The sequence below is a fragment of the Pseudomonas sp. zjy_15 genome, from assembly GCF_043101865.1.
GTDB lineage: Bacteria > Pseudomonadota > Gammaproteobacteria > Pseudomonadales > Pseudomonadaceae > Aquipseudomonas > Aquipseudomonas putida_Y.
The window spans coordinates 1-56,899 of sequence record NZ_JBICII010000028.1; the positions used below are offsets into that span (position 1 = coordinate 1).

General features: G+C 61.5%; 48 protein-coding genes, 1 tRNA gene and 3 pseudogenes (1 of these 52 cut by a window edge). 28 read left to right on the top strand and 24 right to left on the bottom strand.

What is annotated here, in order from left to right; all coding sequences use genetic code 11:
• Window positions 1-514, top strand: a 514-nt coding sequence (locus ACF8EF_RS04050) for a hypothetical protein (protein ID WP_392461672.1), incomplete at its 5' end; no start/stop codon positions are given.
• Window positions 515-632: 118 nt separating this feature from the next.
• Here the strand turns inward: ACF8EF_RS04050 and ACF8EF_RS04055 are convergent.
• The 3 genes from ACF8EF_RS04055 to ACF8EF_RS04065 all read right to left on the bottom strand — a co-directional run bounded on the left by ACF8EF_RS04055 (window position 633) and on the right by ACF8EF_RS04065 (window position 2,435).
• Window positions 633-1,706, bottom strand: coding sequence for a PIN domain-containing protein (locus ACF8EF_RS04055; RefSeq protein WP_392528998.1), 1,074 nt, complete (start codon window positions 1,704-1,706; stop codon window positions 633-635).
• 211 nt (window positions 1,707-1,917) lie between these two features.
• Window positions 1,918-2,142 carry a transcriptional regulator gene (locus tag ACF8EF_RS04060; protein ID WP_392461668.1) on the bottom strand — a complete coding sequence of 75 codons (225 nt, stop codon included), beginning with the start codon at window positions 2,140-2,142 and terminating at the stop codon, window positions 1,918-1,920.
• On the bottom strand, window positions 2,142-2,435 hold the full coding sequence (locus ACF8EF_RS04065) for a type II toxin-antitoxin system HigB family toxin (protein WP_392461666.1): 294 nt from the start codon (window positions 2,433-2,435) through the stop codon (window positions 2,142-2,144). The genes ACF8EF_RS04060 and ACF8EF_RS04065 overlap by 1 nt, the downstream gene beginning before the upstream one ends.
• 538 nt (window positions 2,436-2,973) lie before the next feature.
• Between ACF8EF_RS04065 and phaG the strand changes: the two genes are divergently transcribed.
• From phaG to ACF8EF_RS04085, 4 genes are all read left to right on the top strand, one after another.
• Window positions 2,974-3,861, top strand: coding sequence for a (R)-3-hydroxydecanoyl-ACP:CoA transacylase (gene phaG / locus ACF8EF_RS04070; protein ID WP_176682664.1), 888 nt, complete (start codon window positions 2,974-2,976; stop codon window positions 3,859-3,861).
• A gap of 111 nt (window positions 3,862-3,972) precedes the next feature.
• Window positions 3,973-4,046: transfer RNA gene (locus ACF8EF_RS04075), tRNA-Gly, on the top strand.
• A gap of 210 nt (window positions 4,047-4,256) precedes the next feature.
• Window positions 4,257-5,963 carry a SulP family inorganic anion transporter gene (locus ACF8EF_RS04080; RefSeq protein ID WP_176682663.1) on the top strand — a complete coding sequence of 569 codons (1,707 nt, stop codon included), beginning with the start codon at window positions 4,257-4,259 and terminating at the stop codon, window positions 5,961-5,963.
• 204 nt (window positions 5,964-6,167) lie between these two features.
• Window positions 6,168-7,178, top strand: a complete 1,011-nt coding sequence (locus tag ACF8EF_RS04085; RefSeq protein WP_392460423.1) for a DUF4917 family protein — start codon at window positions 6,168-6,170, stop codon at window positions 7,176-7,178.
• Window positions 7,179-7,211: 33 nt separating this feature from the next.
• Here the strand turns inward: ACF8EF_RS04085 and ACF8EF_RS04090 are convergent, their stop codons facing one another.
• Entirely contained in the window at window positions 7,212-8,426 is a 1,215-nt protein-coding gene (locus ACF8EF_RS04090) for an SAM-dependent methyltransferase (protein ID WP_176682661.1), read from the bottom strand.
• Window positions 8,427-8,514: 88 nt separating this feature from the next.
• On the bottom strand, window positions 8,515-9,132 hold the full coding sequence (locus ACF8EF_RS04095; protein ID WP_176682660.1) for a TPM domain-containing protein: 618 nt from the start codon (window positions 9,130-9,132) through the stop codon (window positions 8,515-8,517).
• A 186-nt stretch (window positions 9,133-9,318) separates the two neighbouring features.
• On the opposite strand from ACF8EF_RS04095, the gene bglX reads away from it, so the two are divergent.
• The 6 genes from bglX to ACF8EF_RS04125 all read left to right on the top strand — a co-directional run bounded on the left by bglX (window position 9,319) and on the right by ACF8EF_RS04125 (window position 17,751).
• Window positions 9,319-11,610 (top strand): beta-glucosidase BglX, encoded by a 2,292-nt coding sequence (gene bglX, locus ACF8EF_RS04100; RefSeq protein WP_176682659.1) that lies wholly within the window; start codon window positions 9,319-9,321, stop codon window positions 11,608-11,610.
• A gap of 130 nt (window positions 11,611-11,740) precedes the next feature.
• Window positions 11,741-13,498, top strand: a complete 1,758-nt coding sequence (locus ACF8EF_RS04105; RefSeq protein ID WP_392460424.1) for an ATP-binding protein — start codon at window positions 11,741-11,743, stop codon at window positions 13,496-13,498.
• Window positions 13,492-14,826, top strand: coding sequence for a sigma-54-dependent transcriptional regulator (locus ACF8EF_RS04110; RefSeq protein WP_392460425.1), 1,335 nt, complete (start codon window positions 13,492-13,494; stop codon window positions 14,824-14,826). The genes ACF8EF_RS04105 and ACF8EF_RS04110 overlap by 7 nt, the downstream gene beginning before the upstream one ends.
• 253 nt (window positions 14,827-15,079) lie before the next feature.
• Window positions 15,080-16,399, top strand: coding sequence for an MFS transporter (locus tag ACF8EF_RS04115; protein WP_176682656.1), 1,320 nt, complete (start codon window positions 15,080-15,082; stop codon window positions 16,397-16,399).
• A 300-nt stretch (window positions 16,400-16,699) separates the two neighbouring features.
• Window positions 16,700-17,026 (top strand): hypothetical protein, encoded by a 327-nt coding sequence (locus ACF8EF_RS04120; RefSeq protein ID WP_209963741.1) that lies wholly within the window; start codon window positions 16,700-16,702, stop codon window positions 17,024-17,026.
• Between the two features lie 119 nt (window positions 17,027-17,145).
• Window positions 17,146-17,751 (top strand): flavin reductase family protein, encoded by a 606-nt coding sequence (locus ACF8EF_RS04125; RefSeq protein ID WP_010952506.1) that lies wholly within the window; start codon window positions 17,146-17,148, stop codon window positions 17,749-17,751.
• On the opposite strand, the gene ACF8EF_RS04130 is transcribed toward ACF8EF_RS04125, so the two are convergent.
• Both ACF8EF_RS04130 and ACF8EF_RS04135 read right to left on the bottom strand, forming a co-directional pair.
• Window positions 17,752-18,018, bottom strand: coding sequence for a hypothetical protein (locus ACF8EF_RS04130; protein ID WP_176682654.1), 267 nt, complete (start codon window positions 18,016-18,018; stop codon window positions 17,752-17,754).
• 16 nt (window positions 18,019-18,034) lie between these two features.
• Window positions 18,035-18,328 carry a putative quinol monooxygenase gene (locus ACF8EF_RS04135; protein ID WP_176682653.1) on the bottom strand — a complete coding sequence of 98 codons (294 nt, stop codon included), beginning with the start codon at window positions 18,326-18,328 and terminating at the stop codon, window positions 18,035-18,037.
• A gap of 202 nt (window positions 18,329-18,530) precedes the next feature.
• Between ACF8EF_RS04135 and ACF8EF_RS04140 the strand changes: the two genes are divergently transcribed.
• Entirely contained in the window at window positions 18,531-19,451 is a 921-nt protein-coding gene (locus ACF8EF_RS04140; RefSeq protein WP_176682652.1) for an AraC family transcriptional regulator, read from the top strand.
• A 123-nt stretch (window positions 19,452-19,574) separates the two neighbouring features.
• On the opposite strand, the gene ACF8EF_RS04145 is transcribed toward ACF8EF_RS04140, so the two are convergent.
• A complete protein-coding gene (locus tag ACF8EF_RS04145) occupies window positions 19,575-21,212 on the bottom strand; it encodes a 5-guanidino-2-oxopentanoate decarboxylase (protein ID WP_392460426.1) in 1,638 nt (545 codons plus the stop codon).
• Between the two features lie 114 nt (window positions 21,213-21,326).
• On the opposite strand from ACF8EF_RS04145, the gene ACF8EF_RS04150 reads away from it, so the two are divergent.
• Window positions 21,327-22,202, top strand: coding sequence for a LysR substrate-binding domain-containing protein (locus ACF8EF_RS04150; RefSeq protein ID WP_392460427.1), 876 nt, complete (start codon window positions 21,327-21,329; stop codon window positions 22,200-22,202).
• 154 nt (window positions 22,203-22,356) lie between these two features.
• Here ACF8EF_RS04150 and ACF8EF_RS04155 read toward each other — a convergent pair whose 3' ends face one another.
• Window positions 22,357-23,226: an oxaloacetate decarboxylase gene (locus tag ACF8EF_RS04155; RefSeq protein ID WP_103463020.1), complete on the bottom strand. Its 870-nt coding sequence runs from the start codon at window positions 23,224-23,226 to the stop codon at window positions 22,357-22,359.
• A gap of 382 nt (window positions 23,227-23,608) precedes the next feature.
• Between ACF8EF_RS04155 and ACF8EF_RS04160 the strand changes: the two genes are divergently transcribed.
• Window positions 23,609-25,060 (top strand): MDR family MFS transporter, encoded by a 1,452-nt coding sequence (locus ACF8EF_RS04160; protein ID WP_176682648.1) that lies wholly within the window; start codon window positions 23,609-23,611, stop codon window positions 25,058-25,060.
• Window positions 25,061-25,177: 117 nt separating this feature from the next.
• On the opposite strand, the gene ttgR is transcribed toward ACF8EF_RS04160, so the two are convergent.
• A complete protein-coding gene (gene ttgR, locus ACF8EF_RS04165) occupies window positions 25,178-25,810 on the bottom strand; it encodes an efflux transport transcriptional regulator TtgR (RefSeq protein ID WP_176682647.1) in 633 nt (210 codons plus the stop codon).
• Between the two features lie 256 nt (window positions 25,811-26,066).
• On the opposite strand from ttgR, the gene ttgA reads away from it, so the two are divergent.
• The 5 genes from ttgA to ACF8EF_RS04190 all read left to right on the top strand — a co-directional run bounded on the left by ttgA (window position 26,067) and on the right by ACF8EF_RS04190 (window position 34,256).
• Window positions 26,067-27,221 (top strand): toluene efflux RND transporter periplasmic adaptor subunit TtgA, encoded by a 1,155-nt coding sequence (ttgA, locus tag ACF8EF_RS04170; RefSeq protein ID WP_176682646.1) that lies wholly within the window; start codon window positions 26,067-26,069, stop codon window positions 27,219-27,221.
• Window positions 27,222-27,224: 3 nt separating this feature from the next.
• Window positions 27,225-30,377, top strand: coding sequence for a multidrug efflux RND transporter permease subunit TtgB (gene ttgB, locus ACF8EF_RS04175; RefSeq protein WP_084850834.1), 3,153 nt, complete (start codon window positions 27,225-27,227; stop codon window positions 30,375-30,377).
• Window positions 30,374-31,828: an AdeC/AdeK/OprM family multidrug efflux complex outer membrane factor gene (locus tag ACF8EF_RS04180; protein WP_392460428.1), complete on the top strand. Its 1,455-nt coding sequence runs from the start codon at window positions 30,374-30,376 to the stop codon at window positions 31,826-31,828. The genes ttgB and ACF8EF_RS04180 overlap by 4 nt, the downstream gene beginning before the upstream one ends.
• A gap of 405 nt (window positions 31,829-32,233) precedes the next feature.
• A complete protein-coding gene (locus ACF8EF_RS04185) occupies window positions 32,234-33,490 on the top strand; it encodes an OprD family porin (RefSeq protein ID WP_176682644.1) in 1,257 nt (418 codons plus the stop codon).
• A 241-nt stretch (window positions 33,491-33,731) separates the two neighbouring features.
• Entirely contained in the window at window positions 33,732-34,256 is a 525-nt protein-coding gene (locus ACF8EF_RS04190) for a DUF962 domain-containing protein (protein ID WP_176682643.1), read from the top strand.
• Between the two features lie 82 nt (window positions 34,257-34,338).
• Here ACF8EF_RS04190 and pcaC read toward each other — a convergent pair whose 3' ends face one another.
• The 8 genes and pseudogenes from pcaC to pcaR all read right to left on the bottom strand — a co-directional run bounded on the left by pcaC (window position 34,339) and on the right by pcaR (window position 42,377).
• Entirely contained in the window at window positions 34,339-34,731 is a 393-nt protein-coding gene (gene pcaC / locus ACF8EF_RS04195) for a 4-carboxymuconolactone decarboxylase (RefSeq protein ID WP_010952489.1), read from the bottom strand.
• Window positions 34,732-34,741: 10 nt separating this feature from the next.
• Window positions 34,742-35,533, bottom strand: coding sequence for a 3-oxoadipate enol-lactonase (gene pcaD / locus ACF8EF_RS04200; RefSeq protein ID WP_392460429.1), 792 nt, complete (start codon window positions 35,531-35,533; stop codon window positions 34,742-34,744).
• Between the two features lie 11 nt (window positions 35,534-35,544).
• Window positions 35,545-36,897, bottom strand: coding sequence for a 3-carboxy-cis,cis-muconate cycloisomerase (locus tag ACF8EF_RS04205; protein WP_392460430.1), 1,353 nt, complete (start codon window positions 36,895-36,897; stop codon window positions 35,545-35,547).
• Between the two features lie 9 nt (window positions 36,898-36,906).
• Window positions 36,907-38,196, bottom strand: a complete 1,290-nt coding sequence (locus ACF8EF_RS04210; RefSeq protein ID WP_176682640.1) for an MFS family transporter — start codon at window positions 38,194-38,196, stop codon at window positions 36,907-36,909.
• A 187-nt stretch (window positions 38,197-38,383) separates the two neighbouring features.
• Entirely contained in the window at window positions 38,384-39,589 is a 1,206-nt protein-coding gene (gene pcaF, locus ACF8EF_RS04215; RefSeq protein WP_176682793.1) for a 3-oxoadipyl-CoA thiolase, read from the bottom strand.
• Window positions 39,586-39,681: pseudogene (locus tag ACF8EF_RS04220) on the bottom strand (CoA-transferase subunit beta); the annotation flags it as partial. The gene pcaF and the pseudogene ACF8EF_RS04220, both read right to left, overlap by 4 nt.
• Window positions 39,682-39,900: 219 nt before the next feature.
• Window positions 39,901-41,247 carry an MFS transporter gene (locus tag ACF8EF_RS04225; protein ID WP_019752479.1) on the bottom strand — a complete coding sequence of 449 codons (1,347 nt, stop codon included), beginning with the start codon at window positions 41,245-41,247 and terminating at the stop codon, window positions 39,901-39,903.
• A 320-nt stretch (window positions 41,248-41,567) separates the two neighbouring features.
• On the bottom strand, window positions 41,568-42,377 hold the full coding sequence (pcaR, locus tag ACF8EF_RS04230) for a pca regulon transcriptional regulator PcaR (RefSeq protein ID WP_033723735.1): 810 nt from the start codon (window positions 42,375-42,377) through the stop codon (window positions 41,568-41,570).
• 546 nt (window positions 42,378-42,923) lie between these two features.
• Here pcaR and ACF8EF_RS04235 point away from each other — a divergent pair.
• Both ACF8EF_RS04235 and ACF8EF_RS04240 read left to right on the top strand, forming a co-directional pair.
• Window positions 42,924-43,124 carry a hypothetical protein gene (locus ACF8EF_RS04235; protein ID WP_392528999.1) on the top strand — a complete coding sequence of 67 codons (201 nt, stop codon included), beginning with the start codon at window positions 42,924-42,926 and terminating at the stop codon, window positions 43,122-43,124.
• 311 nt (window positions 43,125-43,435) lie between these two features.
• Window positions 43,436-44,908 carry an inorganic phosphate transporter gene (locus ACF8EF_RS04240; RefSeq protein WP_003251935.1) on the top strand — a complete coding sequence of 491 codons (1,473 nt, stop codon included), beginning with the start codon at window positions 43,436-43,438 and terminating at the stop codon, window positions 44,906-44,908.
• A 121-nt stretch (window positions 44,909-45,029) separates the two neighbouring features.
• Here ACF8EF_RS04240 and ACF8EF_RS04245 read toward each other — a convergent pair whose 3' ends face one another.
• Entirely contained in the window at window positions 45,030-46,505 is a 1,476-nt protein-coding gene (locus ACF8EF_RS04245; protein ID WP_392460431.1) for a helicase HerA-like domain-containing protein, read from the bottom strand.
• Window positions 46,506-46,674: 169 nt separating this feature from the next.
• Here ACF8EF_RS04245 and ACF8EF_RS04250 point away from each other — a divergent pair.
• The 5 genes and pseudogenes from ACF8EF_RS04250 to ACF8EF_RS04270 all read left to right on the top strand — a co-directional run.
• Window positions 46,675-47,691, top strand: a pseudogene (locus ACF8EF_RS04250) (cache domain-containing protein); the annotation flags it as partial.
• Window positions 47,692-47,952: 261 nt separating this feature from the next.
• Window positions 47,953-48,549: pseudogene (locus ACF8EF_RS04255) on the top strand (methyl-accepting chemotaxis protein); the annotation flags it as partial.
• A gap of 167 nt (window positions 48,550-48,716) precedes the next feature.
• Window positions 48,717-49,838, top strand: coding sequence for a glycosyltransferase family 1 protein (locus ACF8EF_RS04260; RefSeq protein WP_176682636.1), 1,122 nt, complete (start codon window positions 48,717-48,719; stop codon window positions 49,836-49,838).
• On the top strand, window positions 49,831-50,595 hold the full coding sequence (locus ACF8EF_RS04265; protein ID WP_176682635.1) for a DUF2334 domain-containing protein: 765 nt from the start codon (window positions 49,831-49,833) through the stop codon (window positions 50,593-50,595). The genes ACF8EF_RS04260 and ACF8EF_RS04265 overlap by 8 nt, the downstream gene beginning before the upstream one ends.
• Window positions 50,592-51,590 (top strand): lysylphosphatidylglycerol synthase transmembrane domain-containing protein, encoded by a 999-nt coding sequence (locus ACF8EF_RS04270; RefSeq protein ID WP_392529000.1) that lies wholly within the window; start codon window positions 50,592-50,594, stop codon window positions 51,588-51,590. The genes ACF8EF_RS04265 and ACF8EF_RS04270 overlap by 4 nt, the downstream gene beginning before the upstream one ends.
• Here the strand turns inward: ACF8EF_RS04270 and ACF8EF_RS04275 are convergent.
• Window positions 51,496-51,729, bottom strand: coding sequence for a hypothetical protein (locus ACF8EF_RS04275; RefSeq protein WP_245354948.1), 234 nt, complete (start codon window positions 51,727-51,729; stop codon window positions 51,496-51,498). The genes ACF8EF_RS04270 and ACF8EF_RS04275 overlap by 95 nt on opposite strands.
• A gap of 92 nt (window positions 51,730-51,821) precedes the next feature.
• Window positions 51,822-52,673, bottom strand: a complete 852-nt coding sequence (gene purU, locus ACF8EF_RS04280; RefSeq protein ID WP_023378897.1) for a formyltetrahydrofolate deformylase — start codon at window positions 52,671-52,673, stop codon at window positions 51,822-51,824.
• Window positions 52,674-52,956: 283 nt separating this feature from the next.
• Here purU and mvaT point away from each other — a divergent pair, with 283 nt between their 5' ends.
• Entirely contained in the window at window positions 52,957-53,334 is a 378-nt protein-coding gene (gene mvaT / locus ACF8EF_RS04285; protein WP_176682633.1) for a histone-like nucleoid-structuring protein MvaT, read from the top strand.
• 73 nt (window positions 53,335-53,407) lie between these two features.
• Here the strand turns inward: mvaT and sbcB are convergent, their stop codons facing one another.
• From sbcB to ACF8EF_RS04300, 3 genes are all read right to left on the bottom strand, one after another.
• Window positions 53,408-54,841, bottom strand: coding sequence for an exodeoxyribonuclease I (gene sbcB, locus ACF8EF_RS04290; protein ID WP_392460433.1), 1,434 nt, complete (start codon window positions 54,839-54,841; stop codon window positions 53,408-53,410).
• A 57-nt stretch (window positions 54,842-54,898) separates the two neighbouring features.
• Window positions 54,899-55,258 (bottom strand): PilZ domain-containing protein, encoded by a 360-nt coding sequence (locus ACF8EF_RS04295; RefSeq protein WP_176682631.1) that lies wholly within the window; start codon window positions 55,256-55,258, stop codon window positions 54,899-54,901.
• 123 nt (window positions 55,259-55,381) lie between these two features.
• Window positions 55,382-55,768: a tetratricopeptide repeat protein gene (locus tag ACF8EF_RS04300; protein ID WP_176682630.1), complete on the bottom strand. Its 387-nt coding sequence runs from the start codon at window positions 55,766-55,768 to the stop codon at window positions 55,382-55,384.
• A 180-nt stretch (window positions 55,769-55,948) separates the two neighbouring features.
• Between ACF8EF_RS04300 and pyk the strand changes: the two genes are divergently transcribed.
• Window positions 55,949-56,899: the 5' portion of a pyruvate kinase gene (gene pyk, locus ACF8EF_RS04305; protein ID WP_021785800.1), read on the top strand. The gene runs 504 nt beyond the window's last position; the window shows 951 of its 1,455 coding nt (coding positions 1-951); its start codon is at window positions 55,949-55,951; its stop codon lies beyond the right edge, outside the window.

The following is a 56,899-nucleotide window of genomic DNA, read 5'->3' on the forward strand; positions in this document are numbered from 1 at the left end:
ATTCATCCAGCATCTGAGCCGCCTATTCCCGGCGCCTCAGCGCGATGACGCCGACTTCGCGCAGCAGAACAATCAGTTCAATTTCAACAACCTCAACCCATTGGAGGCAGCCCGGAGAGTCGCCTTCGCGTTGAATGCTGGCATTCACGCACAGGGCGAACAGGCGTTGGAACCGGCGCTGATCGAAGTCACAGGTCGTACTCCGGCACCCGAGCCCGAAATGTCGCCCCAGGCTGCCTGCCGCTGGGGGGCGCCCGATCAGCCGAACCCGTCACCAGAGCCCGAAGGCCTGGACCCGGCCCGCGAGCGCTGGGCGGCTGACCTTAGTCTCACTCCCGAACAAAGGGCTGCCAATGCCCTGGTCCGGGATACCATCGAGTGCGACATCACGAACTACCACGGCTCAGCGGCCGAGCAGCCAGACGCTTCGGTGCCGCGCCCAGCGCCACGCCAGCCTTCAGCCGGTGAAAGGCGCCGGGCGGTCATGAGCAGGCGCGGAAGCGAGCTGTTATAGCGGCGCCCGACCTAAATGGGTAGAACTGCAGAAAACGGTTAGTTCGCCTAACTGCCGACGAATGTCGGGGCCAAGCCACTGGGCTTGGCGACCTCAACAAATCAACAGCTTGGCCTAATCACATTCTTGGATCTTCCCACTGAAACTCTTCAACACCAAACTCAATACCACGCCCCAAGCCTTTTATATGCAAATCAAACTCATCATTGATGAACTCGCCTTCATCGGCTTCAAAAGACAAGTCCAGCTCGACAGAAAACTTCTTTTCTTCTTCTTCCTGCCGAGCGGTCGAGTCAAATGTGTATAAAACATCATCTTCCTTGTCATAGTGACCAGTCGTAGTATCTGGACCACTAACATGCACAAGAAACTTTACAGTCACGTCGAATGTAATTTGACAACTCTCATCGTCCAAATGAATTATTTGGGGCTCAAAATCTTCAATTTCAGCAACTTCAAAACTATCTAGCTCAGCATCTTCCCATGTTGAGGAGTTGTAGCCATCTGCATCCTCTAACTGAGATTTTATCTGCTGTATTATATCTTCTTTCTTACGCTCCAAGAATTGCTCGACGAACCGAGTTCTCTCGTCGTTGTGCTTGTTGTAAATATCAAGCAACCCACTAAGCGTTTCAATATTTACGAATCGCTCATTAGCCTCGCAAAAAGCTTTGTGGTCACCGTCACCCGAAACCACGTATACCTTTTCCTGCCCTTTCAAGGCAGAGCGTATCGCAAGAAGGGAGAACGCATCACGGAATTCGTTCGGTTTTTGGGCGCTAAATGGACTGGCCTGATTAAAGAACATCTCAATAATCTCATTGCCATTTACACCGCTCATATCAACGACATTGGCGCTCGATGCGTCAATAAAATCGTCAAATGCCTTTAATGCTTTTACTTCTAAATCATTTTCATTGATTTCAGTAAAAAGGTTCTTTATATTATCGTCATCGTACTCTTTAAGGACTGCAGCTTTCCGCCGGAAATTCTTGATACCTTTAAGCGCGCCTTTGATATGATCAATAATTTTTCGTCGAACTTCATTCACCACAATAGTGGTTGTGATGTGGTTCAGCTCATTACTGTCGCACAACTCTTCAAAGGATTTTATCGTTCTAGAATTGAAGTCAAGGTTTGCTCTGACGAAGAATTCCGTGTCAATGAATACATTGCGTGTAACTAACGGCATTTTCCCTTTACCTTTTAAGATTCAAGACGCCACCCTCGCACTAGAGCACAGAAAAGTCGATACCACCAGTTATTTCCTAGCGTTCGACCGATTGGCGGGTAAAGGCCCTATGCCGAGTCGAACAGAGGTCGTCTTAAGCAATGGCCAAGATGGCGATTATACCGAATGGCAGGCATTCACAGATAGAATGCCTGTTACACAAGCTGAACCACTACGCGGATGACTTCACCCCTCGCTGATCCTTCAGGAACTCTATGGCGTCGGCGGGGTTTGAGGCCGGCATCGGGTAGTGCTCACCTTCGTATTTCTCAATCATCGCTACCAGATGGTCAAGCTCATTCCCATCAGGGGTATCCACAGGGGCACCCCACAGTTGGTCAACCCGTGCCAGTGCGGCGGCTAGGTCGGCGTCATTACGAACAGCCTTAATATTCATCACACCGTCTCCGCATCAATCGCATCATATTCTTTGTGGGTTCCCACAAACTTCACGTACACCCACTGCCGGACGTAATCCATACACACCACCAGCCGGTATTTGTTACCACCGATGTTGAACACTACCCGACCGCCCTTGAGGATGCTGACCTTGGGCAGGTCCTTTTGCACGTCGTGATGGGTGGCGTACTGCGCCCTTTTCATGCGCGCGTGCCACTCGACGAGAGGGCTTTTCGCGTCCGCGTGCTTATCCCAGAAATCCCGCAACGGTTTTTTCGATATCACGTGCATGCACTGAATACCCCCGTCCATAGGAAGGAATACTAACCCTTGGTGGCACCACTTGCCGGGTGTGCGACAGACGGGAGAGGTGCCTAGGCCTGGCACCCGCCGTCCAGACGCCCGCGGCTACCCTTCCCATCACAACCGTTCGTCGGCCAAGCCACCCCAGCCGCGCCAGCTTCGCCTACGCTCGTGACTCGTGGGTTTCACTAATGACGTGATGGTCATTACCTAAGTGGTAAGTGCAGTGGTAAGCACAAAACGACGGACGGACTAAAGCTAGTGATTTCAAAGCTTTAGGTTGAAAACCACGCGGCTGCATGTGACTACCAGGTCACACCCGCGGTCGATGACACTTTTTGCCGGCCACCCAAGGCCTAGATGCCTTGGGGCACGGCAAATTGCCCGCCAAAAACAATACCGTCGACGCAAGTGCCAAGGATCGACACAGGGCCCCCGGTTTTATCTTCAGGCAAATGCCTACCTGTCATAAAGCACGTGCACCCTAGGTGACGCGAATACCCTTTTTGCGCCAGGAGTCGATGACATGAGGCCAGAAATCGCTGTACTTGATATCCAAGGTCAGTATCGGGTTTACACGGAGTTCTATCGCGCGGATGCGGCCGAAAACACGATCATCCTGATCAACGGCTCGCTGGCCACCACGGCCTCTTTCGCCCAGACGGTACGTAACCTGCACCCACAGTTCAACGTGGTACTGTTCGACCAGCCGTATGCCGGCAAGTCCAAACCGCACAACCGTCAGGAACGGCTGATCAGCAAGGAGACCGAGGCGCATATCCTCCTTGAGCTGATCGAGCACTTCCAGGCAGACCACGTGATGTCTTTTTCGTGGGGTGGCGCAAGCACGCTGCTGGCGCTGGCGCACCAGCCGCGGTACGTGAAGAAGGCAGTGGTGAGTTCGTTCTCGCCAGTGATCAACGAGCCGATGCGCGACTATCTGGACCGTGGCTGCCAGTACCTGGCCGCCTGCGACCGTTATCAGGTCGGCAACCTGGTCAATGACACCATCGGCAAGCACTTGCCGTCGCTGTTCAAGCGCTTCAACTACCGCCATGTGAGCAGCCTGGACAGCCACGAGTACGCACAGATGCACTTCCACATCAACCAGGTGCTGGAGCACGACCTGGAACGTGCGCTGCAAGGTGCGCGCAATATCAACATCCCGGTACTGTTCATCAACGGCGAACGCGACGAGTACACCACAGTCGAGGATGCGCGGCAGTTCAGCAAGCATGTGGGCAGAAGCCAGTTCAGCGTGATCCGCGACGCGGGCCACTTCCTGGACATGGAGAACAAGACCGCCTGCGAGAACACCCGCAGTGTCATGCTGGGGTTCCTCAAGCCAACCGTGCGTGAACCCCGTCACCGTTACCAACCTGTGCAACAGGGGCAGCATGCATTTGCCATCTGAGCGGCTCGGCGCCTTGTAGCAAATACCCGCAAGCCATGGGGCGCCGACAAGCTTTTTTATAACTTGGGCTTCTAATTCGCTGAAGGTTCTGGTAAAAAGTCGAGCTCAGATGCGGGTATAGTTTAGTGGCAAAACGAAAGCTTCCCAAGCTTTAGTTGAGGGTTCGATTCCCTCTACCCGCTCCACATCGCATTCCCGCATGGCGTTCCAGCAACGTCATCGCAGTCAAAAGGAGCCTTGGCTCCTTTTTTCGTTTTCCCCCCTCCCGTGATCTGGCCCATGGCCATTTACCCGCCGATCCGCTTCAATGCGCATCGGGCCTCAGCGCGTGCAAGCGAAACGGCTTGTGGCGGATATGCTCAATGGATTCGTGAAACCATTCGAAAGGACAACGCATGTTTCTCTCCCGCTGGCTACCGGGCCTTGCCAACCTGCTGCACTACCGCCGTGAATGGTTCCACGCCGACCTGCAAGCTGGCCTGTCGGTAGCCGCGATCCAGATTCCCATTGCCATTGCCTATGCGCAGATCGTCGGGCTGCCGCCGCAATATGGCCTGTACGCCTGTGTGCTACCGATGATCGTCTACGCGCTGATCGGTAGCTCGCGCCAGTTGATGGTCGGCCCCGACGCCGCCACCTGCGCGATGATCGCCGGTGCCGTGGCACCGCTGGCCATGGGCGACCCGCAGCGCATCGCTGAACTGTCGGTGATCGTCACCGTGCTGGTCGGCGTGATGCTGATTGCCGCCGGCCTGGCGCGGGCCGGGTTCATCGCCAGCTTTTTCTCGCGGCCGATCCTGATCGGCTACCTCAACGGTATCGGCCTGAGCCTGATCGCCGGGCAGCTGTCCAAGGTGGTGGGCTTCAAGATCGAGGGCGACGGTTTCATCCTCAGCCTGATCAACTTCTTCCAGCGCCTGGGGGAAATTCACTGGGTCACATTGATCATCGGCCTGGCCGCCCTGGGCCTGCTCATCTGGCTGCCACGGCGCTACCCGCGCCTGCCCGCCGCCCTCACGGTAGTGGCGCTGTTCATGCTGCTGGTTGGCCTGTTCGGCCTCGACCGCTTCGGCGTCGCCGTCCTTGGGCCGGTACCTGCAGGCATCCCGCAACTGGCCTGGCCACACAGCAACCTGGCAGAAATGAAGAGCCTGCTGCGCGACGCCCTGGGTATCGCCACCGTCAGCTTCTGTAGCGCCATGCTTACCGCACGCAGCTTTGCCGCCCGGCATGGCTATGCGATCAACGCCAACCACGAATTCGTCGCCCTGGGCGTGAGCAACCTGGCGGCCGGGGTTTCCCAGGGTTTTGCCATCAGCGGCGCCGACTCGCGCACGGCAGTCAACGACATGGTTGGTGGCAAAAGCCAGCTGGTGGGCATCATCGCTGCACTGGTCATCGCCCTGATTCTGCTGTTCTTCACCGCGCCCATGGCGTGGATCCCGCAGGCTGCGCTGGGCGCCGTGTTGCTGATGGCTGGCTGGGGGCTGATCGACATCAAGTCGCTGGGGCACATCCGGCGCCTTAGCCGCTTCGAGTTCTGGCTGTGCCTGCTGACCACGGCGGGCGTACTGGGCCTGGGCGTGCTGCCCGGCATCGTGTTTGCCGTGACCCTGGCGATCCTGCGCCTGCTTTACAGCATCTACCAGCCCACCGATGCCGTACTGGGCTGGCTGCCGGGCACCGAAGGCCAGGTGGACATCCGCAAGTTCAAGGACGCCCGCACCGTGCCTGGCCTGGTGGTGTACCGCTTCGACGACGCCATCCTGTTCTTCAATGCCGACTACTTCAAGATGCGCCTGCTGGAAGCCGTGCAAAGCCAGGACCAGCCTAAAGCCGTGCTGTTCGATGCCGAAGCGGTAACCAGCATCGATGTCAGCGGCATGGCCGCCCTGCGCGAAGTGCGCGACACCCTGGCGGCCCAAGGCATCTTCTTCGCCATCGCCCGCGCCCGAGGCACCTTCCTGCGCATGCTGGTGCGCTCGGGGATGGCGCGGGACATGGAAGACAAACTGCTATTCGGCTCGGTCCGCGCGGGAATTCGCGCGTACCGCGTGTGGCGCAACCGAAACCGCAGTGTGCAAGTGACCGAACAGGGTTGAGCGGCTTTCATCCTGTTCAACGTGCTGCGACTGTGCTGGCCCTTTCGCGGGTAAACCCGCTCCTACATGGACTTGTAGGAGCGGGTTTACCCGCGAAAGGGCCAGCCCAGACAACCCAAAACCATCGCCTTGACACCAACCCTCGCACACCTCGCATGACATGCTAAAGTCGCCCCGTTCCCCGCACCACCCAACGGACCCAGCATGCCCGCACTCGATGCCACCCTTACCCCCTGGCCAGAACTCGCCGCCCGCCACCCCTGCGACGCCCTGCTGCTGGGCAACGGCGCCAGCCGCGCAGTATGGAAGCCGTTCGGCTACTTCTCGCTGTTCGAGCAAGCGCAACGCGCGGGCCGCAAGAAAGGCCTGGCGGTCAGTGACCAGGCACTGTTCAAGTCCCTGGCCACGGAACTGTTCGAGCCGGTGCTCAGCGCCCTCAACACCACCGTGCGTACCAATGCCGCCCTGGCCATCAACTCCACCGCGCCGCTGAACCGCTACTACTCGATCAAGGAAGCGTTGATCCACGCCGTGCGCACGGTGCATCTGCCCTGGCCGCTGATGCCGAAGGCGACACTGACAACCCTCAATCAGGCGCTGCGCGGCTATCGAAGCGTCTACACCAGCAACTACGACCTGCTGCTGCCATGGGCCGTGCAGCACGCCCCGAATGGCTTCGCCGAACTGTTCGACGAACAAGGCTATTTCGACGTTCGACGCACCGGCAGCGAAGGCACCCGGGTGCTGCACCTGCACGGCGGCCTGCACCTGCTCAAGCTGCCCGACGGCACCACCCGCCAGCGCAGCGCTGAAAGTGCCGAACTGCTCGATGGGTTTGCCGTGAACATCCCGGGTGAAGTACCGCTGTTCGTCAACGAAGACCGCAGCGACGAGAAACTGCGCGCCATCCGCAACTCGGACTATCTGAGCTGGTGTCTGGGGCAGCTGGCAGGGGAAAGCCAGGGGCTATGCCTGTTCGGGCAGCACCTGGACAGCAGTGACCGGCACCTGCTCGACGCTGTGCGCCAAGCCCGTCCGCAAAAGCTGTCCATTGCCATTCGGCCGCTAGGCGAGGCGTCGGTGATCAATCAGAAGCAGCATTTTGCAGATCGTTTCGGGGATTTGCCGGGGACGGCGCTGCATTTCTTCGATGCCAGCACCCATCCGTTGGGGCAGGCAGCATTGGCTGTCGAAGTGCCCTCTGCTCGGCGCTGACAGCGTCCCCTGCAGGCATGCCGGTGGGTGGCGTCAGAGCAACCCATCCGCCCGCAACAATGTTTCCAGGCAATGCTCCTGCACCCCATAGAACGCCTTGAGCTGGGCAATCTTCTCCAGCAACGCCCCGTTATCCCCCGCCTGGCGCCGCTTCACCGCAAGAATCATCTTGTTCTTGTTGGTGTGCTCCAGCGAGATGAACTCGAACACCTTGGTTTCATAGCCACAGGCTTCCAGATACAGTGCGCGCAGGCTGTCGGTGAGCATTTCGGCCTGCTGGCCCAGGTGCAGGCCGTACTGCAGCATGGGTTGCAGCAACCCCGGGCTGTGCAGTTGCGGGCGGATCTGTTTGTGGCAGCACGGCGAGCACATGATGATTGCGGCGTTGCAGCGGATGCCGGTGTGGATGGCGTAGTCGGTGGCGATGTCACAGGCATGCAAGGCGATCATCACCTCGATGGCCTCAGGTACCACGCTGCGTACGTCACCACACTGGAACTCCAGGCCCGGGTGGTCCAGGCGTGCGGCCGCGGTGTTGCACAGGTCGACCATATCCTTGCGCAGTTCCACGCCTGTCACCTGTGCGTCACGGCCCAGGCTGTTGCGCAGGTAATCGTGCATGGCAAAGGTCAGGTAGCCCTTGCCCGAGCCGAAGTCGGCCACCCGCAGTGCCTGCTCGGCCGGCACCGGGGCGCTGGCCAGGGCGTGGTCGAACACCTCGATGAATTTGTTGATCTGCTTCCACTTGCGCGACATGGACGGGATCAGTGCGCCTTGTGCATCGGTCACACCGAGGTCGCGCAGAAACGGCCGCGACAGCTCCAGATAACGCTTCTTCTCGCGGTCATGCCCACTGCCCGCGTCGGCCACGCGCGGCGCCTGGGCACCGTGGCGCTGGAGCATCGGCTTGCCCTTCTTGCTGAAGGTCAGCTGCACTTCGCCGTCAGCATCGAACAGGTGAGCATTGCGGAAGCTGTCCGGCAGCAGTTCGGAAACCAGCACCTGAGCCTGGTCCAGCGGCAGGTTGCGGGTGATGTCACGGGTCTGGTGGCGGTAGACCAGCGACAGGCACGGCTGGCCCTTGACCTGCAGCGGCTTGGCAATGATCCGTTGCAAGGTCTGGTCGGCACCGACATGGCGCGCCAGCACCAGTTTGACCAGGGTTTCGCCGTGCAGGGCGGCGTTCAGCAGGTCGAGAAACTGAGCGCGCGCATCCGGCGCGGAAGAGGCAGAAGTACTGGCGGGCATGAAAAAGGGGGCCTTGGGTAGCGGAACGCCTATTCTAACGTGCCCCAAGCACCCTGTGGGAGCGCTCTCCAGAAACGCTGGTGCTCCTTCAGTCGAGAATCACCAAGCGGTTGGGCAACTCGTTGCGGGCATGGGTTGGCGGCACGTGCCGGCTAAGCAGCTCGCCACACGCCTCGATGCACTCGACAAAGCCCTGCAAGGTACGGCCCTGGCGCACCTGCTCGGCCAAGCGGGCACCGATGGCCGCGCGGGCCTCGGCATCCAGGCAGTGTTCGATACCCCGATCGACCAAGATTTCCACATGCCGCTCCGCCTCGCTGACGAAAATCAGCACGCCCGTGGCGCCTGCTGTGCGCTGCAGGTTCTGCTCGCGAAACTGCTGGCGGGCCAGGCGTGAGGCTCGCCAGCGGCGCAAGGCACGGGGGATCAGCCAGTCGGCCAGGCGCGCGTTGCGCAGCAGCAGGCACAGACCGACGAACAACAGCACGTTGCCCAGCAGCACACCACGCACGCTGGGCCAAGCCAGCAGCCAGTGCAACAGACCCGGTACGGACAGCGCCAGCACAGCGGCGCAGAGCAACGGCCAATAGGCGTAGTCGTCGGCACGGCGGGCCAGCACCGTCACCAGTTCGGCATCGGTACGCCGTTCGGCACGGGCTATGGCTTCGGCAATCTGCCGCTGATGGTATTCGTCGAAGGGCGTCATGCCGTCGGTCTCTTGAGCGTTCTTATAGTTGTTATCCCGGCATTCGGGGCTTCATCCGCAGGCGATATATTCAGGCATAATCCGCCGCTGGAAGAATTGCCCGCAAATCGTACAACAATAGCCGCCTGAAAACTTCGGTCGCGCACGTATCACGGTGGATACGGCAGCGGCCCCATAACGGAATTGATGATGAAACTGTCTTTGCTGGGCCTGGCCATGGGCCTTGCCAGTCAGGCGGCCCTCGCCGCCCCCTCCGCGCCGCCCCTGCAGGACAAGCAGGCATTCATCGAGCATCTGATCAGCCAGATGACCGAAGCCGAGAAAATCGGCCAGTTGCGCCTGATCAGCATCGGCCCGGAGATGCCCCGCGACAAGATCCGCGAGGAAATCGCCGCCGGCCGCATCGGTGGCACCTTCAACTCTCGCACAGCCCCCGAAAACCGACCGATGCAGGACGCGGCCATGCGAAGCCGCCTGAAAATCCCGATGTTCTTCGCCTACGACACCGTCCACGGCGAGCGCACCATCTTCCCGATCGGCCTGGGCATGGCCGCCACCTGGGACATGGAGGCCGTCGCCAAGGTCGGCCGCACCGCGGCGATCGAAGCCTCGGCCGACGCCCTGGACATGACGTTCGCGCCAATGGTGGATATCGCCCGTGACCCGCGCTGGGGCCGCACCAGTGAAGGTTTCGGCGAAGACACCTACCTGACTTCGAAAATCGGCCAGGTAATGGTGCGCTCGTTCCAGGGCAGCAGCCCGGCCAACCCCGACAGCATCATGGCCATCGTCAAGCATTTCGCCTTGTACGGCGCAGTGGAAGGCGGGCGCGACTACAACACGGTCGATATGAGCCTGCCGAAAATGTACAACGACTACCTGCCACCCTATCGCGCCGCGCTCGATGCGGGCGCCGGTGGCGTGATGGTCGCGCTGAACTCGATCAACGGCGTACCAGCCACCTCCAACACCTGGCTGATGAACGACTTGCTGCGCAAGGAGTGGGGCTTCAAGGGCGTGACCATCAGCGACCACGGCGCCATCCAAGAGCTGATTCGCCACGGCGTCGCCCGTGATGGCCGTGAAGCCGCCAAGCTGGCGATCAAGGCCGGCATCGACATGAGCATGAACGATACCCTGTACGGCGAGGAGCTGCCGGGCCTGCTGAAGTCCGGCGAAGTGAGCCAGCGCGAACTGGACCAGGCGGTACGTGAGGTGCTGGGTGCCAAGTACGACATGGGCCTGTTCAAGGACCCATACGTGCGCATCGGCAAAGCCGAAACCGACCTGAAGGACTACTACGGCAACGACCGCCTGCACCGCGAAGCTGCGCGTGACGTGGCACGCCGCAGCCTGGTGCTGCTGGAAAACCGCAACCAGACCCTGCCGCTGAAAAAGGCCGGCACCATTGCCTTGGTCGGCCCGCTGGCCGATGCCCCGATCGACATGATGGGCAGCTGGGCCGCCGACGGTAAACCCGTCCACTCCGTGACCGTGCGCGAGGGCTTGCGCCGCGCCGTGGATGGCAAGGCCAAGCTGGTCTACGCCAAAGGTTCCAACGTCACGGGCGACAAGGCGATCCTCGATTACCTGAACTTCCTCAACTTCGATGCCCCGGAAATCGTCGACGACCCACGCCCGCCTGCCGTGCTGATCGATGAAGCAGTCAAGGCGGCGAAGCAATCCGACGTCGTGGTCGCTGTAGTTGGCGAGTCCCGCGGCATGTCCCATGAGTCGTCGAGCCGTACCACCCTGGAGATCCCGGCCAGCCAGCGCGAGCTGATCAAGGCGCTCAAGGCCACCGGCAAACCGCTGGTGCTGGTGCTGATGAACGGCCGTCCGCTGTCGATCAGCTGGGAGCGCGAGCAGGCCGACGCCATCCTGGAAACCTGGTTCGCCGGCACCGAAGGCGGCAATGCCATCGCCGACGTGCTGTTTGGCGACTACAACCCCTCCGGCAAGCTGGCCATTACCTTCCCTCGGTCGGTGGGGCAGATCCCGATGTACTACAACCACACTCGCATCGGCCGGCCGTTCACGCCGGGCAAGCCGGGCAACTACACCTCGCAATACTTCGAAGAACCCAACGGGCCCCTTTATCCGTTCGGCTATGGCTTGAGCTACAGCAGCTTCGAGCTGTCGGGCCTGAACCTGTCGGGCAAGGATCTCAAGCGCGGCGATACGCTGGAAGCCAAGGTAACGGTCAAGAACACCGGCAAGGTTGCAGGCGAGACGGTGGTGCAGCTGTACCTGCAGGATGTGTCGGCGTCGATGAGCCGCCCGGTGAAAGAGCTGAAAAACTTCCAGAAGCTGATGCTTGAACCTGGTGAAACCCGCACGTTGACCTTCCGCATCAGCGAGGACGACCTGAAGTTCTACAATGGCCAGTTGCAGCGGGTTGCCGAACCTGGGGAGTTCAATGTCCAGGTAGGGCTGGATTCCCAGGCGGTGCAGCAGCAGAGCTTCGAATTGCTTTGACTGAAAATGGCCGCCTGTTCCGGCCTTTTCGCGGCTAAACCCGCTCCTGCAGGTGCTGCAGAGTACCTGTAGGAGCGGGTTTACCCGCGAAGAGGCCGGCCCCGATATCCCACCACCGGATCCGCCCCCAATGCCCTTTTCCTTTCGCGCCCTGCGTCTGGGGCTGATCACCCTGCTGATCGTGCTGGGTACCGCACTCAGCGCCGGTTGGGCCATGCACCAGGCCAAGCGCCAGGCCATGGAAGACGACGCCAAGCGTGCCAGCCAGCAACTGGGCCTGTACGCCAACGCACTGCACACCCTGATCGAGCGCTACCGCGCCCTCCCCGCCGTGCTGGCGCTAGACCCGGAGCTGATCGCAGCCTTGCGCGGCCCGATCGATGAAGGCGTTCAGAACGCCCTGAACCACAAGCTCGAACGTATCAATGGCGCCGCCAATTCCTCCACCCTCGAACTGCTCGACCGCACCGGCCTGGCCATTGCCGCCAGCAATTGGCGGCTGCCCAGCAGCTACGTCGGCTCCAACTACGGTTTCCGTCCCTACTTCAAGCAAACCCGCAGCCAGGGCAGTGGCCGCTTCTATGCCGTGGGCGTGACCAGTGGCGTGCCGGGCTACTTTCTCGCCAGCGCGGTGAACGACGAGCACGGCCGCTTCCTTGGCGCCATGGTGGTGAAGCTGGAATTCCCCGAGCTGGAACGCGAGTGGCGACAGGGCAACGATATCCTGTTGGTCAGCGACGCCCGCGGTATTACTTTCATTGCAAACCAGGATGGCTGGCGCTACCGCGAGCTTCAGCCGCTCAGTGGTGCCGACCGTGCCGAGCTGGCCGAAACCCGTCAGTACGACAAGCAACCGCTGGTGCCGCTCCAGCATCAGGTGCTGACGCGGTTTGCCCCCTACAGCACCCTTAGCCGCGTGCAAGGCCCCGAGGGTAGCACCGAGTACTTGTGGGAAAGCCTGCCGCTGGAAGGCGAAAACTGGACCTTGCACCTGCTGCGCAAACCGCAGGTCGCTGCCGACGGCCGTAATGCCGCGCTTGGCGCCGCCGCCGTCTGGCTGAGCCTGGTGTTCGCCGTCCTTTTCGTCAGCCAACGCCTGCGCCTGGCACGCCTGCGCCAGCGCAGCCGGCAAGAACTCGAACGCCAGGTCGAGGAGCGCACCCGCGAGCTGCGCACTGCCCAGGAAGGCCTGGTGCAATCAGCCAAGCTGGCCGCACTTGGGCAGATGTCGGCGGCCATGGCCCACGAAATCAACCAACCGCTGACCACCCAACGTATGCAGTTGGAGACGCTGCGCCTGCTGCTTGACCATGGTCGCCACGACGAAGCACGGCAAGCGCTGGAGCCGCTGGAACAGATGCTCACGCGCATGGCAGCGCTGACCAGCCACCTGAAAACCTTTGCCCGCAACAGCCCGATGGGCCTGCGCGAACGCCTCGACCTGGCAACCGTGGTCGATCAGGCCTTGCACCTGCTGGAAGCGCGCATTCGCAGCGAGGAAGTGGAGGTGGCTCTGTACCTGGCACGCCCGGCCTGGGTACGCGGCGATGCCATACGCCTGGAGCAGGTGCTGATAAACCTCCTGCACAATGCACTCGACGCGATGATCGACAAGCGCTACAAACGCCTGGAGATCCGCATCGAACCCGACGGAGAGCTATGGCGCCTGAGCGTGCTCGACTCGGGTGGCGGCATTGCCGAAGCCGACCTGCCCAAGATCTTCGACCCGTTCTTCACCACCAAACCGGTGGGGGAAGGGCTAGGGCTGGGCCTGGCCATTTCTTACGGCATCGTCCATGAGGCCGGCGGCCAGCTGCGGGCCGAAAACCTGCCTGGCGGCGCGCGCCTGAGCCTTACCCTGCCCCGTGACCTGGAGCCTGTATGTTGAATTCGGTGATCGTCGTCGATGATGAAGCCAGTATCCGCACTGCTGTCGAGCAATGGCTGAGCCTGTCAGGCTTCAGCGTGCAGTTGTTCGCTCGCGCCGAAGAGTGCCTGGCGCACCTGCCGCAGCACTTCCCTGGGGTGATCATCAGCGATGTGCGCATGCCGGGTATGGATGGCCTGCAATTGCTCGAACGCCTGCAAGCGAACGACCCCGACCTGCCCGTGATTCTGCTGACCGGTCACGGTGATGTACCGATGGCGGTAGAAGCCATGCGCAGCGGGGCCTATGACTTCCTGGAAAAACCCTTCACGCCGCAAGACTTGCTGGGCAGCCTGCGTCGCGCCCTGGAAAAGCGCCAGCTGGTGCTGGAGAACCGCCGGCTCCACGAGCAGGCCGACCTCAAGTCACGCCTGGAAGTCACGCTGCTGGGCATGTCCCAGGGCCTGCAACAGCTGCGCCGGCAAGTCCTGGACCTGGCCAGCCTGCCGGTAAACGTACTGATCCGCGGTGAAACCGGCAGTGGCAAGGAGCGGGTGGCCCGCTGCCTGCACGACTTTGGTCCTCGCGCCGCCAAGCCCTTTGTAGCCCTTAACTGCGCGGCCATCCCCGAATCGCTGTTCGAGGCCGAACTGTTCGGCCATGAGAGCGGTGCCTTCACGGGCGCCCAGGGTAAACGGATCGGCAAGCTGGAGTACGCCAACGGTGGCACCGTGTTCCTCGACGAAATCGAGAGCATGCCACTGGCCCAACAAGCCAAGCTGTTGCGGGTGATTCAGGAGCAGAAGTTGGAGCGCCTGGGGGCCAACCAGAGCATCAGCGTGGACCTGCGCATCATTGCGGCGACCAAGCCCGACCTGCTCGGGGAGGCTCGTGCCGGGCGCTTCCGCGAAGACCTGGCCTACCGCCTGAATGTGGCCGAATTGCGCCTGGCACCGCTGCGCGAGCGGCGGGAGGATATTCCGCTGCTGTTCGAACACTTTGCCCGTGCTGCCGGTGAAAAGCTTGGTCGCGCTGCCCCGCCGCTATCGGGTGCACAGCTGGCGCAGCTGCTGTCACATGACTGGCCTGGCAACGTGCGTGAGCTGGCCAATGCGGCGGAGCGGCATGCGTTGGGGCTGGGTTCGCCAAACATCGAGGTTGCACCTGCCGGGCAGTCGCTGGGCGAGCAAATGGAAGCATTCGAGGCGCAATGCCTGCGTGCGGCCTTGCGTCAGCATAGGGGCGAGATCAAGTCGGTGATGGAGGCGTTGCAACTGCCGCGGCGCACGCTTAACGAGAAGATGCAACGGCATGGGCTGGTGCGCGAGGATTTTATTGGGCAGGCATGAGCGGAAATCCGCTTATGACCAGGACCTGGTAGGCGAAAAACTGCTCATCACATCGAGATTTCGGACTGCTTTGCAGCCCTTCGCGGTCAGGCCCGCGCCTGCATAGGGCGGCGCAAGGCCCACTACTGTGCCGGCTTGGGGTATTTGATGCCCTCAAATGAATCAGCCCGCACCCATTTGGCACACCTTCTGCAATTGCCTTGGCAAGCTGCGCCACGGCGCGCTCCACAAAAACAACGAGAAGGTATCCCTGATGGATAACGCCACCTCCCTGCCCGCCGGGGCGGCCACCGCGCCTGCCGCAGAAAAAACCACCGCCAGCCGCTTGAAGTCGATTTTCAGCGGGTCCATCGGCAACATGGTCGAATGGTACGACTGGTACGTCTACGCCGCATTCTCGCTGTACTTCGCCAAGGCCTTCTTCCCGGCCGGCGACTCCACCGCACAACTGCTCAATACCGCCGCGATCTTCGCCGTGGGCTTCCTCATGCGCCCGATCGGTGGCTGGCTGATGGGCCTGTACGCCGACCGCAAGGGCCGCAAGGCCGCGCTGATGGCGTCGGTCCTGCTCATGTGCGCCGGCTCGCTGGTCATCGCCCTGACCCCGGGTTACGAAACCATCGGCGTCGCCGCACCTGTCCTGCTGGTCATCGCGCGCCTGCTGCAGGGCCTGTCGGTGGGTGGTGAATACGGCACCTCGGCCACCTACCTCAGCGAAATGGCCAGCAAGGAGCGCCGTGGTTTCTTCTCCAGCTTCCAGTACGTGACCCTGATCTCCGGCCAGCTCATCGCCCTGGCGGTACTGATCGTCCTGCAACAGACCCTGACCACCGAGCAGTTGTACGCCTGGGGCTGGCGCGTGCCGTTCGTGATCGGTGCGCTGTGCGCGGTGGTGGCCCTGTACCTGCGTCGCGGCATGGAAGAAACCGCCTCGTTCACCAAGAAGGAAAAGGCCAAGGAAAGCCTGATGCGCACCCTGCTGCGTCACCCCAAGGAACTGATGACCGTCGTCGGTCTGACCATGGGCGGTACCCTGGCCTTCTACACCTATACCACCTACATGCAGAAGTACCTGGTCAACACCGTAGGCATGAGCATCAGTGACTCGACCACCATCTCGGCCGCCACGCTGTTCCTGTTCATGTGCCTGCAGCCGGTGATCGGTGGTCTCTCCGACAAGATCGGCCGCCGTCCAATCCTGATCGCCTTCGGTGTGCTCGGCACCCTGTTCACCGTCCCTATCCTCAGCACCCTGCACACCATCCAGAGCTGGTGGGGTGCGTTCTTCCTGATCATGGCAGCGCTGATCATCGTAAGCGGCTATACCTCGATCAACGCCGTGGTCAAAGCCGAGCTGTTCCCTACCGAGATTCGCGCCCTGGGCGTGGGCCTGCCGTATGCCCTGACCGTGTCGATCTTCGGTGGCACCGCCGAATATGTGGCCCTGTGGTTCAAGAGCGCTGGGATGGAGAGCGGCTTCTACTGGTACGTCACCGCCTGTATCGCCTGCTCGCTGCTGGTCTACGCGACCATGAAAGACACCAAGCAGCACTCGCGGATTACCACTGAGTAACGCTGGCCTGGCAGTACTAAAAGGGGCGCTCCATTGCATGGAGCGCCCCTTTTCTATTCAGACTTTTCCTTCTTAACGCCCTATTAATTCCACCTCATCAAGCTGCAATGGCTGGCAGAACGTTGGCGCCCGCAAGGACGCTCCCTAGCCAGGCTTGCGGCCTGAAGCACGACATACGCGCCCAAACACATCGAATAAATAGATTATTAAGCGCTGTTTTTTGCGCTTTTTAATCAAATTATTCGGCGTAGGATTAAACCCATAGAAACAAACAACTCACAAACCCCTGGAGCAACGACCATGAAAAACAAACTGATCCTTACCCTGGCCCTCTCGGTTTTCGCAGCTGGCGCCTTCGCCGAAGATGGCTTCGACCGGACCGACGCTCACACCTTTGCCGCGGCTCAAACCCAGCCCGCCAGCTACGCTGAAGACGGCTTCGATCGCACCGGTGGCCAACGCTTCGCCGAAGATGGCTTCGACCGCACCGGCGGCCAACGCTTCGCCGAAGACGGCTTCGATCGCACCGGCGGCCAACGCTTCGCCGAAGACGGCTTTGATCGCACCGGCGGCCAACGTTTTGCCGAAGATGGCTTCAACCGCACCAACGCGCACCGCATCAGCTGATACCTGATTGCGAGCACCCAGCCCGGCTTCGGCCGGGCTTGATCATTTGCACGCGAGCTCAGGCTTGGCACACTAGGCACCTTGTCCACCAGGAGGTAGGGCCAACAAGGCCAGCACAGATGTATTACTACGAACCCGCCAAAGGCCACGGCCTGCCGCACGACCCGTTCAATGCCATCGTCGGTCCCCGCCCGATCGGCTGGATCTCCTCTCAGGACCGCGAAGGCCGCCTGAACCTGGCGCCTTACAGCTTCTTCAATGCGTTCAACTACATCCCGCCGATCATCGGTTTCTGCAGCGTCGGGCGCAAAGACAGCCTGAACAACATCGAGCAGACCGGTGAGTTCGTCTGGAACCTGGCCACCCGCCCCCTGGCCGAGCAAATGAACCTGAGCTGCGCACCGGTTGCTGCCGAAGTAAACGAATTCGAATTGAGCGGCCTCACTGCCGCACCGTCGAGCATCGTCAAGGTGCCGCGCGTGGGTGAAACGCCGGTAGCCTTCGAGTGCAAGGTCAGCCAGATCGTCCAGCTCAAGCGCGCCGACCAGGAACAGGTGCCCAGCTGGCTTATCCTCGGGGAAGTGGTGGCGGTGCACATTGCCGAACACCTGCTGAACAACGGCATCTACGATACCGCTGCCGCCGAGCCTATTCTGCGGGGGGGTGGCCCGGCGGATTATTTCGAGCTGGGCAACCTGTTCAAGATGGCCCGGCCACCGGCCTGATCACCAGATCAGCTCACCCTCTTCGCTGACGCCCTGCAGGCGTTGCAGCTCGGCGGTGGCCGCTTCGTCGGCGGCCACGGCGCCCTTGAACACCTGCCCGTCGAGAACCTTGTGAAAGCGCGGTGCGCCGCCCATACCCAAGGCTTTGACCGCGATGGCTGCGTTGTAGCCGCCACCTTCCACCGGCACCATCGCCGATACCGCTTCGAAATGAGTGAATTCCCTACGTGCCATGTTGCTGTCCGCGTGATTGAACAAGGGCGTCACTTTACCTCATCCACGCTCAATCGAAGGTATGCAAGTCCAGACTGGTGACCACCTGGGCCTGCACCAGCTCACCGAACACCTCCAGTGTCGGCGAAGCAAAGTAACCACTCATCGCCTGCTGGTCCTGCCAGCTTCCGCTGAGCAACCACAGGTCAGCATCAGCCTGCGAACGCTGCACGGTAAAACTCAGGCAACCCGGTGTACGCCGCGAGGGCTCAAGCAGGTCACGCAGGCGCGCGCCCAGCTCTGCCGAGCGCCCGCTGCTGGCACGGATGAAAGCAAGGTGGGTGACCGGTTGGTTAAGGGTCATTGCACAATCTCCTTGAAGCAGGCGGACGGAAAAGCCAGGCTGCCAAGGTTAGGCGCTCACCCGCGCGGCGCGTTAGGCCATTACTGCACGTCGATTGCCTGATCCTGCAGCGCGGCAGGATCAGGCAATCGACATGCAGCTTTCGACTAGCGCCCGTCTTTGCCCAAACCTATGCTGCGTCGGTCAGCAGAGGAAAGCCATCATGACCACCGCCACGTCCACCGAACCGACCCTGGAACTGCAGCGCCTGGAGCTGGCCGAGCTGATCAACCGCCACGCGGGCGAGCCCCATGGCCCGGCGTCGGCCATCGATGACCTGCACCTGGTGCGCTACACCGAAAATGTGCGTTCTGTGCCCACCCTGGCGCAGCCTGCCCTGTGCATCCTTGCCCAAGGCAGCAAAAGCCTGTTCCTGGGTGACGAGCAGTACGCCTACGACCCACTCCATTACATGGTCGTTTCGGTGACCTTGCCGCTCAGTGCCGTGAGGCTGGATGCCAGCCCCGAGAACCCAAGCCTGGGCCTGCGCATGGACCTGGACCCGGCCGAGATCAGCCAACTGATCGCCGAGAGCGGACCAATGCTGGTACCCAATCGACCTTCCGGCCGTGGTTTGTACGTGGAAAGGACAGATGCCGCATTGCTCGATGCCCTGCTGCGGTTGCTGCGCCTGCTTGACACCCCCCGCGATATCGCAATGCTGGCGCCGCTGTTCCGCCGCGAGATTCTCTACCGCCTGCTGCGTGGGCCGCAGGGTTACCGGCTGTATGAAATTGCCTTGGCCAACAGCCAGACCCACCGGGTTTGCCAGGCCATCACCTGGCTCAACAACAACTTCCAACAGCCGCTGCGTATCGAGGACCTGGCACGTGAGGTCAACCTCAGCACCTCGACCTTGCACCACCGCTTCAAGGCGGTGACCTCGATGAGCCCATTGCAGTACCAGAAGCAACTGCGCCTGCAGGAAGCCCGGCGACTGATGTTGAACGACGGGCTGGAGGCGGCGGTGGCGGCTTATCGGGTGGGTTATGAAAGCCCGTCGCAGTTCAGCCGTGAATACAGCCGGCTTTACGGCGCGCCGCCGATTCGTGATGTGGCTCGGTTGCGGGCTACTGCGGTCTGAAGCTCAACATTCGCCTGCACCGGCGCTTTCGCGGGTAAACCCGCTCCTACAGGTTTTTGCACAGATGCGAAAATTGCGCGCTGCCTGCAGGCGCGAGAGGCCGATACAGGCAATCGCAATGCTTCAACCCAACACCGCGGCCTGCCACTGATTCTGATCCACCTGAATCAAGGTCGGCCCCGTGCGCTCCACCGCTTGCCCGAGCGCCGCCTGCAATTGGGCGATATCGGCCACGTTCTCTGCTGCCGCGCCCAACGCCCGCGCCACGCCGATGAAATCCGGGGTATGGATATCCACCCCGACCGGCTCGATCGCCCGATTGACCATGTATTTCTTGATTTCCTCGTACCCCTGGTTATTCCACAGCAGTACGATCAGCGGTACCTGCGCCTCCACTGCACTGGCCAGTTCCGGCAGGGTGAACTGCAAACCACCATCACCAATCAGGCACACCGCCGGAGCGCGTTCGACGGCCTGCTCGGCACTGCCCAACCAGGCGCCCATGGCTGCTGGCAACGCGTAACCCAAGGTGCCGTACCCGGTCGAGGCGTTGAACCAGCGCCGTGGCTGCTCCATGTCGAGTGTCAGGTTGCCGGTGTACACAGGTTGGGTCGAGTCGCCCACCAGAATCGCATTCGGCAGGCGCTCTAGTATGGCGCTCAGCAAGCGCGTCTGGCTCAGGGTGGGCTGGTCCCAGTCTGCCGCCAGGACCTTGCGCAGATTGGCCACGCGGGCCACGCCCCAAGTGCTTTCGTGCACTGGCTGCGGCTGGGCTTGCAGGGCACCGAGCAGCGCTTCGGCAGCCAGCTCGGCATCGGCTACCAGCGCCAGCTCCGGCAGATAATTGCGCACGGTCTGGTCCGGGTCGATGTCAATGCGCAGCAGACTGCCCGGGATCTCGAAGCCTCCCTTGAAGGTCACGTCATAATCGGTTTCGGCCAGTTCGGTGCCGATCACCAGCACCACGTCAGCCTCGGCCACCAGCGCCCGTGTAGCCGGTAACGACTGGGTCGAGCCGATCTGCAATGGGTGGCTGGCAGGCAGCAAGCCTTTGGCATTGATGGTCAGCGCCACCGGGGCCTGAAGGTGTTCGGCCAGGCGTGCCAGCGCAGCGCCCGCAGCCAACGCCCCGCCACCGGCCAGAATCAGCGGCCGACGTGCACTGGCCAGTCGCTCAGCCATCTGCGCCACGGCCTGAGGTGCAGCCCCTGCCCGACTACCCCGTACAGGGCGTCCCGGCAGCAGGAAGTCGGCCGGTTCAACCAGCACATCGAGCGGGATTTCGATATGTACCGGACGCGGCCGGGCACTGTCGAACACGGCAAATGCCCGGGCCAGCACCTGCGGCAAGTCGGCTGCACTCATCAAAGTGTGGGAAAACGCTGCCACACCCGATACCAGCGCCGCTTGGTTGGGCAGCTCGTGCAGCTTGCCACGGCCACCGCCCAACTGGTCACGGGACTGCACGCTGGAAATCACCAGCATCGGGATCGAGTCGGCATAGGCCTGGCCCATGGCAGTGGTGATATTGGTCATGCCCGGCCCGGTGATAATGAAGCACACCCCGGGTTTGCCGCGGGTGCGCGCATAGCCGTCAGCCATGAACCCGGCACCTTGCTCATGACGTGGGGTGATGTGACGAATGGAAGAGCCCGCCAGGCCACGATAGAGCTCCACGGTATGTACACCGGGGATGCCGAAGACATGATCGACGCCATAGCCTTCAAGGAGATTGACCAGTACTTCGCCGCAGGTTGCCATCAGGGATCACCATGAATCGTGTTGGGGTATGCCCTTATTGGACCCAAGCCACGGCTATCGCCACAATGCAAAAAAACACATACTAGCCATGTCCTGTGATCATGGCTTACTGCAATGAAACGCCTCCCGCCCCTGCCTGCCCTGCACACGTTTCTGGTCACCGCCCAGCAGTGCAACTTCACCCGCGCCGGGCAGCAGTTGCACATCACCCAAGGCGCTGTCAGCCGCCAGATTGCATCCCTCGAAGAACACCTGGGTTATGCCCTGTTCAAGCGCGAGGCCCGCGGGTTAAGCCTGACCCGTGAAGGCCTGGACTGGCTGCCGCGGGTGCAGCAGGTGTTCGCGCTGATCGAACAAGGGGTGCGCGAAGTGGGCGAGCACAGCACCACCCTGCAGCTCAAGGCCCCCACCTGTGTGATGCGTTGGCTGCTGCCGCGCCTGATGGAATGGCAGGCACTGCGCCCGGATGTGCCGGTTGAGCTGACCACGACCGTGCAGCACGGGGTGGATTTGCGTCGCGAGGGCTTCGATGCGGCGGTGGTCTATGGCAATGCGCCAAACCACGGGCTGCACGTGCGCAAGCTGTTCGATGAGCAGCTGACCCCGGTGTGCGCACCGTCACTGCGTGAAGGGCCTGTGCCGTTGCAGCAGGTGGAAGACCTGGCCCGACATATGTTGCTGCATCCCTCGCGGGATGAACACGACTGGCGGTTGTGGTTGCAGGCGGCCGGAGTGACGCTGGCCACGCATGGACCCAAACAGCATTTCGAGACACTGGACATGGCGATGGCCATGGCTTCGCAGGGGACAGGAGTGGCGATCGGTGACTGGTCGCTGATTGGCGATGACCTGCGCGGTGGGCGGTTGTGCATGCCGTTTGCGCTGAAGGTGCTGACAGGCAAGGGGTATTACCTGGTGAGCCAGGCCAGGGGTTTGCCGCCGGGGTTGCTGGAGTTGCTGGACTGGCTGGAGGGCCAGGCCAGCCTGTGACAGCCCTTTCGCGGGGTCGCCCACAGGTATGCACATGCCTTGGGATCTGTGCGGTACCAGTGGGAGCGGGCATGCCCGCGAAGCAGGCGACTCAATGGCCGACTGTGGAGTGCAACCTTGAGCGCCGTCCGTTGAATGGACGGCGCCCTGCCGATCACTCTTCGACGCTCATGTATTCCTTGGCCCAGCGAATGTAGTCTTCAGGCTGGGTGTAGGTGTGCGAGAGTTCGGTGGCACTGAGGTTTTCCGACTTGTTCTGCCGGCCACGCTGCAGCCGCAGGCAGTCGTAAGTGGCCTTGATCGCGGCAAAGTAAGCCGCATGGCCATCGACCACGATGCGCACGCCCAGACGCGCCAGGCGTTCGTCATCGCGCAGGTTCGGGTTGCCATAGGTGACCAGCATCAGCGGCACCGTCAGGTGCTCGGCAATCTGCTCGAGCTGCTCGAAGTCCTTGACCCCTACCATGCAAATACCATCAGCGCCCGCCTTCTGGTAGCTCTGGGTACGCACGATGATTTCTTCGGTGCTGAGTACGCCCGCGTTGGTACGGGCAATGATCGACAGGGACGAGTCGACTCGTGCCTCCAGCGCCGCGCGGATCTTGCCAACCCCCTCCTCGACCGGGATCAGGTCGGTAGACTTGCGCCCGAACTGGGCAGGCAGCAGGGTGTCCTCGATGGTCAGCGCGGCCACACCGGCGCGCTCCAGTTCGGTCACCGTGCGCATCACGTTCAGTGCGTTGCCATAGCCGTGGTCGGCGTCGGCCAGTACCGGCAGTTGCGCGACCCGACCAATGCGGGTGGCCTGCTCGACGAACTCGCTGAGGGTGATCAGAGCGAAGTCCGGAGCAGCCAACACCTGCAACGAGGCGACCGAACCGCCGAGGATACCGACTTCGAAGCCCAGGTCTGCGGCAATGCGTGCCGACATCGGGTCGAACACCGAGGCAGTGTGGAAACAGGAACCTGAAGCGAGCAGCTCGCGGAAGGCAAAACGCAGATCTTGGTGGGAAGCCTTGGGCATGATCACTCCGCAATAATGTTGAAATTTGAACGGTAACTACCGACCCCTGTAATCGGGTCTACCTGACCTGTTCCAACCGTCGCCATCTGGGCGGTCATGCTCGACATGCAGGCAGAGGAATAAAAGGTGTGGGAGACAGCGGACTGAAAAACCTGCGGCAATATGTTGCACCAAGCTGGTGCAAGCCCCGGATTTCAGCCTCTGTGGCATACCAACGATATCACGCAGCCATGCAGCACTGGATGAATGCGCCAATGCCGATATTGCATAGGGGATGCAGATAGTACATAGGAAGCTACCTAACTCAGGGTACAATTCGGGGGCTTCTGTGAGAGCAGGCTTGCCCGCGAAGAGGCTGCCATAGACAAAACAAGGTATTCCCGTGACCGCCGCCCTGCCCCCCACCTCCCTGCGCAACGTGCTCACCGCCCTCATGCTCGCCATCTTCCTTGGCGCTCTGGACCAGACCATCGTCGCCGTCTCGCTGCCCGCCATCTCGGCACAGTTCAGCGATGTCGGCATGCTGGCCTGGGTCATTTCCGGGTACATGGTGGCAATGACCGTGGCCGTGCCGATCTACGGCAAACTGGGCGACCTTTATGGCCGGCGCCGGATGATCCTCACCGGCATCAGCCTGTTCACCCTGGCCTCCATTGCCTGCGCCATGGCCCAGGACATGCCGCAACTGGTGCTGGCCCGGGTACTGCAGGGTATCGGCGCAGGCGGCATGGTCTCGGTGAGCCAGGCAATCATTGGCGACTTCGTGCCCCCACGCGAACGCGGCCGCTACCAGGGCTACTTCAGCAGCATGTACGCCGCGGCCAGCGTGGCTGGGCCAGTGCTGGGCGGCTGGTTGACCGAGTACCTGTCGTGGCGCTGGGTGTTCTGGATCAACCTGCCGCTGGGGCTGGTCGCCTTGTGGGCCATACGCCGTGCGCTCGGCAGCATGCCGGTGCAGCGTCGCGAGGCACAGGTGGACTACCTTGGCGCCATGCTATTGATTCTCGGCCTTGGCAGCCTGCTGCTGGGCATTACCATGGTGGGCCAGGGCCACACCTGGGCCGACCCGGCCGTGCTGGCGCTGTTCGGCTGCGCCCTGCTTGGCCTCACGCTTTTCATCGCCCACGAACGGCGCTGCCCGGAGCCGCTGCTGCCGCTCAGCCTGTTCAGCAACCGAGTGGCAGTGCTGTGCTGGGCAGTGATCTTTTTCGCCAGTTTCCAGTCCATTTCCCTGACCATGCTCATGCCCTTGCGTTACCAAGGCATCACCGGCGCCGGTGCCGACAGCGCCGCCCTGCACCTGCTGCCGCTGGCCATGGGGCTGCCCATGGGCGCCTTCACAGGAGGCCGCATGACCAGCCGGACCGGGCGCTACAAGCCGCAGATCCTGGCCGGTGCACTGCTGATGCCAGTGGCCATTTTCGCGATGGCACTGACTCCGCCGCAATCCGCGTTGCTCGCTGCGCTGTTCATGCTGCTGACCGGCATAGCCTGCGGGCTGCAATTCCCGACCTCGCTGGTGGGCACACAAAGCGCGGTGGCCAGCAAGGACATCGGCGTGGCCACCAGCACCACCAACCTGTTCCGTTCGCTGGGCGGAGCCATGGGCGTGGCGTGCATGTCCAGCCTGTTGCTGGCACTGCTGCATCAGGGTGGTTTCGAACTGTCGGTCAATCCGTTGCTGGGGAGCTTGAAGGCCGCAGAGGTGGACCTGGTGACTCAGGGACGGTTGCTGGAGACGTTCAGACAACTGTTGATGGGGAGTGCGCTTGTCGCGGTGCTGGGCCTGTTTGCGGCATTCGCTCTACCCGACCGGCAATTGCGCGGCCGCTGAAAGTTGCGCAATCGCTGCAAGAGCCGCCTTGTGCTGCGCACAGCCGCAAGGCAGCCGCGCCCTTAATCCCCCCTTAACACAAACGGGAAACACTCCCTCACAATCCTTCACAAAGTGTCATTTGCGCAGAGCCGGGCTCAAGCGCAGCATATCCAGCCCGGTGTCGACCCATTTTTCGACATCACCCAACAGATCGACACTGTCAGGCAGCAAGAGCCAGCGCCCGATCAGGCCATCGACATAGGCAAACATGGCCACCGCCGCGCGCTCGACATCCAGCTCGCCAGGCAACTGGCCCCGGCGTACGGCATTGGCCAGCGCCAGGGTGATGCCCTTGTGGCAATCCAGCACCGCACACTGGCGCTGCTGGCGAATTTCACACATATCATCGGTGAACTCGCACTTGTGATGCAGGATTTCATTGATACGACGGGTTCGGGCATCGAGCACCAGCTCGTTGAACACCTGCAACAGCAGCTTGCGCATGCAGCCAAGCGGGTCGACTTCATCCTCGCTTTCGCTAGCGCGCGCCAAATGGTCATGGGTCTCGTGCAGGCTGTCGAGCAACGCCTGCACCAGCTCGGCCTTGTTATTGAAGTGCCAGTAGATCGCCCCCCGCGTCACACCCGCCAGTTCGGCGATGTCGGCCAGGGTGGTTCGCGCAACCCCGCGCTTGTAGAAAGCCCTTTCCGCCGCCTCGATGATCTGGGCGCGGGTTTCCTGGGCTTCTTCTTTGGTTCTACGGACCATGGCAGTACAACCTCATCTGGCCCGAACGCGCAGCGCGTGCGGGAAACGCTCCGGGGAACCTCTGCAGGGGCCTCTCGGATGAGCTAATCAAACGCTGAGGCAGTACCGGAGTACAGCCCAGCAGTATTTACAAACAACCATGAATGTAAGTATATTTCTTAGCAAGCTATTTATCCACCGGATAGCATTTTTTCCAGATCAAGATCTCTTCCATTACTCTTGAGCGTCTCCCTGCTCCAGCGACCCGAGGATCCTCATGCAATTCAAGCCAGCCGTTACCGCTCTGGTTTCCGCCGTCGCCCTGGCAACACTGCTCAGTGGCTGTAAGAAAGAAGAAGCAGCGCCAGCGGCGCAGGCTCCTCAGGTCGGCGTCGTGACCATCCAGCCGCAAGCCTTCACCCTCACCTCGGAATTGCCGGGGCGTACCAGTGCCTACCGCGTCGCCGAAGTGCGCCCGCAGGTCAACGGCATCATCCTCAAGCGCCTGTTCAAGGAAGGCAGTGAGGTCAAGGAAGGCCAGCAGTTGTATCAGATCGACCCTGCCGTGTACGAAGCCACCCTGGCCAATGCCAAGGCCAACCTGCTGGCTACACGCTCGCTGGCCGAACGCTACAAGCAACTGATTGACGAACAGGCCGTCTCCAAACAGGAATATGACGACGCCAATGCCAAACGATTGCAGGCCGAGGCTTCGCTCAAGAGCGCACAGATCGACCTGCGCTACACCAAGGTTCTGGCGCCGATCAGCGGCCGTATCGGCCGTTCTTCGTTCACCGAAGGTGCACTGGTGAGCAATGGTCAGACCGATGCCATGGCCACCATCCAGCAGCTCGACCCTATTTATGTCGACGTTACCCAGTCCACCGCCGAGCTGCTCAAGTTGCGCCGTGACCTGGAAAGCGGTCAGTTGCAGAAGGCTGGCGACAACGCCGCCTCGGTTCAGTTGGTGCTGGAGGACGGCAGCCTGTTCAAACAGGAAGGCCGCCTGGAATTCTCCGAAGTCGCGGTCGACGAGACCACAGGCTCTGTGACCCTGCGCGCCCTGTTCCCCAACCCCGATCACACCCTGCTGCCAGGCATGTTCGTGCATGCGCGGCTCAAGGCCGGTGTCAACGCCAACGCCATCCTGGCACCGCAACAAGGCGTGACCCGCGACCTCAAGGGCGCACCAACCGCCCTGGTGGTCAACCAGGAGAACAAGGTCGAACTGCGCCAGCTCAAGGCGAGCCGCACCTTGGGTAGCGACTGGCTGATCGAGGAAGGCCTCAACCCGGGTGACCGCCTGATCACCGAAGGGCTGCAGTACGTGCGCCCGGGCGTCGAGGTGAAGGTCAGCGAAGCCACCAACGTCAAGAAGCCGGCCGGCCCTGTTCAGGCCAACGCGGCGAAAGCAGACGCCAAAGCGGAGTAAACCATGTCGAAGTTCTTTATCGATCGCCCGATCTTCGCCTGGGTGATCGCGTTGGTGATCATGCTGGTCGGGGCCTTGTCGATCCTGAAGCTGCCGATCAACCAGTACCCCAGTATCGCGCCGCCGGCCATCGCCATCGCCGTGACCTACCCGGGCGCCTCGGCGCAAACCGTGCAGGACACCGTGGTGCAGGTGATCGAGCAGCAGCTCAACGGTATCGACAACCTGCGTTATGTGTCGTCGGAAAGTAACTCCGACGGCAGCATGACCATTACCGCCACCTTCGAACAGGGCACCAACCCCGACACCGCGCAGGTACAGGTACAGAACAAGCTGAACCTGGCCACACCACTGCTGCCGCAGGAAGTGCAGCAGCAAGGTATCCGCGTCACCAAAGCAGTGAAGAACTTCCTGCTGGTGATCGGCCTGGTCTCCGAAGACGGCAGCATGACCAAGGACGACCTGGCCAACTACATCGTCTCGAACATGCAGGACCCGATCTCGCGTACTGCGGGTGTGGGTGACTTCCAGGTGTTCGGTGCGCAGTACGCCATGCGTATCTGGCTCGATCCGGCCAAGCTGAACAAGTTCCAGCTGACCCCGGTCGACGTCAAGACCGCCGTGGCCGCACAGAACGTGCAGGTGTCCTCCGGCCAGCTCGGCGGCCTGCCAGCCCTGCCGGGCACCCAGCTGAACGCCACCATCATCGGCAAGACCCGCCTGCAAACCGCCGAGCAGTTCGAGAATATCCTGCTGAAGGTCAACAAAGACGGTTCACAGGTGCGTCTGGGCGACGTCGCCCAAGTGGGCCTGGGGGGTGAAAACTACGCAGTCAGCGCCCAGTTCAACGGCAAGCCGGCTTCCGGCCTGGCGGTAAAACTGGCAACCGGCGCCAACGCCCTGGACACCGCCAAGGCACTGCGCCAGACCATCGCCGACCTGGAACCGTTCTTCCCGCCTGGAGTGAAAGCGGTATTCCCGTATGACACCACCCCAGTGGTCACCGAATCGATCAGCGGCGTGATCCACACCCTGATCGAAGCCGTGGTTCTGGTGTTCCTGGTGATGTACCTGTTCCTGCAGAACTTCCGCGCCACCATCATCACCACCATGACCGTACCGGTCGTATTGCTGGGTACCTTCGGCATCCTTGCCGCCGCGGGCTTCAGCATCAACACCCTGACCATGTTCGCCATGGTCCTCGCCATCGGCTTGCTGGTGGATGACGCCATCGTCGTGGTGGAGAACGTCGAGCGGGTAATGTCCGAGGAAGGCTTGCCGCCCAAGGAGGCTACCAAGCGCTCGATGGAACAGATCCAGGGTGCCTTGGTGGGTATCGCCCTGGTGCTCTCGGCCGTACTGCTGCCCATGGCGTTCTTCGGCGGCTCCACGGGTGTGATCTACCGGCAGTTCTCCATCACCATCGTCTCGGCCATGGGCCTGTCGGTGCTGGTTGCGCTTATCTTCACCCCGGCGCTTTGCGCAACCATGCTCAAGCCGCTGAAGAAGGGCGAGCACCACACCGCCAAAGGCGGGTTCTTCGGCTGGTTCAACCGCAACTTCGACCGCAGCGTCAATGGCTACGAGCGCAGTGTAGGCACCATCCTGCGCAACAAGGTGCCATTCCTGCTGGCCTATGCGCTGATCGTGGTCGGCATGATCTGGCTGTTCGCCCGCATCCCCACCGCGTTCCTGCCGGAAGAAGACCAAGGCGTACTGTTCGCCCAGGTGCAGACCCCGGCCGGCTCCAGTGCCGAGCGTACACAGGCTGTGGTCGACCAGATGCGCGAATACCTGCTCAAGGACGAAGCCGATACCGTATCGTCGGTATTCACCGTCAACGGTTTCAACTTCGCAGGCCGCGGCCAGAGCTCGGGCATGGCATTCATCATGCTCAAACCATGGGATGAACGCTCGAAGGAGAACAGCGTGTTCGCCCTGGCACAGCGTGCCCAGCAGCACTTCTTCACCTTCCGCGATGCAATGGTGTTCGCCTTCGCCCCGCCAGCGGTGCTTGAACTGGGTAACGCCACCGGCTTCGACGTGTTCCTTCAGGACCGCGGCGGTGTCGGCCACGAGAAGTTGATGGAGGCGCGCAACCAGTTCCTGGCCAAAGCCGCGCAGAGCAAGATCCTCAGCGCCGTGCGACCGAACGGCCTGAACGATGAACCGCAGTACCAGCTGACCATTGATGACGAACGTGCCAGCGCCTTGGGCGTGACCATTGCCGACATCAACAACACCCTGTCGATTGCGCTGGGCGCCAGCTACGTCAACGACTTCATCGACCGTGGCCGGGTCAAGAAGGTGTACATCCAGGGCGAACCAAGCGCGCGGATGAGCCCGGAAGACCTGCAAAAATGGTACGTGCGCAACGGCGCAGGCGAGATGGTGCCGTTCTCCTCCTTCGCCAAAGGCGAATGGACCTACGGCTCGCCAAAGCTGTCGCGTTACAACGGTGTCGAAGCGATGGAGATCCTCGGTGCACCGGCGCCTGGCTACAGTACCGGTGAAGCCATGGCCGAGGTCGAGCGCATTGCTGGCGAGCTGCCAAGCGGTATCGGCTTCTCCTGGACCGGCATGTCCTACGAGGAAAAACTCTCCGGCTCGCAGATGCCGGCGCTGTTCGCCCTCTCGGTACTGTTCGTGTTCCTGTGCCTGGCAGCCCTGTACGAAAGCTGGTCGATCCCGATCGCCGTGGTGCTGGTAGTACCGCTGGGTATCATCGGTGCACTGATCGCCACCAGCCTGCGCGGCCTGTCCAACGACGTGTACTTCCTGGTTGGCCTGTTGACCACCATCGGTCTTGCGGCGAAAAACGCCATTCTGATCGTCGAGTTCGCCAAGGAGCTGCACGAACAAGGCCGTAGCCTGTACGACTCAGCGATCGAAGCGTGCCGCATGCGTCTGCGCCCGATCATCATGACCTCGCTGGCGTTCATCCTGGGCGTGGTGCCGTTGACCATCGCCAGCGGCGCCGGCGCCGGCAGCCAGCACGCCATCGGTACTGGCGTGATCGGCGGCATGATCAGTGCGACCGTGCTGGCTATCTTCTGGGTACCACTGTTCTTCGTCGCAGTGTCGTCGCTGTTCGGCAGCAAAGAGCCGGAAAAAGACGTCACCCCTGAAAATCCACGTTATGAGGCTGGGCAATGACCAAGTCTTTGTTGTCCCTGGCGGTAACCGCTTTCATTCTTGGCGGCTGCTCGCTGATCCCTGACTACCAGACCCCGGAAGCGCCGGTGGCTGCGCAGTGGCCACAAGGCCCTGCCTATTCGCCGACGCAATCGGCGGATGTCGCCGCTGCTGAACAGGGCTGGCGTCAGTTCTTCCACGACCCAGCGCTACAACAGCTGATCCAGACCGCGCTGGTCAATAACCGCGACCTGCGCGTTGCGGCGCTGAACCTCGACGCCTACCGTGCGCAATACCGCATTCAGCGCGCCGACCTGTTCCCGGCGGTTTCGGCCACCGGCAGCGGCAGCCGCCAGCGTGTCCCGGCGAACATGTCGCAAACAGGTGAATCTGGCATCACCAGCCAGTACTCGGCCACTTTGGGCGTCAGCGCCTACGAGCTGGACCTGTTCGGCCGCGTGCGCAGCCTGACCGAGCAGGCCCTGGAAACCTACCTCTCCAGCGAGCAGGCGCGTCGTTCCACGCAGATCGCCCTGGTAGCCAGCGTGGCCAACGCCTACTACACCTGGCAGGCCGACCAGGCCCTGTTCAAGCTGACCGAAGAAACGCTGAAGACCTACGAGGAAAGCTACAACCTCACCCGTCGCAGCAATGAAGTCGGCGTGGCCTCGGCCCTGGACGTCAGCCAGGCGCGCACCGCCGTGGAAGGCGCCCGGGTCAAGTACTCGCAGTACCAGCGCCTGGTCGCCCAGGACGTCAACAGCCTGACTGTGCTGCTGGGTACCGGCATTCCTGCCGACCTGGCCAAGCCGCTGGCGCTCGATGACGACCAACTGGCCGAAGTACCGGCCGGCCTGCCATCGGATATCCTCCAGCGTCGCCCGGACATTCAGGAAGCCGAGCACCTGCTCAAGGCCGCCAACGCCAACATTGGCGCAGCCCGCGCAGCGTTCTTCCCGAGCATCAGCCTGACCGCCAACGCCGGCAGCCTGAGCCCCGACATGGGCCACCTGTTCTCGGGCGGCCAGGGCACCTGGCTGTTCCAGCCGCAGATCAACCTGCCGATCTTCAACGCCGGCAGCCTGAAAGCCAGCCTGGACTACTCGAAAATCCAGAAGGACATCAACGTCGCCAAGTACGAAAAAACCATCCAGACGGCCTTCCAGGAAGTCTCCGATGGCCTGGCGGCGCGCAAGACCTTCGACGAGCAGTTGCAAGCCCAGCGCGACCTGGTGCAGGCAAACCAGGACTACTACCGCCTGGCCGAACGCCGCTACCGCATCGGGATTGACAGCAACCTGACCTTCCTCGACGCCCAACGCAACCTGTTCAGTGCCCAGCAAGCACTGATCGGAGACCGCCTGTCGCAGCTGACCAGCGAGGTCAACCTGTACAAGGCGCTTGGCGGTGGCTGGTACGAGCAGACCGGGCAGGCCAACCAGCAAGCATCGGTGGAAACACCGAGAGGCTGATCGGCCTTGTTACAGCACAAGCCCACCCTTAGCGGTGGGCTTTGCTTTTTTACTGCCTGTGCCGGCCAGTATCCCCTGGTGATTCACCGTCGCAGCCACCACCGTATTCGCGGGTGAACCCGCTCCTATACGGATCGTGTGGTGGACACATATCGGTGGTTGGGCGCAAGCCGTTGTAGGAGCGGGTTTACCCGCGAAGAGGCCAGCACAGGAGACTTATTAACCAACCAGAACATTCCGTTCGATTATCGCCCCGTTCCGTTTGCGGCGAATTGCCTCACCCCCGCACAACCCCGCACCATCCCCCCACGCAACGTTGCCCAAGTTCATCAAAAAACACCCGCATCTGCAGGCTCGATCCCGCAGTGCACTGGCTCGACCATAAAAACAAGAGATTCACGACAGATGAGCATTTCGCTACCCGCACGCCAGCTGCTGCCCGGCCTGCTGGCCATGTCCTGCGCCCTCCCCGTGTTCGCCGCCAACGAAGGTGGTTTCATCGAGGACGCCAAGGCCACCCTCAACCTGCGCAACTTCTACATCAACCGCAACTTCGTCGACCCGGCCCACCCACAGGGCAAGGCCGAGGAATGGACGCAAAGCTTCATCCTCGATGCCCGCTCCGGTTTCACCCAGGGCACGGTCGGCTTCGGCGTGGACGTACTGGGGCTGTACTCGGTCAAGCTCGACGGCGGCAGAGGCACCACCAACACTCACTTGCTACCTGTGCATGACGACGGGCGCCCGGCCGATGACTTCGGCAGGCTGGGTGTGGCGCTGAAAGCCAAGCTGTCCGAAACCGAGCTGAAAGTCGGTGAATGGATGCCGGTACTGCCAATCCTGCGTTCAGACGATGGTCGCTCGTTGCCGCAAACCTTCCGCGGTGGTCAACTGACCTCCAGGGAAATCGCCGGCCTGACCCTGTACGCCGGCCAGTTCCGCGGCAATAGCCCGCGCAACGATGCCAGCATGGAAGACATGTCGCTCAACGGCAAAGCTGCCTTCACCTCCGACCGTTTCAACTTTGGCGGCGGTGAGTACAGCTTCAACGACAAGCGCACCATGATCGGCCTGTGGGATGCCCAGCTCAAGGACATCTACCGCCAGCAGTACCTCAACCTGACGCACAGCCAGCCGCTGGGCGACTGGACGCTGGGCGCCAACCTGGGCTACTTCATCGGCAAGGAAGATGGCGCCGAACGTGCCGGCAAGCTGGACAACCGCACCGCCTCCGCCCTGCTTTCGGCGCGCTACCAAGGCCACACTTTTTACGTTGGCCTGCAGAAGGTCAGCGGCGATGACGCCTGGATGCGGGTCAATGGCACCAGTGGCGGTAGCCTGGCCAACGACAGTTACAATTCAAGCTTCGACAATGCCAAGGAGCGTTCCTGGCAGGTTCGCCATGACTTCAACTTCGCCGCCGTCGGCGTACCCGGCCTGACCCTGATGAACCGTTATATCAAGGGTGAAAACGTCACCGCGGGCAGCGTGGACGATGGCAAGGAATGGGCGCGGGAAACAGAGCTGGCCTATGTGGTGCAGTCGGGCAGCTTCAAGGACCTGTCGGTGAAATGGCGCAACTCGACCATGCGTCGCGACTTCAGCACCAACGCGTTCGATGAGAATCGCTTGATTGTGAGTTACCCACTGAACCTTCTGTGAATCGAATGGCCTCTTCGCGGATGAACACGCGAAGAGGCCAGATGCCCCTCAAGTGACCTAAAGCTATAAACATTCATGCACCTTCTTTGAGGGCATGATTTGCTACAGCTGAATAAAACCCTGCCATGAATTTGCCAGTGCGAGCTGCCGCCATTCGCTGAGATGATGATAGTGGCGACTGCAGGCTATCCTGATCACTATCCGCTACAGGTGAAACCAAGCTGAACAGGGAGGCACAACAATGAAAACCCTCGTCGACCACCTGAGCCAATACGCCAACTATCACCGCGACCCGCGCAACATCTTCACCCACTTCATCGGCATCCCCATGATCGTGCTGGCAGTCACCATCCTGCTGTCACGTCCAGGCTGGGAGATAGCTGGCATCTGGCTGTCCCCCGCCCTGCTGGCAGCGGCGGCGTCGGTGTGGTTCTACCTGCGCCTGGACCTGCGCTTCGGGCTGGTGATGGGGCTGTTGCTGGGCCTGTGCCTGTGGGTCGGTGAGGCGCTGGCAGTGCAGTCGACAACACTATGGCTCGGCGCCGGGCTGGGGGCGTTCGTGGTGGGCTGGATCATCCAGTTCATCGGCCACTACTACGAAGGCCGCAAACCGGCATTTGTCGACGATGTGAGCGGCCTGATCATCGGGCCATTGTTCGTGGTGGCGGAAGCTGCGTTCATGCTGGGCCTGTGCCCGACACTGAAGCATGCCGTGGAAACCAAAGCCGGCCCGGTTGCCATGCGGGAGAAAAAGGCGTCGGTGTAAGGGCCATTGCGGGCAAGCTCCCTGCCACAGGTCTGCAGGGTTATGCAGGACCTGTGGCAAGGAGCTTGCCCGCGAACACGATTTACTGGCGCGACTCTACGCCAAGTTCATCCCACACCGACTCAGCCAGGTGGAACGTGGCATTGGCCGCCGGAATGCCGCAGTAGATCGCGCTCTGCATCAGCACTTCCTTGATCTCGTCGCGGGTCACGCCATTGTTGGCCGCCGCACGCAGGTGCAGCTTCAGCTCGTCGTTGCGGTTCATGCCGATCAGCATGGCGATGGTGATCAGGCTGCGGGTATGACGCGGCAGCCCCGGGCGGGTCCAGATGTCACCCCAGGCGTGGCGGGTGATCATTTCCTGGAACTCGCCATTGAAGTCGTTGAGCTTCTCCAGGCTGCGGTCCACATGGGCATCGCCCAGCACTGCGCGGCGCACTTGCATGCCAGCGTCGTAACGTTGTTTCTCGTCCATGGCGTTGTCCTCAGTGAGCCAGCAGGAAATCGAGCACGCGACGGCTGAAGGCCTCGCCAATCTCGACGTTGGACAGGTGCGCCGCCGGGAAGTCGACGTACTCGGCACCTTGGATACCGGCCTGCATGAAGCGGCCATGCTCAGGGGTGGTCACCACGTCTTCAGTACCGGCAACGATCAGCGCGGGCACCTGGATGCGGCCCAGTTGCTCACGATAATCAGCGTCACGTACCGCTGCGCAGTTGCCGGCATAGCCTTGCGGGCTGGTTTGCGCCAGCATCTGGCAGATACGCTGAGCCTGCTCCGCCTGCGCCTCGGCAAAGCCCGGTGTGAACCAGCGGGCGATGGAGGCATCCCGAAGGTCGACCATTGCCTGCTGGCCACCTTTGAGCACAGTGTCGATACGGGTGTTCCACACCTCGTCGTTGGCGATCTTGGCGGCCGTGTTGCACAGGGTCAGGCTGCGCAGGCGCTCACCTGCATTGATGCCCAGCCACTGGCCGATCAGGCCACCCATCGACAGGCCGACGAAGTGAGCCTTCTGGATGTCCAGGCCATCGAGCAGGGCCAGCACGTCTCGGCCCAGCTGTTCGATGCTGTAAGGGCCTTCAGTGACCAGCGATGCACCGTGACCGCGGGTGTCGTAGCGCAGCACCCGGAAGTGCTGGCTCCACAACGGAATCTGGGTGTCCCACATGCCCAGGTCGGTACCCAGCGAGTTGGACAGGACCAGCACCGGGGCGTCTTCCGGGCCATCGATCTGATAATTCAAAATGCCATCGGCCAGTTGCAAATGCGCCACAGCGGTCTCCTTCAGGCAGTGAAACGTTGATGTTCGGACACGGCGCGCGCCACCCAGACGCGCGCCTGGCCCAGGTAATGGGCAGGGTCGAGCAGGCGATCGAGCTCTTCGCCAGACAGCTCGGCGCTGACCTGCGGTTCGTCACCCAGCACGGCACGCAAGTGCCGCTGTTCGGCCACCGCGCGCTGGCAGCATTGTTCCAGCAGGTGGTGGGCACGGTCGCGCCCCAGCCGCTGGGCAAGGACGATGCTCACCGCTTCGGCCAGCACCAGACCTTGTGTCAGGTCGAGGTTACGGCGCATGCGCGCGGCATCCACCTCCATGCCCTCGGCAATCATTTGAGCCTGGCGCAGGGCGCCAGAGACCAGGCAGCAGATATCCGGCAGGGTTTCCCACTCGGCATGCCATAGGCCCAGGCTGCGTTCGTGCTCCTGGGGCATGGCCGCGAACAGCGTCGACAGCAGACCCGGCACGCGGGTTGCGGCACCGATCAATACGGCGGCCCCCACCGGATTGCGCTTGTGTGGCATGGTCGAAGAACCACCTTTACCCGGCGCAGAAGGCTCAAACACCTCCCCCGCCTCGGTTTGCATCAGCAGGCTGATATCGCGACCGAACTTACCCAGGCTGCCGGCAACCAGGCCCAGTACCGAGGCAAACTCCACCAGGCGGTCACGCTGGGTGTGCCAGGGCTGTTCGGGCAGGGACAGCTTGAGCTGTTCGGCCAGCGCTTCGGCCACCGGCATCGCCTTGCTGCCCAAGGCCGCCAGGCTGCCCGAGGCACCGCCGAATTGCAGGACCAGCAGGCGCGGGCGCAATTCCTGCAGGCGCTGACGGTGGCGGGTCAAAGCGCCCAGTACACCGGCCAGCTTCATGCCCAGGGTCACCGGGGTAGCATGCTGCAACCAGGTACGCCCCACCAGTGGCGTATCGGCATGCTTCAACGCCTGCTGCGACAGGGTATCAGCCAGCTTGCCGAGGTCGGCCTCGATCAAGTCCAGAGCATCGCGCAACTGCAGAACCAGACCGGTGTCCATCGCATCCTGGCTGGTGGCCCCGAGGTGCACATAGCGCTCAGCTTCAGGCACGCCAGTGGCGATCACCTTGCCCAACGCTTTCACCAACGGAATTGCCGAGTTACCCGCGGTGGCAATGGCATTGGCCAGCGCGCCAACGTCATAGCGCTCGGCCTGGCAGGCCGCCTCGATGGCCGCCACCGCGCTGTGCGGGACCAAACCGGTAGAGGCTTCGGCACGGGCAAGCGCTGCTTCGAAATCCAGCATGCCCTGCAGGCGGCCACGGTCGGAGAAAATCTCGCGCATGGCCGGCGCGGTGAAATAGGCGTCGAACAGTTGGTTGCTCATGCAGCGTCCTTAATCATCATGGTGCAGATACGCCGCCTGCTTCGGCAGGCGCAGGCTGAACAGGAAGGCAATCGCCATCATCGCCGTCACGTACCAGTAGAAAGTGTTTTCCATCCCGAGGCTTTTCAGGCCCAAGGCCACATACTCGGCCGAACCGCCGAATGCTGCGTTGGCCACCGCATAGGCCAGGCCCACACCCAGTGCCCGCACCTGTGGCGGGAACATCTCAGCCTTCACCAGACCGCTGATCGAGGTGTAGAAACTGACGATACACAGGGCCAGGCTGATCAGCACGAAGGCCATGATCGGGCTGGTCACGGTTTTCAGTGCCATCAGCAGCGGCACTGTGCACAGGGTACCCAGCGCACCAAACAGCAGCATCGAATTGCGCCGACCGATGCGGTCGGACAACATGCCGAAGAACGGCTGCACCACCATGAACAGAAACAACGCCCCGGTCATCACGTAGCTGGCGTTCTTGGCTGTCATGCCCGCAGTGTTGACCAGGTACTTCTGCATATAGGTGGTGAAAGTATAGAAAATCAGCGAGCCACCAGCGGTGTAGCCAAGCACCGTGATGAACGCCGCTGCGTGATTGCGGAACAGGCCACCGATCGAACCTGCATCCTTGTCATTACGGGCTTCGGCGCTACTGGTCTCGTGCAGCGAACGGCGTAGCATCAGCGAGATCAGGGCGGCGATGGCCCCCACCACGAAGGGAATGCGCCAGCCCCAGGCCCGCAGTTCATCTTCAGTCAGCAGCTGTTGCAGGATCACCACGACCAGTACCGCCAGCAACTGGCCGCCGATCAGGGTGACGTACTGGAACGAAGCAAAGAAACCACGCTGCCCACGCAGGGCCACTTCACTCATGTAGGTGGCCGTGGTGCCGTATTCGCCTCCTACCGACAGGCCCTGGATCAGCCGGGCCAGCAATAGCAGCGCCGGGGCCCAGGTGCCGATGCTGGCATAGGTGGGCAGGCAGGCGATCATCAGGGAGCCGAAGCACATCATCAGCACCGAGATCATCAGGGAATTCTTGCGACCATGACGGTCGGCGAGACGGCCGAAGATCCAGCCACCAATGGGGCGCATCAGGAAGCCTGCGGCAAATACACCCGCCGTGTTCAACAGTTGCACGGTGGGGTCGTCGGAGGGGAAGAAGGCTGGGGCGAAGTAGATCGCGCAGAAGGCGTAGACGTAGAAATCGAACCATTCCACCAGGTTGCCTGACGAGGCACCGACAATAGCGAAGATGCGCGAGCTGCGCTCTTCGCCGGTGTAATAGGTTGAGGTCATGAGGGTTTTACTCCTGGTGGGTACTAGGTAAATCTAGACATACCTGGTAACACACTCGTTCCGCTATCTGGCTGGCAATTGGCCTTATGTCTCACAGGACAGGCCTCTTCGTGGGCAAGCCAGCCCCCACAGGGGATTGCGTGGATCCCTGTGGGAGCTGGCTTGCACGCGAAGAGGCCGGTACAGGTCAAACCCGCTCGATGGCCAGCGCCAGACCTTGGCCGACACCCACACACATGGTCGCCAGGCCTTTACGCCCACCACTCTTCTCCAACTGGTGCAGCGCAGTCAGCACCAGGCGCGCACCGCTCATGCCCAGCGGGTGGCCCAGGGCAATGGCGCCGCCATTAGGGTTTACCTGTGGCGCATCGTCAGCGACACCCAGCTCACGTAGCACTGCCAGGCCTTGGCTGGCAAACGCTTCGTTAAGCTCGATCACGTCGAAATCACTTACCGCCACCCCCAGACGCTCGGTCAGCTTGCGCACCGCTGGCACCGGGCCAATGCCCATGACACGTGGAGCAACGCCGCCGCTGGCCATGCCCAGAACGCGGGCACGCGGGGTCAGGCCATGTTTCTTCACCGCTGCGGCCGAGGCCAGGATCATCGCCGCAGCACCGTCGTTCACGCCCGAGGCGTTGCCGGCGGTGACCGTCTTGTCCGGGCCGTTGACCGGTTTGAGCTTGGTCAGCGCCTCCAGCGTGGTTTCCGGGCGCAGGTGTTCGTCACGTTCGACGATGATTTCGCCCTTCTTGTGAACGATACGCACCGGCACAATTTCTTCGGCGAAGAAGCCGGCAGCCTGCGCAGCGGCAGCCTTCTGCTGACTGCGCAGGGCGAACGCGTCCTGGTCAGCACGCGAAACCTGATAGTCGTCAGCCACGTTGTCGGCGGTTTCCGGCATGGAATCCACACCATACTGGCTCTTCATCAGCGGGTTGATGAAACGCCAGCCAATGGTGGTGTCTTCCAGCTTCATGTTGCGCGAATAGGCGCTTTCAGCCTTGCCCATGACGAACGGAGCGCGCGACATCGACTCGACGCCACCCGCAATCACCAGTTCCATCTCGCCGCTGGCGATGGCGCGGAAAGCGGTGCCGATGGCATCCATGCCCGATGCACACAGGCGGTTCAGGGTGACGCCCGGGATGCTTTCCGGCAGGCCGGCCAGCAGCAACGCCATGCGGGCGACGTTGCGGTTGTCTTCACCGGCCTGGTTGGCGCAACCAAAGAACACTTCGTCTACCTGGTCCCACTGCACGCCTGGGTTGCGCTCTACCAGCGCCTTCAGCGGCACGGCTGCCAGGTCGTCGGCCCGTACGCTGGCCAGGGCGCCGCCGAAGCGGCCGATCGGGGTACGGATGGCATCACAGATGAATACGTCGTGCATCAGGCTTCTCCTGCCAGCTGGCCATGGGCCGCGGCGGTACGGGCGTCGAGGTCACACATGGTGGACAGCTCGATTGGGGTGGGTTCGGAAATGGTCTGCGCGTGGCATTTGGAGGCTCCTGGTCAGGGTGCTTCGGTGAACCCAGATTAAGGAGACTGGTAGGTACCTTACAATCCGATAATCGACTATCTGTGCGATTAACGAACCATTTGTTGCGCGGCTATCCAGGGCAGCTGTGCGCCCTGATCGCAGCACAACGCCGCTCTGCCGGAGCAGCCTTGTGCTGCAAATGGGCCGCAACGCGGCCCTCGCCCTCAGGTCGCGTCAGCGTGGCTGACCAGCCCCTTGACGACCACACCCACGGTCGCCAGCGCCGCCGGCACCAGCAACGCCGTCAGCACCTGCTCGAAGTTCCAGCCCAGGCCCAGCAGCGTGGCGCCACTCCAGGCCCCGAGAATCGCACCAAAGCGGCCAATACCCAGCATCCACGATACACCCGTGGCCCGGCCCTGGGTGGGATAGAAGCGTGCCGCCAGCGATGGCATTGCCGACTGCGCACCGTTCACGCACATACCGGCGACGAGTACCAGCGTGGCTAACACGGTGATGTTGCCCAGGCTCTGCCCCACTGCGTAGGCGAACACCCCGGCCAGCAGATAGAAAATGCCGATCACCTTGTGCGGATTGAAACGGTCCATGGCCCAACCCACGCCGACTGCACTTAGCACTCCGCCAAACTGGAACAGCGCGCCAATGAATGCGGCCTGTTCCATGCTCGCACCACTGTCACGCATCAGGGTTGGCAGCCAGCTGGTCAAGAGGTAGACAATCACCAGACCCATGAAATAGGTCAGCCACAGCAGCACGGTACCCAAGCCGTACGTGCCAGAGAAGATCACCGCGAACACGTTGCGTGCAGCCACCGCCTTTTGCTCCGGCACGCTGAAACTGCCGGCCTCGGCCACCACTTGCGGCGCGATTGGCGACAAGGTCTTGCGCACCTTGTCGGTGCCGCGGTTGCGCACCACCAGGAACCGCGCCGACTCCGGCAGCCAGACCATCAGCACCAGCGCCAGCAGCAACGGCAGCACGCCACCGATGACCAGCAGGCTGTGCCAGCCGTAGGCCGGGATCATCTTGGCGGAAATGAAGCCTCCACCCGCCATGCCCAGGTTGAAGCCACAGAACATGCTGGTCACCAGCAGCGATTTGAGGCGCTCCGGGGTGTATTCGGACAACAGCGTGGTGGCGTTGGGCATGCCTGCACCCAGGCCCAGGCCAGTCAGGAAGCGCAACACCAGCAACTGGTCGACGTTGGTGGCATAGGCCGAGGCGAGGCTGAAGCCACCGAACACCAGCACCGCCCCCACCAGCACGCCCTTGCGGCCAAAGCGGTCAGCCAGCGGCCCGGAGCCCAGGGCGCCGAACACCATGCCGATCAACGCGGCACTCATGACCGGTCCAAGGCTGGCGCGATCGATCCCCCACTCTTGCGACAGTGCCGGGGCGATGAAACCCATGGCAGCGGTGTCCAGGCCATCGAGGAAGACGATCAGGAAGCACAGCAGCACGACCCGCCACTGATAGCGGGACAGCGGCTGCTGATTGATGAACGACTGAACGTCGAGGCTTTTGCCGACGTTGGTTTGCGCTTGGTTCATTATTGTTATCCAGAATGTGGGGCACAGTCAGGCCATTGCACGCGGGCAACCGGTACAAGGGCGATGATTGGGGTAAAGGGCCTGGGTCAGCCTGGATATAACGTTACTGCATGCGGGTGCGGCCGCAGCAGCGAGGTGACAGTATTCATCAGTAAGTGCCTCTTGTGTTTTTCTTGTTCGGTCGGCTAGCCGACCGTTGCGAGAGACATTAATCAGCGGGCCGAGGTGAAGCAATTCACCCGGCACGACACTGTGCGTTTATCGCACAAGAAACGGTTTTGCCTGTTCTGATCCGGGGCCGCAAAGTGCTCCCTGCGGTCTCAACCAAACAACTGATGGCAAAGGTCCCGGCTGGCTGCCAGCAAAATCGGCAAGAACCGCTGCTCCAGCTCACTGCGGGTCACCCGCCCGACATGGGTACTTACATTCAACGCAGCCAACACCTGCCCCGAAGCGTCGTACACCGGCACTGCAATCGATCGCAGCCCCTGTTCCAGTTCCTGGTCCACCACGCACCAGCCTTGGGCGCGCACCTGCTGGATGCAGGCAAACAACGACTCAGGGTCATTCAGGGTACGGCTGGTGCGCGCCTTGAGGTCGGCACGTTCCAGGTACTCACGCAGGCTGGTGTCGTCCATGGCCGCCAGCAGAATGCGCCCCATCGACGTGCAATAGGCCGGCAGGCGCCCACCCACCGACAGATCGACCGAGATCAGCCGCTCGACCGTGGCCGAGCGGGCTATATAAAGGATGTCGTCACCTTCGAGGGTGGCCATGTTGGCCGCCTCATGCAACTGGTCGCTGATGCGATCCAGGTACGGCTGGGCAGAAATTGCCAGCGGCGTCGACGACAGGTAGGCATGCCCCAGGGTCAGCACTTTGGGCAGCAGCGAATAGGTACGCCCGTCGGTGGTGGCGTAACCCAGCTTGATCAACGTGTGCAGGCACCGGCGCACGGCTGCGCGAGGGATTTCGGTACGGTGGCTGATCTGGGCGATGGTCAGGTGACGCTTGCGCTCCTGGAATGCCTGGATCACGGCCAGGCCACGCGCCAGTGAGGTCATGAAGTCAGGGTCACCGGTAAAGGCCTGGATGCGTTTGGCCGGGGACGCCACGATCGGCGGCGCCATGGCCGTCGAAGCAGGCCGCGCCACCTCCGGATTGGCGGAATCGTTGCCCAGGGTTTCGTCACTCATCGCACACCTCAAAAAAAACACCCGTTCGTGCGATTATCGAACAAACGGCCGATAATCGCAATTGACCGCCGACACGTTTGCTTATACCTTTCCCATGCCACTTGTGGCTTCTTTGGAGAGACTGGTCAGGTACCCACCGTAGAAGTCCCCAGGCAACGGCCTCGCCTTTTCGGGCGAGGCCGTTTTTCATTACGGCCTGCCCTGACAATGCAGCGAACTTCTATCCGTCAATCCTTTCAAACTTGTACGAAAGGTCCCAACTGTTCGCGGACACATCCTGCTAGTTACGCCAGATGATGTCAGGGTTGAGTAAATTAACGATGTTCGGCGAATTATCGGTTGCTATAATCGATTGCGCAGGCCCTCCGCTTACCGTGGTCATAGAACCTTCCGCTTTATCAAGCCGTTGCGGCCAGCAAGGCAATATGCATGTGGCACAATGCATGACAACAGTCATTACACTTTTTTCAGGTACTGCACGTGACGAAAGATGAACTGCGCGCGGAACTCGAGCGCCAGGCTGAACGTTACAAGGATGTTTATGGTGGCGAAGTCACCACTTACGCCGCACAACCGGATCCGGAACGCAAACCCTGGCGCAAGCGTGCCAGCGTTCGCGACCAGACCTTCAGCCAGGAACTGGAACGCATCGAAAAAGAACTGCGCAGCGACAACCCCTGAGTCTCGGGGCCCCTGCGCGTCGTCGCCCGGTCAGCCCGGGCGAGGTCGATCTTTACTGTCTGGCCGATGATGAAATGGAATTACACAAATTTCATACGGCCGTTTGAAATTTTGCGAAATGGACATTTCTCAACATTTAGGCCATTTTTCGCCATGATTTTCGACTTTTAGCCGCCATTTACCCCACTGAACGCCCCCCTCTGCACGACACGCTTGCACCATGAAGGCTGTCATCTGTCTGTTGCAAGTGCATCGATTGCAAAGGTTTTCTGGCATAATCCCGCCCCCCTATGACCCGCCAGACAACCTTCATGATCGATTTATTCAGCGGACTGGATGCCTGGGTGTTGGTGAGCCTGCTGCTCGCCTTGACCTTCGTACTCGCCTTCGAGTTCATCAATGGCTTTCATGACACCGCCAACGCGGTAGCTACCGTCATCTATACCAAAGCCATGCCACCGCACCTCGCCGTGTTCTTCTCCGGCGTGTTCAATTTCCTTGGCGTTCTGCTCGGCGGTGTAGGGGTGGCCTATGCCATCGTGCACCTGTTGCCGGTAGAGCTGCTGATCAATGTGAACACCGGACACGGCCTGGCCATGGTCTTCTCGTTGCTGGCCGCGGCCATCACCTGGAACCTGGGCACTTGGTACTTTGGCATCCCCGCCTCCAGTTCGCACACGCTGATCGGCTCCATTCTCGGCGTCGGCCTGGCCAACGCCCTGATCAACGACATTCCGCTGGGCGACGGCGTCAACTGGCAGAAAGCGATCGATATCGCCATGTCGCTGGTGGTCTCGCCAATGGCCGGCTTCGCCGTTGCTGCCCTGGTGCTGATCGGCCTGAAATGGTGGCGCCCGCTGTCGAAGATGCACAAGACCCCGGAACAGCGCCGCAAGCTCGACGACAAGAAGCACCCGCCCTTCTGGAACCGTCTGGTCCTGGTGGTTTCCGCCATGGGTGTGAGCTTCGTGCACGGCTCCAACGACGGCCAGAAAGGCATCGGCCTGATCATGCTGGTGCTGATCGGTATTGTCCCGGCCAAGTTCGTACTCGACCTGAACAGCACTACCTACCAGATCGAGCGTACTCGCGACGCCACGCTGCACATGAGCCAGTTCTACCAGCGCAACGCCGCCACCCTGGGCGAGTTCCTGGCACTGGGCAAGGCCAAGGCCAGCGATCTGCCGGAGCAGTTCAGCTGCAACCCACAGCAGACCGAACCGACCATTGCTGCGCTGCAGACCTCGCTGAAGGGCGTGACGGACTACCACAGCCTCGATGCCGAGAAGCGCGTTGAAGTACGCCGCTACCTGTTGTGCCTGGATGACACTGCGAAGAAGGTTGGCAAGCTGCCAGGCCTGGACGCCCGTGAAAAATCCGACCTTGAAAAGCTGCGCAAAGACCTCACCGCCACTACCGAATACGCCCCGTTCTGGGTGATCGTGGCCGTCGCCCTGGCCCTTGGCCTGGGCACCATGGTGGGCTGGAAGCGCGTCGTGTTGACCGTAGGCGAGAAGATCGGCAAGCAAGGCATGACCTATGCCCAAGGTATGTCGGCACAGATCACCGCAGCCTGCGCCATCGGCATGGCCAACGTATTCGCCCTGCCGGTATCGACCACCCACGTGCTGTCGTCCGGCGTGGCCGGCACCATGGTCGCCAACAAAAGTGGCCTGCAAGGCGGTACTGTGAAGACCATCCTGCTGGCATGGGTCCTGACCCTGCCTGCCTCGATGGGCCTGGCGGCCGGCCTGTTCTGGCTGGCGTCCAAAGCCATTGGCTGAGTGACACCGCGATGAATGAAGGCGCCTCCGGGCGCCTTTTTCATAGCCGTTGCTCCTGTGCCGCCCTGTTCTTTGCCGAAGCAGCCTTGCGCTCCTGAAGGCATGGGGCGGCGCAGGAAGACTACCTTTTCTTGCTCCCTAACAACGATCCCATCAATCCGCGCACCAACTGCCGCCCCAACTGGTTAGCTGCCTGGCGCACTGCCGACTTGATCGCCCGCCCCGCTGCACTCTGCAAGAATTCGCCAGCCTTGTCGGCAAAACTCTCTTCATCCGCCTTCGGTTGTGGCGCCGGTTCCACTGGCTCGCCCTTACGCTGGCTCAGCATTTCATAGGCAGACTCACGGTCCACCGGTTTGTCATAGCGCCCCGCCAATGGCGAAGCGGCAATCAGCGCACTGCGCTCAGTCGCGCTCAGCGGCCCTATACGCGACTGCGGCGGTGCAACCAGCACCCTCTGCACGATGGCCGGCGTACCCTTTTCCTCCAATGTACCCACCAGCGCTTCGCCAATACCCAGTTCGGTCAGCACTGCCAGGGTGTCGAACGCCGGGTTGGGGCGGAAACCATCGGCTACCGCCCGCAGCGACTTCTGCTCCTTGGCAGTGAACGCCCGCAAGCCGTGCTGAATGCGCAAGCCCAACTGGGCCAGCACCGCGTCGGGCAAGTCTCCCGGCGATTGGGTAACGAAATAGACCCCCACTCCCTTGGAGCGGATCAGCCGGACCACTTGCTCAAGACGGTCCTGCAAGGCCTTGGGCGTGCCGTTGAACAGCAAGTGCGCTTCATCGAAGAACAGCGCCAGCACCGGCTTGTCGGCATCACCGCGCTCGGGCAACTGCTCGAACAGTTCGGCCAGCAGCCACAACAGAAACGTCGCGTATACCTTAGGTGCTTCGTGCACCAATCGGCTGGCATCGAGCAGGTGGATACGCCCACGGCCATCCGGATCAGGGCGCAGCAGATCCTCCAGTTGCAATGCCGGCTCGCCGAACAGTGCCTCGGCGCCCTGCTGCTCCAAAGTAGCGAGCCGGCGCAACAAGGCCTGGGTGGAAGCCGTGGTCATCAGCGCGCTGTCTTCGCCGAGCAGCTGCGGGTTGTCCTTCAGATGCGCCAGCAGGGCTTTGAGGTCTTTGAGGTCCAGCAGCAGCAGGCCTTCGCGGTCGGCCACCTTGAATGCTGCATATAGCGCAGCCTGCTGGCTGTCGGTCAGTTCCAGCAAGTTGCCCAGCAGCAACGGCCCCATTTCACTGAGGGTGGTGCGCAGCGGGTGGCCAGACTGCCCCTCGATATCCCACAAGCTCACCGGATAGGCCCGGGGCGTATGCCCCAGCCACGGCATGCCGGCGATACGCTCAGCCACCTTACCCTGTGGCGCACCGGCAGCCCCCAAACCACAGAGGTCGCCTTTGACATCGGCGGCGAACACCGCCACCCCTGCGTCGCTGAACACCTCCGCCAAGTGCTGCAGGGTGACGGTCTTGCCGGTACCGGTTGCGCCAGCCACCAGAGCGTGGCGGTTGGCCAGGCGCATCGCTTGCCCGACTGGCTGCCCATCCGGCCCCGCTCCTACAACGATGGTCGAATATTCCGACATCTTTTTAATCCTCTGCTCAAGCTTTAGCTTAATTCGGCCGATACCTGTGGGTGATATTCGCCTTAATAGAGAGGAACAACCGAAAGGGGACTTCTCGGGATGTTGCACAACCTACGGCTCCACTCGTGCGAACGCCTGATATAGAACCTTAGCGGAACCGATTACGCCCATGAACAAAAGCCTTCGTTTCAGCCACAAGATTCTTTTGGCGGCATCACTGATCGTGATCCTCGCCTTCAGCCTTTTCACCCTCTACAACGATTACCTCCAGCGTAATGCGATTCGCGAGGACCTGGAAAACTATCTGGCTGAAATGGGCACCTCCACGTCGACCAATATTCGCAACCTGTTCGAGGGCCGGATAAAACTGGTGGAGAACCTGGCGCAGAACATTGCCCAGGACCCGGCCAGCGCCGAAACCCTGATGGGCCAGAATGCGCTGACCTCCAGCTTCCTCACGGTCTACCTGGGCAAAGTCGACGGCGGTTTCAGCGTGCGCCCGGACGCGAAGATGCCCGACGGCTACGACCCGCGCACCCGCCCTTGGTACAAGGACGGCATGAACGCCAGCGGCGCGACCCTGACCGAACCTTACATCGATATGACCACCAACAAGATGGTCATTGGCATCCTCAACAAGGTCTCCAGCAGCGTTGGCGTGGTCGGCGGCGACCTGGCCCTGGACGGCCTGGTGCAGATCATCAACTCGCTGAACTTCGGCGGCATGGGGTACGCCTTCCTGGTCAACGACCAGGGCAAGATCCTGGTGCACCCCGATAAAGATCTGGTCATGAAGTCGTTGTCGGACCTGTTCCCGCAGCACACGCCGAAACTGACCGGTGAGCTGACCGAAGTGCAAAGCGATGGCCAGACCCGCCTGCTGACCTTCAGCCCGATCACCGGCCTGCCGTCGGCGAACTGGTACATCGGTCTTTCGGTGGACAAGGACAAGGCCTTCTCGATGCTCAGCACCTTCCGCACCTCTGCGGTGATCGCCACGGTAGTGGCGGTGGTGATCATCATCGGCCTGCTCGGCTTGCTGATCCGCGTGTTGATGCAACCGCTGCACACCATGACCCGCGCCATGGAAGACATTGCCGAAGGTGAAGGCGACCTTACCAAGCGCCTGCACATCCACAACCACGACGAGTTCGGTGTCCTCGGCAACGCCTTCAACCGCTTCGTCGAACGCATTCACAGCAGCATTCGAGAAGTGTCCTCGGCCACCGAACAGGTCAACGAAGTGGCCCTGCGGGTGATCAGTGCTTCGAACTCGTCGATGACCAACTCCGACGAGCAGTCGAACCGCACCAACAGTGTCGCTGCCGCCATCAACGAACTGGGAGCTGCTGCTCAGGAAATTGCCGGCAACGCCGCCCAGGCTTCGCAGCACGCAACCTCTGCGCGCCTGCTGGCAGAAGAAGGCCAGCAAGTGGTCGAGCGCAACATTGCCGCGATGAACCGCCTGTCCGACCTGATCGTTACATCCAGCGCGCACATCGAAACACTGAACAGCAAGACCGTGAATATCGGCCAGATCCTCGAGGTGATCACCAGCATTTCCCAGCAGACCAACCTGCTGGCGCTGAATGCTGCCATCGAGGCAGCCCGCGCCGGTGAGGCCGGGCGTGGCTTTGCCGTGGTCGCCGACGAGGTGCGCAACCTCGCGCACCGCACCCAGGAATCGGCGCAGCAAGTGCAAACCATGATCGAAGAGCTGCAGGTCGGTGCCCGCGAGTCGGTCGATACCATGGACCAGAGCCAGCGCCACAGCCAGGACAGCATGCAGATCGCCAACCAGGCGGGTGAGCGACTGGACAGCGTTACCGTGCGCATTGGCGAGATCGATGGCATGAACCAGTCAGTGGCCACTGCCACCGAGGAGCAGACCGCCGTGGTCGAGGCGATCAACATGGACATCAGCGAGATCAACATGCTCAACCAGGAAGGCGTGGAGAACCTGCAAGCGACCCTGCGCGCGTGCTCCGACCTCGAGCAGCAGGCTGGCCGCCTGAAGCACCTGGTGGGCAGCTTCCGTATCTGATAGCTGCTACACCTTCGCCTGGCGCAGCCTTCTTGCTGCGCCAGGCACTGCGCATTTCCCCCTCTCAAACTGATCGAACAAACTATCCTTCTGATAGGTCCATCTTTAGGCGTGTCATCGCCGGCAATTCGACGCTGGATGACAGACCCGAAGACGATCCCGGAGGGATGCTGATCGTGCACATCGCCGACATCACCATGTTCTACGCCCCGGCCAGCGGTGGCGTACGTACCTATCTTGATGCCAAACATCACCGTCTCGACGCCATTCATGGCGTACGCCACAGCCTGTTGATTCCCGGTGCCAGCGCCCAACACGCCGATGGCATCTACCAGGTGCCTGCGCCGCCCTTGCCGTTTGGCAAAGGCTACCGCTTTCCGGTACGCCTGGCCCCCTGGTGCAACACACTGCGCACGCTCAAGCCCGACCTGATCGAAGTCGGCGACCCCTACCTGACCGCCTGGGCGGCGCTGGAAGCACGGCGCCAACTCGACGTACCAGTGATCGGTTTCTACCATTCCGACCTGCCGTTACTCGTCAGCAACCGCATGGGCAACTGGTTCGCCCCCAATGTCGAGGCCTACGTCAGCAAGCTATACGGCAATTTTGACCGGGTACTGGCCCCCAGCCAGGTGATGGCCGACAAATTACGCCGTTTGGGCGTGCGCGATGTCCATGTGCAGCCGCTGGGCGTTGACCTTGCCACTTTCCACCCCGCCCGGCGCGACCCACATGTACGTGCCGAACTGCGCATTGCCGACACCAGCCGCCTGTTGATCTTTGCCGGCCGCGGCTCGCGGGAAAAGAACCTGCCGGTGCTGCTTGACTGCATGCAGCAACTCGGCGCCCCCTACCACCTGTTACTGGTAGGCTCGAACATGCCGGCCAGCGTGCCACACAACGTCAGCGTCATCGATCACTTCTGCCCGGCTGCAGAGGTGGCCCGGCTGATGGCCAGCGCCGACTTGCTGGTGCATGCTGGCGACCAGGAAACATTCGGCCTGGTCATTCTCGAAGCGATGGCCAGCGCCACGCCCGTGGTGGCCGTGCGCGCCGGTGCGTTCCCTGAAATCATCAACGAACAGTGCGGCCGCCTGTGCATGCCCAACGATGGTCGGGCCATGGCGTCAGCCGTGCGCGAGGCGTTCGAGGCAGGTGTACGCGAGCTCGGTGTGCAGGCCCGTCACCATGTAGAGCAACATTATTCATGGGACAACGTGGTGGCTGGCCTGCTGCAGCACTACCAGGCCGTGCTCGGCCACCAGCCACAGGTGCGCGCCCATGCTTGAGCCCTCCGCGAGCCAGCGCAGCCTCATGCTGGTGTTGCATGATGTTGCCCCGGAAACCTGGCCGGACTATGAACCGTTCGTAGAGGCCGTGGACGCGCTGGGCAACGTGCCAATGACATGGCTGGTGGTCCCGGACTTCCATCGGCGTAATCCGCTGCACCGGGCACCTACGTTCTGCCGCCTCCTGGATGCACGCCTGGCCAAAGGCGACGAGCTGGCACTTCATGGCTATGCCCATGCTGACGAAGGACCCGCACCGCGCAGCCCCGTCGACTACTTCATGCGGCGCATCTATACGCATGAAGGCGAGTTCTACAGCCTTGATGAGGACGAAGCGCTGACCCGCCTACAGGAGGGCCTGGCACTGTTCGAGGGCCAAGGTTGGCCGGTGGCAGGGTTTGTCGCACCAGCCTGGCTCATGAGCCAGGGCACACGGCAAGCGCTGTGCCGCCTGCCACTGAAATACACCAGCACACCGCAGCATCTGTACCGCTTGCCGGACTTTACGGCCATTGATGCGCCAGGCCTGGTCTGGAGCGCCCGGAGCGCATGGCGTCGCAAACTGTCCCGCACGCTCTGCGACTGGCAATGCCAGCGCTGGCGGGGTGCAAGCACGTTGCGCATGGGACTGCACCCTGTAGACATGCGTCATCGCTCATCCCGCGACTATTGGCTGCGCACGCTGGAAAAACTGCTCAAGGAGGGCCGTGAACCGCTGACCAAATCCGCCTGGCTGGAGCGCCAGGGGGCCGCATGAAGCGCTGGGCCTGGCTGGCGCTGGCATTGCTGGGTGCAGCACTGGTGCCAGCGTTGCTGGGTGGTAGCGAACTGCTGCCGAGGCTGAGCCGGTTCGACCCGCACCTGATGATCATGCTGCTAGGCATGATTCTGTTGTGCTGGGTCATCAATGCGCTGCGCCTGCGCCTGTTGCTGGGTGAGCAGGCGAAACAGTTGAGCCATGCTCGCAGCCTGGGCGTTGTCATGGCCACCGAGTTTGCCATCTGCACCACCCCTGGCGGTAGTGGTGGGCCGCTTACCCTGATAGCCCTGCTGGCGCGAGACCGCATCTGCCCGGCGCGCAGCGGCGCCGTCTTTGCCATGGACCAGTTGAACGACCTGGTGTTCTTCTTCTGCGCAATGCTGGCGATTGCCGGATACGCGCTGTTCCACAGCCTGGGTCGCAGTCAGGAAAGCATGTTGCTTGGCAGTGCGTTACTGCTGTGCACAGCGTTGGCCGGGGTGATCGGGCTGTTGCGCTACCTGCGCCCGATAATGCGCATGAACGGCAGGCTGTTGCAGCGCATGGGGATGGGGATGGGCCACCCGCGCAAACGTCGCTGGGCGCGCAAACTGCTGCACTTCGTCGCAGCACTGGCGCAGACCTGGCGCCTGCCCAAGCGCACGCTGAGCCTGGTGTTCACCCTGACCTGCGCCCACTGGGGGCTGCGCTACAGCGTGCTGTACCTGGTGCTGCGAGGCTTGGGGGTAGACCTGCAGTGGATTCCCAGCTTCCTGGTGCAGATGCTGTCGCTCAGCGCCGGCCAATTCAGCCTGCTGCCTGGCGGGGCCGGGGCCGCCGAGCTGACGTCGGCCAGCCTGTTGACACCCTTGGTGGGCAGTTCGACCGCCGCTGCGGCAATCCTGATATGGCGGGCGGTTACTTACTACTTTTATCTGCTGGCTGGGGGGCCGGTGTTTGTCTGCCTGCTGGGGCGTCCGCTGCTGGAACGCTGGCGGCGTCAGGCGGGTTGAGCTGCTGCCAGAGTTCGGCGGCGCCGGGGAAGTCGGTGCCATCCGTGTCATCCAGGGCTTCAGGGTCGTAGCGGGCCAGGCAGCCTTCGCCAAGGGTCGGTGGAGGTGAGGCGGCGGGGTTGTTGCGTTGCCTGGCCATTAGCGTTTCACCCAAGATTGCCGGGGCGCTTTGCGCCCCTGTCGCGACGGGGCTGCACAGCAACCCAGAATCTCACAGCAAGCCCGATGGCGTCAGTCGAACACCACCGTCTTGTTACCATGCACCAGCACGCGGTCTTCCAGGTGATAACGCAGGCCACGGGCCAGCACCATCTTCTCCACATCACGGCCAAAGCGGACCATGTCCTCGATGCTGTCGGCATGGCTGACTCGCACCACATCCTGCTCGATGATCGGGCCGGCGTCCAGCTCTTCGGTGACGTAATGGCACGTCGCGCCGATCAGCTTCACCCCACGCAGGGCGGCCTGGTGGTATGGCTTGGCGCCGACGAACGACGGCAGGAAGCTGTGATGGATGTTGATCACCTTCTCGGCATAGTCCTGGCACAGTTGTGGCGGCAGGATCTGCATGTAGCGGGCCAGTACCACGACGTCGGCGGCATGCTCCTGCACCAGACGCGACACTTCGGCAAAGGCCGGGGCCTTGTCCTTAGGGTCGACCGGTACATGGAAGAACGGAATACCGTGCCATTCGACCATGCTGCGCAGGTCGTTGTGGTTGGAAATCACGCAAGGGATCTCGCAGTCCAGTTCATCGGTGTGCCAGCGGTGCAGCAGGTCTGCCAGGCAGTGCGACTCGCGGCTGGCCATCAACACCACACGTTTTTTCTGTGCCGAGTCGGTAATGCGCCAAGTCATGGAGAACTCTTCAGCGATCGGCGCAAACGCCTCACGGAAAGCTTCGATACCGAACGGCAGCGACTCAGCGCGGATTTCATGACGCATGAAGAACCAACCGCTCTGCTCATCGGAGTGGTGGCTGGCTTCGTTGATCCAGCCATTGTACAAGGCCAGGAAATTACTGACTTTCGCCACGATGCCTACACGGTCGGGGCAGGCGATCACCAGACGATAGGTGCGCATGAATGAGACTCCAGAACTTCGCAAAGGCGCCTATTCTAGCGGTCCGCCAGAAAAAACGCAGTATTGATCGCTGCCGCGATGGCATATGCAGGCGCGAAACGCTGCAAGGGCGCAGTCTGACAGACATGACGAATCGCCTGGGCCGTATGTAAAATTTTGTTCACGTAGAGAAATGCTGTCACAGCTTAATTAACAGTTAATTGCCCATTCTTATGTTTACTTGCGAGTATTGCCTGTCTATTATTGGCCCACACATTTCTGAACACGCATTAAGGAACACTCCATGTCCCTGATCAACGAGTACCGCGCTACCGAAGAAGCCATCAAGGAACTTCAGGCCCGCCTGGCCAATCTGTCGCAGGATGACAAGCTGAAGAAAGAACTGGAGTTCGAAGGCAAACTGCGCACACTGATGGGCGAGTACTCCAAGTCGCTGCGCGACGTGATTGCCCTGCTCGACCCAGAGTCGAAACTGAGCAAGGCACCTCGTGGTTCGGTCAAGACTACCGGCACCAAGCGTGCGCGCAAGGTCAAGCAATACAAGAACCCGCACAACGGTGAAGTGATCGAAACCAAAGGCGGCAACCACAAGACCCTGAAAGAGTGGAAAGCCACTTGGGGCGGCGACGTGGTTGAAAGCTGGGCAACCCTGCTGGACTGATTATCCGCATACGCCCTCTTGCTTCGCACAATAAAAACGCCGGCACATTGCCGGCGTTTTTGTTTACCAGCCATCAGCCGATTGAATAGTTTTCCTGCAATTGTCGAGCATGCATTTGCCAGGCCTCCAACACCCGCCTGCCCGCCTCGTCGGCGCCCTCCCAGGCTTGCTGGCGTGCTCGTTCGAAGTCGCCCAAGGTATTCGGCGCGCCCCACTGCGGGTCGCTCAGGCGTTGCTGGCAGAAGCCATACCAACGTTGCCGCTCTTCGCGGGTCAAGGTTTCAGGGAAGTTACGTGCCCGATAGCGGAAAAACAGCTCCGGCAAACGCGAATCATCGAACATCCAGTGGCCATGGCTCAACTGCGCCGGTTCCAGCGCACGCACTTGCTCGCATAAGCGCCGGTCGCGGTCACCTATAAAACCATCATACAACTGCTGTTCCGGGTCCTCACTCGGGGTGAACTCGTCCTTGCCATAGATGTGTTCCAGCTTTTCCTGCCATTGCCCCTGCTGACTGGCCAATTGTTCGCCGCGCGACTGTAACAACGTCAAGTCCAGGCCCAATCGTTGTTGATCGACCGGGCGCAATACCGACAGCGGCGCCACTACCGGGCAACGATTGATCTGCACCAATTTGAGCGGTACCGGTAATTCACCTTCAGCCAATTCATCATGCCGGGTGTACAAGCGCTGACGTAAAACTTCAGCACTTTCCCGCAGTAACGGTAGGGTTTCCTGATGCAGGTCGCAGACAATCAGTGCATTGCGATTACGCGGGTGCCAGGCCAATGGCAATACGACCCCCAGGTAATTGCGCGCCGCCGAAAAACGCCCGGATATATGCACCAGTGGCTGCAACAAACGGATCTGCTCCATCACTTTATGCTTGCTGCGCAACTGAAACAGCCAGTCATATAACTTGGGTTGTTTCTGCCGAATCAGGCGGGCCAGGGCAATGGTTGCCCGCACGTCGGAAAGCGCTTCGTGGGCATGCCCGTGGTCAATGCCATTGGCCTTGCTCAGCAGCTCCAGACGCAGGCTGGTGCGCCCGTCCTGTTGTGGCCATTGAATGCCTTCCGGTCGCAGGGCATAGGCGGTGCGCACAATATCGATCAGGTCCCAGCGGCTATTGCCTCCCTGCCATTCACGGGCATACGGATCGAAAAAGTTGCGGTAAAGGCTGTAGCGGGTCACTTCATCGTCGAAGCGCAGGGTGTTGTAGCCGGCACCACAGGTGCCCGGTTGCGCCAGCTGGGCATGCACACGAGTCATGAACTCGGCTTCGCACAGGCCCTGCTCCGCCAGCAGCTGCGGCGTGATACCTGTCACCAGGCAGGCCGCCGGGTGCGGCAGGATGTCGTCCGACGGCCGGCAATAAAGGTTGATCGGCTCGTCGATCTCGTTGAGGTCGAAGTCAGTGCGCACGCCGGCCACCTGCAGCGGCCGATCGCAGCGCGGGTTGATGCCGGTGGTTTCATAGTCGTGCCAGAAAATGCTGGAGGTCACGGGGTCGTCCTGTATCGAGGTCGACCCGATTCTAGCGCGATTGTGAAGAACGAACGTTCAGACGGGCGCGTTGGCGGGGCGGAAACTGAAATAATCGCGCAACGAACGGACGAAATCATCGTACTCGCGCGGAGACTGCAACAGCATGAAGCCCGAATCGTAGTGCCCAGGCGTCTGGTCCTCGCGGCACCACAGGCAACTGGCAGTGAGGTTGACGAACTGGTGCCCGCCGCCATGCAGGGGCATACGCAGCTGCAGCTCGTAATCGGGCCCGACCAGCACGGGTAGCTGGCTGATGACCATCAGACCATTTTCAGAGGCATTGCCTAGCTGACCGATCTCCTGACCGGTAAAGCGGTTGAACACCTTGAGGACACAAGGTAGCTGATGACGTTCGATGTTGCGCTTGTTGAACATGATCGCGGGTGTATTCCGTACCTGATGCCAGGAATACAAGGTACTGGCGGTTGTTGTAACAACTGAGTTACAGATTAGCGCAGCACGCGCAGCAAATCTCGTGAAATAAACCACACCTTTGTGTTAGCGCCAAGGTACGGTCGTCACCGGGTTGGCCACGGTCGTTTCTGCACCGCGCAAATGGCCGAGTTTTTCCAGTGTCTGCAGACGCGCTCGGGCGCGATAGGCATATTCGTTGCCTGGGTATTGCTGGATCAGGTACTGATAGGTCTGCGCCGCGTCCACGTACAACGCCTGACGCTCCAGGCACTGGCCGCGCAGCAGTGACACTTCGGGGTGGATGAACGGCCGGGCCCGGCTGGTGCGATCAACCTGCGACAGTTCGAGCATGACCCGTGCGCAATCGCCGCGGTCGTAGGCGCGGTAAGCATTGTTCAAGTGGTGGTCCATGGACCAGCGGGTGCAGCCGACGGCGCTGGCGGCCAGGGCTAAAACGATCAGGGCTCGCATGGGGATCTCCTTTGATGCCAGTGTATCGGCGTTTGCCTGCAAATCTTCACACCCTTTTGCAAGGATACCCTGCGCCGTTCAAATGCCACCCTGCCCTGGGCGTAGGTAGTGCAACGGAACAATGACTACAGCGAGATTCAGGAGTAGCCTTTCGCTGCGCTTCACTATAGGAGTCTGTGCATGAGCATCCGCCGCACCAAAATCGTCGCCACCCTTGGCCCCGCCAGCAACTCGCCGGAAGTGATCGAACAACTGATCCTCGCCGGCCTGGACGTGGCACGTCTGAACTTCTCCCACGGCACGCCGGACGAGCACAAGGCCCGCGCGCGCCTGATTCGTGACATCGCCGCCAAGAACGGCCGCCATGTTGCACTGCTGGGCGACCTGCAGGGTCCGAAGATCCGCATCGCCAAGTTCGCCAACAAGCGCATCGAACTGAAGATCGGTGACAAGTTCACCTTCTCCACCGCCCACCCGCTGACCGAAGGCAACCAGGACATCGTCGGTATCGACTACCCCGACCTGGTCAAGGACTGCGGCGTTGGTGACGAACTGCTGCTCGACGATGGCCGTGTGGTCATGCGCGTCGAAACCGCCACAGCAGACGCCCTGCACTGCGTGGTGATCATCGGTGGCCCGCTGTCGGACCACAAAGGCATCAACCGTAAAGGTGGTGGCCTGACCGCACCGGCCCTGACCGAAAAAGACAAGGCCGACATCAAGTTGGCTGCGGAAATGGACCTGGACTACCTGGCCGTGTCCTTCCCGCGTGACGCCAGCGACATGGAATACGCGCGCAAGCTGCGTGACGAAGCCGGCGGCAGCGCCTGGCTGGTGGCCAAGATCGAACGCGCCGAAGCAGTTGCCGATGACGAGACCCTCGACAAGCTGATCGCCGCCTCCGACGCGGTGATGGTTGCCCGTGGTGACCTGGGCGTGGAAATCGGCGACGCCGAGCTGATCGCCATCCAGAAGAAGATCATCCAGCACGCCCGCCGCAACAACAAGGCAGTCATCGTGGCGACCCAGATGATGGAGTCGATGATCCAGAATCCGATGCCGACCCGCGCTGAAGTGTCCGACGTGGCCAACGCCGTGCTGGACAACACCGATGCGGTGATGCTGTCGGCC

Excerpts from the sequence above, each read along its gene's own strand:
- pcaC (WP_010952489.1), bottom strand. The coding sequence starts at position 34,731 with ATGGACGAGAAACAACGTTACGACGCTGGCATGCAAGTGCGCCGCGCA.
- purU (WP_023378897.1), bottom strand. The coding sequence starts at position 52,673 with ATGCGCACCTATCGTCTGGTGATCGCCTGCCCCGACCGTGTAGGCATC.
- ACF8EF_RS04240 (WP_003251935.1), top strand. The coding sequence starts at position 43,436 with ATGATCGATTTATTCAGCGGACTGGATGCCTGGGTGTTGGTGAGCCTG.
- ACF8EF_RS04245 (WP_392460431.1), bottom strand. The coding sequence starts at position 46,505 with ATGTCGGAATATTCGACCATCGTTGTAGGAGCGGGGCCGGATGGGCAG.
- mvaT (WP_176682633.1), top strand. The coding sequence starts at position 52,957 with ATGTCCCTGATCAACGAGTACCGCGCTACCGAAGAAGCCATCAAGGAA.
- ACF8EF_RS04135 (WP_176682653.1), bottom strand. The coding sequence starts at position 18,328 with ATGACCCTTAACCAACCGGTCACCCACCTTGCTTTCATCCGTGCCAGC.
- ACF8EF_RS04270 (WP_392529000.1), top strand. The coding sequence starts at position 50,592 with ATGAAGCGCTGGGCCTGGCTGGCGCTGGCATTGCTGGGTGCAGCACTG.
- ACF8EF_RS04065 (WP_392461666.1), bottom strand. The coding sequence starts at position 2,435 with ATGCACGTGATATCGAAAAAACCGTTGCGGGATTTCTGGGATAAGCAC.
- ACF8EF_RS04060 (WP_392461668.1), bottom strand. The coding sequence starts at position 2,142 with ATGAATATTAAGGCTGTTCGTAATGACGCCGACCTAGCCGCCGCACTG.
- ACF8EF_RS04090 (WP_176682661.1), bottom strand. The coding sequence starts at position 8,426 with ATGCCCGCCAGTACTTCTGCCTCTTCCGCGCCGGATGCGCGCGCTCAG.
- ACF8EF_RS04115 (WP_176682656.1), top strand. The coding sequence starts at position 15,080 with ATGGATAACGCCACCTCCCTGCCCGCCGGGGCGGCCACCGCGCCTGCC.
- ACF8EF_RS04105 (WP_392460424.1), top strand. The coding sequence starts at position 11,741 with ATGCCCTTTTCCTTTCGCGCCCTGCGTCTGGGGCTGATCACCCTGCTG.
- ACF8EF_RS04210 (WP_176682640.1), bottom strand. The coding sequence starts at position 38,196 with ATGACCTCAACCTATTACACCGGCGAAGAGCGCAGCTCGCGCATCTTC.
- ACF8EF_RS04145 (WP_392460426.1), bottom strand. The coding sequence starts at position 21,212 with ATGGCAACCTGCGGCGAAGTACTGGTCAATCTCCTTGAAGGCTATGGC.
- ACF8EF_RS04125 (WP_010952506.1), top strand. The coding sequence starts at position 17,146 with ATGTATTACTACGAACCCGCCAAAGGCCACGGCCTGCCGCACGACCCG.
- ACF8EF_RS04275 (WP_245354948.1), bottom strand. The coding sequence starts at position 51,729 with ATGGCCAGGCAACGCAACAACCCCGCCGCCTCACCTCCACCGACCCTT.
- ACF8EF_RS04140 (WP_176682652.1), top strand. The coding sequence starts at position 18,531 with ATGACCACCGCCACGTCCACCGAACCGACCCTGGAACTGCAGCGCCTG.
- ACF8EF_RS04180 (WP_392460428.1), top strand. The coding sequence starts at position 30,374 with ATGACCAAGTCTTTGTTGTCCCTGGCGGTAACCGCTTTCATTCTTGGC.
- ttgR (WP_176682647.1), bottom strand. The coding sequence starts at position 25,810 with ATGGTCCGTAGAACCAAAGAAGAAGCCCAGGAAACCCGCGCCCAGATC.
- ACF8EF_RS04085 (WP_392460423.1), top strand. The coding sequence starts at position 6,168 with ATGCCCGCACTCGATGCCACCCTTACCCCCTGGCCAGAACTCGCCGCC.
- ACF8EF_RS04225 (WP_019752479.1), bottom strand. The coding sequence starts at position 41,247 with ATGAACCAAGCGCAAACCAACGTCGGCAAAAGCCTCGACGTTCAGTCG.
- ACF8EF_RS04300 (WP_176682630.1), bottom strand. The coding sequence starts at position 55,768 with ATGCGAGCCCTGATCGTTTTAGCCCTGGCCGCCAGCGCCGTCGGCTGC.
- ACF8EF_RS04055 (WP_392528998.1), bottom strand. The coding sequence starts at position 1,706 with ATGCCGTTAGTTACACGCAATGTATTCATTGACACGGAATTCTTCGTC.
- ACF8EF_RS04110 (WP_392460425.1), top strand. The coding sequence starts at position 13,492 with ATGTTGAATTCGGTGATCGTCGTCGATGATGAAGCCAGTATCCGCACT.
- ACF8EF_RS04095 (WP_176682660.1), bottom strand. The coding sequence starts at position 9,132 with ATGACGCCCTTCGACGAATACCATCAGCGGCAGATTGCCGAAGCCATA.
- ACF8EF_RS04265 (WP_176682635.1), top strand. The coding sequence starts at position 49,831 with ATGCTTGAGCCCTCCGCGAGCCAGCGCAGCCTCATGCTGGTGTTGCAT.
- phaG (WP_176682664.1), top strand. The coding sequence starts at position 2,974 with ATGAGGCCAGAAATCGCTGTACTTGATATCCAAGGTCAGTATCGGGTT.
- ACF8EF_RS04205 (WP_392460430.1), bottom strand. The coding sequence starts at position 36,897 with ATGAGCAACCAACTGTTCGACGCCTATTTCACCGCGCCGGCCATGCGC.
- ACF8EF_RS04185 (WP_176682644.1), top strand. The coding sequence starts at position 32,234 with ATGAGCATTTCGCTACCCGCACGCCAGCTGCTGCCCGGCCTGCTGGCC.
- bglX (WP_176682659.1), top strand. The coding sequence starts at position 9,319 with ATGATGAAACTGTCTTTGCTGGGCCTGGCCATGGGCCTTGCCAGTCAG.
- ACF8EF_RS04080 (WP_176682663.1), top strand. The coding sequence starts at position 4,257 with ATGTTTCTCTCCCGCTGGCTACCGGGCCTTGCCAACCTGCTGCACTAC.
- ttgA (WP_176682646.1), top strand. The coding sequence starts at position 26,067 with ATGCAATTCAAGCCAGCCGTTACCGCTCTGGTTTCCGCCGTCGCCCTG.
- pcaR (WP_033723735.1), bottom strand. The coding sequence starts at position 42,377 with ATGGCGCCGCCGATCGTGGCGTCCCCGGCCAAACGCATCCAGGCCTTT.
- ACF8EF_RS04120 (WP_209963741.1), top strand. The coding sequence starts at position 16,700 with ATGAAAAACAAACTGATCCTTACCCTGGCCCTCTCGGTTTTCGCAGCT.
- ACF8EF_RS04150 (WP_392460427.1), top strand. The coding sequence starts at position 21,327 with ATGAAACGCCTCCCGCCCCTGCCTGCCCTGCACACGTTTCTGGTCACC.
- ACF8EF_RS04190 (WP_176682643.1), top strand. The coding sequence starts at position 33,732 with ATGAAAACCCTCGTCGACCACCTGAGCCAATACGCCAACTATCACCGC.
- ttgB (WP_084850834.1), top strand. The coding sequence starts at position 27,225 with ATGTCGAAGTTCTTTATCGATCGCCCGATCTTCGCCTGGGTGATCGCG.
- ACF8EF_RS04155 (WP_103463020.1), bottom strand. The coding sequence starts at position 23,226 with ATGCCCAAGGCTTCCCACCAAGATCTGCGTTTTGCCTTCCGCGAGCTG.
- ACF8EF_RS04295 (WP_176682631.1), bottom strand. The coding sequence starts at position 55,258 with ATGTTCAACAAGCGCAACATCGAACGTCATCAGCTACCTTGTGTCCTC.
- ACF8EF_RS04260 (WP_176682636.1), top strand. The coding sequence starts at position 48,717 with ATGCTGATCGTGCACATCGCCGACATCACCATGTTCTACGCCCCGGCC.